This window comes from Nocardiopsis suaedae (assembly GCF_027706745.1).
GTDB lineage: Bacteria > Actinomycetota > Actinomycetes > Streptosporangiales > Streptosporangiaceae > Nocardiopsis_A > Nocardiopsis_A suaedae.
The window spans coordinates 1-51881 of record NZ_JAQFWP010000050.1 but is presented as its reverse complement, the minus strand read 5'-3'; the positions used below and the strand labels follow the sequence as shown (position 1 = coordinate 51881).

Annotated in this window: 47 protein-coding genes and 1 tRNA gene; 15 read left to right on the top strand and 33 right to left on the bottom strand. The window is 70.2% G+C overall.

Going from position 1 to position 51881, the window contains the following annotated elements; translation table 11 throughout:
- Together O4U47_RS22425 and O4U47_RS31320 are read left to right on the top strand one after the other, a co-directional pair.
- A partial coding sequence (locus O4U47_RS22425; protein ID WP_270679909.1) for a hypothetical protein occupies window positions 1-338 on the top strand: 338 nt, incomplete at its 5' end.
- Window positions 310-759, top strand: a complete 450-nt coding sequence (locus tag O4U47_RS31320; RefSeq protein ID WP_408639011.1) for a CPCC family cysteine-rich protein — start codon at window positions 310-312, stop codon at window positions 757-759. The genes O4U47_RS22425 and O4U47_RS31320, both read left to right, overlap by 29 nt.
- 101 nt (window positions 760-860) lie before the next feature.
- Here O4U47_RS31320 and O4U47_RS22420 read toward each other — a convergent pair whose 3' ends face one another.
- The 17 genes from O4U47_RS22420 to O4U47_RS22340 form a co-directional block, all read right to left on the bottom strand.
- A complete protein-coding gene (locus tag O4U47_RS22420; protein WP_270679908.1) occupies window positions 861-1535 on the bottom strand; it encodes a hypothetical protein in 675 nt (224 codons plus the stop codon).
- 303 nt (window positions 1536-1838) lie between these two features.
- The gene (locus O4U47_RS22415; protein WP_270679907.1) at window positions 1839-2516 is read right to left on the bottom strand and encodes a C40 family peptidase; all 678 of its coding nucleotides are present in this window, start codon (window positions 2514-2516) and stop codon (window positions 1839-1841) included.
- A gap of 189 nt (window positions 2517-2705) precedes the next feature.
- Window positions 2706-3410, bottom strand: coding sequence for a M23 family metallopeptidase (locus tag O4U47_RS22410; RefSeq protein ID WP_270679906.1), 705 nt, complete (start codon window positions 3408-3410; stop codon window positions 2706-2708).
- 64 nt (window positions 3411-3474) lie between these two features.
- Window positions 3475-4344, bottom strand: a complete 870-nt coding sequence (locus O4U47_RS22405; RefSeq protein WP_270679905.1) for an HTTM domain-containing protein — start codon at window positions 4342-4344, stop codon at window positions 3475-3477.
- Window positions 4345-4773: 429 nt separating this feature from the next.
- On the bottom strand, window positions 4774-5376 hold the full coding sequence (locus O4U47_RS22400; protein WP_270679904.1) for a hypothetical protein: 603 nt from the start codon (window positions 5374-5376) through the stop codon (window positions 4774-4776).
- An 85-nt stretch (window positions 5377-5461) separates the two neighbouring features.
- Entirely contained in the window at window positions 5462-6010 is a 549-nt protein-coding gene (locus O4U47_RS22395; RefSeq protein ID WP_270679903.1) for a hypothetical protein, read from the bottom strand.
- 8 nt (window positions 6011-6018) lie between these two features.
- Window positions 6019-7071, bottom strand: a complete 1053-nt coding sequence (locus tag O4U47_RS22390) for an OmpA family protein (protein WP_270679902.1) — start codon at window positions 7069-7071, stop codon at window positions 6019-6021.
- Between the two features lie 102 nt (window positions 7072-7173).
- Window positions 7174-7452 (bottom strand): hypothetical protein, encoded by a 279-nt coding sequence (locus tag O4U47_RS22385; RefSeq protein WP_270679901.1) that lies wholly within the window; start codon window positions 7450-7452, stop codon window positions 7174-7176.
- Window positions 7453-7622: 170 nt separating this feature from the next.
- Window positions 7623-8306, bottom strand: coding sequence for a response regulator (locus O4U47_RS22380; RefSeq protein ID WP_270679900.1), 684 nt, complete (start codon window positions 8304-8306; stop codon window positions 7623-7625).
- Window positions 8303-9547 (bottom strand): sensor histidine kinase, encoded by a 1245-nt coding sequence (locus tag O4U47_RS22375; RefSeq protein ID WP_270679899.1) that lies wholly within the window; start codon window positions 9545-9547, stop codon window positions 8303-8305. Before O4U47_RS22375 ends, O4U47_RS22380 begins: the two co-directional genes overlap by 4 nt.
- Before the next feature lie 81 nt (window positions 9548-9628).
- On the bottom strand, window positions 9629-10534 hold the full coding sequence (locus O4U47_RS22370) for a type II secretion system F family protein (protein ID WP_270679898.1): 906 nt from the start codon (window positions 10532-10534) through the stop codon (window positions 9629-9631).
- Between the two features lie 18 nt (window positions 10535-10552).
- Entirely contained in the window at window positions 10553-11473 is a 921-nt protein-coding gene (locus tag O4U47_RS22365) for a type II secretion system F family protein (protein ID WP_270679897.1), read from the bottom strand.
- Between the two features lie 17 nt (window positions 11474-11490).
- The gene (locus tag O4U47_RS22360; protein WP_270679896.1) at window positions 11491-12813 is read right to left on the bottom strand and encodes a CpaF family protein; all 1323 of its coding nucleotides are present in this window, start codon (window positions 12811-12813) and stop codon (window positions 11491-11493) included.
- 70 nt (window positions 12814-12883) lie between these two features.
- Window positions 12884-13273, bottom strand: coding sequence for a TadE/TadG family type IV pilus assembly protein (locus tag O4U47_RS22355; protein WP_270679895.1), 390 nt, complete (start codon window positions 13271-13273; stop codon window positions 12884-12886).
- A gap of 8 nt (window positions 13274-13281) precedes the next feature.
- Window positions 13282-14922: an AAA family ATPase gene (locus O4U47_RS22350; RefSeq protein WP_270679894.1), complete on the bottom strand. Its 1641-nt coding sequence runs from the start codon at window positions 14920-14922 to the stop codon at window positions 13282-13284.
- On the bottom strand, window positions 14922-15719 hold the full coding sequence (cpaB, locus tag O4U47_RS22345) for a Flp pilus assembly protein CpaB (protein WP_270679893.1): 798 nt from the start codon (window positions 15717-15719) through the stop codon (window positions 14922-14924). The genes O4U47_RS22350 and cpaB overlap by 1 nt, the downstream gene beginning before the upstream one ends.
- A 52-nt stretch (window positions 15720-15771) precedes the next feature.
- Complete coding sequence (locus tag O4U47_RS22340; protein ID WP_270679892.1) at window positions 15772-17007, bottom strand: hypothetical protein; 1236 nt, start codon at window positions 17005-17007, stop codon at window positions 15772-15774.
- A 597-nt stretch (window positions 17008-17604) separates the two neighbouring features.
- On the opposite strand from O4U47_RS22340, the gene O4U47_RS22335 reads away from it, so the two are divergent.
- On the top strand, window positions 17605-18348 hold the full coding sequence (locus O4U47_RS22335; protein ID WP_270679891.1) for a Mut7-C RNAse domain-containing protein: 744 nt from the start codon (window positions 17605-17607) through the stop codon (window positions 18346-18348).
- Between the two features lie 100 nt (window positions 18349-18448).
- On the opposite strand, the gene O4U47_RS22330 is transcribed toward O4U47_RS22335, so the two are convergent.
- Together O4U47_RS22330 and O4U47_RS22325 are read right to left on the bottom strand one after the other, a co-directional pair.
- The gene (locus tag O4U47_RS22330) at window positions 18449-19336 is read right to left on the bottom strand and encodes a DedA family protein (RefSeq protein ID WP_270679890.1); all 888 of its coding nucleotides are present in this window, start codon (window positions 19334-19336) and stop codon (window positions 18449-18451) included.
- A gap of 123 nt (window positions 19337-19459) precedes the next feature.
- Window positions 19460-21181 (bottom strand): enoyl-CoA hydratase-related protein, encoded by a 1722-nt coding sequence (locus tag O4U47_RS22325; protein ID WP_270679889.1) that lies wholly within the window; start codon window positions 21179-21181, stop codon window positions 19460-19462.
- Window positions 21182-21410: 229 nt separating this feature from the next.
- Between O4U47_RS22325 and O4U47_RS22320 the strand changes: the two genes are divergently transcribed.
- Window positions 21411-21638: a hypothetical protein gene (locus O4U47_RS22320; protein WP_270679888.1), complete on the top strand. Its 228-nt coding sequence runs from the start codon at window positions 21411-21413 to the stop codon at window positions 21636-21638.
- Between the two features lie 110 nt (window positions 21639-21748).
- Here O4U47_RS22320 and O4U47_RS22315 read toward each other — a convergent pair whose 3' ends face one another.
- The 8 genes from O4U47_RS22315 to O4U47_RS22280 form a co-directional block, all read right to left on the bottom strand.
- The gene (locus O4U47_RS22315; protein WP_270679887.1) at window positions 21749-22066 is read right to left on the bottom strand and encodes a SelT/SelW/SelH family protein; all 318 of its coding nucleotides are present in this window, start codon (window positions 22064-22066) and stop codon (window positions 21749-21751) included.
- Between the two features lie 32 nt (window positions 22067-22098).
- Window positions 22099-23247: a hypothetical protein gene (locus tag O4U47_RS22310; protein WP_270679886.1), complete on the bottom strand. Its 1149-nt coding sequence runs from the start codon at window positions 23245-23247 to the stop codon at window positions 22099-22101.
- 180 nt (window positions 23248-23427) lie between these two features.
- A tRNA-His gene (locus tag O4U47_RS22305) sits at window positions 23428-23503 on the bottom strand.
- 82 nt (window positions 23504-23585) lie between these two features.
- Window positions 23586-24230, bottom strand: a complete 645-nt coding sequence (gene orn, locus O4U47_RS22300) for an oligoribonuclease (RefSeq protein WP_270679885.1) — start codon at window positions 24228-24230, stop codon at window positions 23586-23588.
- A gap of 175 nt (window positions 24231-24405) precedes the next feature.
- On the bottom strand, window positions 24406-26418 hold the full coding sequence (locus O4U47_RS22295) for a hypothetical protein (protein WP_270679884.1): 2013 nt from the start codon (window positions 26416-26418) through the stop codon (window positions 24406-24408).
- A 58-nt stretch (window positions 26419-26476) separates the two neighbouring features.
- Complete coding sequence (locus O4U47_RS22290; protein WP_270679883.1) at window positions 26477-27154, bottom strand: hypothetical protein; 678 nt, start codon at window positions 27152-27154, stop codon at window positions 26477-26479.
- Window positions 27155-27343: 189 nt separating this feature from the next.
- Window positions 27344-29137 (bottom strand): substrate-binding and VWA domain-containing protein, encoded by a 1794-nt coding sequence (locus tag O4U47_RS22285; protein ID WP_270679882.1) that lies wholly within the window; start codon window positions 29135-29137, stop codon window positions 27344-27346.
- Window positions 29138-29299: 162 nt separating this feature from the next.
- Complete coding sequence (locus O4U47_RS22280) at window positions 29300-31027, bottom strand: substrate-binding and VWA domain-containing protein (protein ID WP_270679881.1); 1728 nt, start codon at window positions 31025-31027, stop codon at window positions 29300-29302.
- A 316-nt stretch (window positions 31028-31343) separates the two neighbouring features.
- Here O4U47_RS22280 and O4U47_RS22275 point away from each other — a divergent pair, with 316 nt between their 5' ends.
- Both O4U47_RS22275 and O4U47_RS22270 read left to right on the top strand, forming a co-directional pair.
- The gene (locus O4U47_RS22275; protein ID WP_270679880.1) at window positions 31344-31883 is read left to right on the top strand and encodes a hypothetical protein; all 540 of its coding nucleotides are present in this window, start codon (window positions 31344-31346) and stop codon (window positions 31881-31883) included.
- Between the two features lie 83 nt (window positions 31884-31966).
- Window positions 31967-32872: a TrmH family RNA methyltransferase gene (locus O4U47_RS22270; protein WP_270679879.1), complete on the top strand. Its 906-nt coding sequence runs from the start codon at window positions 31967-31969 to the stop codon at window positions 32870-32872.
- On the opposite strand, the gene O4U47_RS22265 is transcribed toward O4U47_RS22270, so the two are convergent.
- Entirely contained in the window at window positions 32767-33471 is a 705-nt protein-coding gene (locus tag O4U47_RS22265; protein WP_270679878.1) for a PadR family transcriptional regulator, read from the bottom strand. The two genes, O4U47_RS22270 and O4U47_RS22265, sit on opposite strands and share 106 nt — an antisense overlap.
- A 221-nt stretch (window positions 33472-33692) precedes the next feature.
- Here O4U47_RS22265 and O4U47_RS22260 point away from each other — a divergent pair, with 221 nt between their 5' ends.
- On the top strand, window positions 33693-34592 hold the full coding sequence (locus O4U47_RS22260) for a 2-hydroxyacid dehydrogenase (protein ID WP_270679877.1): 900 nt from the start codon (window positions 33693-33695) through the stop codon (window positions 34590-34592).
- Window positions 34593-34628: 36 nt separating this feature from the next.
- On the opposite strand, the gene O4U47_RS22255 is transcribed toward O4U47_RS22260, so the two are convergent.
- Entirely contained in the window at window positions 34629-34817 is a 189-nt protein-coding gene (locus tag O4U47_RS22255) for a hypothetical protein (protein ID WP_270679876.1), read from the bottom strand.
- Between O4U47_RS22255 and O4U47_RS22250 the strand changes: the two genes are divergently transcribed.
- Complete coding sequence (locus O4U47_RS22250; RefSeq protein WP_270679875.1) at window positions 34818-35075, top strand: hypothetical protein; 258 nt, start codon at window positions 34818-34820, stop codon at window positions 35073-35075.
- Window positions 35076-35306: 231 nt separating this feature from the next.
- Here O4U47_RS22250 and O4U47_RS22245 read toward each other — a convergent pair whose 3' ends face one another.
- Window positions 35307-36239 carry an RNA-guided endonuclease InsQ/TnpB family protein gene (locus O4U47_RS22245; protein ID WP_270679874.1) on the bottom strand — a complete coding sequence of 311 codons (933 nt, stop codon included), beginning with the start codon at window positions 36237-36239 and terminating at the stop codon, window positions 35307-35309.
- A 239-nt stretch (window positions 36240-36478) separates the two neighbouring features.
- Here O4U47_RS22245 and O4U47_RS22240 point away from each other — a divergent pair, with 239 nt between their 5' ends.
- The 5 genes from O4U47_RS22240 (at window position 36479) to O4U47_RS22220 (ending at window position 43569) form a co-directional block, all read left to right on the top strand.
- Complete coding sequence (locus O4U47_RS22240; RefSeq protein ID WP_270679873.1) at window positions 36479-37651, top strand: C40 family peptidase; 1173 nt, start codon at window positions 36479-36481, stop codon at window positions 37649-37651.
- Between the two features lie 502 nt (window positions 37652-38153).
- Window positions 38154-39869 (top strand): FAD-dependent monooxygenase, encoded by a 1716-nt coding sequence (locus O4U47_RS22235; RefSeq protein ID WP_270679872.1) that lies wholly within the window; start codon window positions 38154-38156, stop codon window positions 39867-39869.
- A 54-nt stretch (window positions 39870-39923) separates the two neighbouring features.
- Window positions 39924-41093 (top strand): homogentisate 1,2-dioxygenase, encoded by a 1170-nt coding sequence (locus O4U47_RS22230; protein WP_270679871.1) that lies wholly within the window; start codon window positions 39924-39926, stop codon window positions 41091-41093.
- Window positions 41093-42127: a hypothetical protein gene (locus O4U47_RS22225; RefSeq protein ID WP_270679870.1), complete on the top strand. Its 1035-nt coding sequence runs from the start codon at window positions 41093-41095 to the stop codon at window positions 42125-42127. Before O4U47_RS22230 ends, O4U47_RS22225 begins: the two co-directional genes overlap by 1 nt.
- Window positions 42124-43569 carry a fumarylacetoacetate hydrolase family protein gene (locus O4U47_RS22220; RefSeq protein WP_270679869.1) on the top strand — a complete coding sequence of 482 codons (1446 nt, stop codon included), beginning with the start codon at window positions 42124-42126 and terminating at the stop codon, window positions 43567-43569. The genes O4U47_RS22225 and O4U47_RS22220 overlap by 4 nt, the downstream gene beginning before the upstream one ends.
- 165 nt (window positions 43570-43734) lie before the next feature.
- Here the strand turns inward: O4U47_RS22220 and O4U47_RS22215 are convergent, their stop codons facing one another.
- Window positions 43735-45141: a hypothetical protein gene (locus tag O4U47_RS22215; protein WP_270679868.1), complete on the bottom strand. Its 1407-nt coding sequence runs from the start codon at window positions 45139-45141 to the stop codon at window positions 43735-43737.
- A 256-nt stretch (window positions 45142-45397) separates the two neighbouring features.
- Here O4U47_RS22215 and O4U47_RS22210 point away from each other — a divergent pair, with 256 nt between their 5' ends.
- Entirely contained in the window at window positions 45398-46336 is a 939-nt protein-coding gene (locus tag O4U47_RS22210; RefSeq protein ID WP_270679867.1) for a glycerophosphodiester phosphodiesterase, read from the top strand.
- Between the two features lie 88 nt (window positions 46337-46424).
- Here the strand turns inward: O4U47_RS22210 and O4U47_RS22205 are convergent, their stop codons facing one another.
- Window positions 46425-48014: a beta-N-acetylhexosaminidase gene (locus O4U47_RS22205; RefSeq protein WP_408639010.1), complete on the bottom strand. Its 1590-nt coding sequence runs from the start codon at window positions 48012-48014 to the stop codon at window positions 46425-46427.
- 269 nt (window positions 48015-48283) lie between these two features.
- On the opposite strand from O4U47_RS22205, the gene O4U47_RS22200 reads away from it, so the two are divergent.
- A complete protein-coding gene (locus O4U47_RS22200; RefSeq protein ID WP_270679866.1) occupies window positions 48284-50461 on the top strand; it encodes a hypothetical protein in 2178 nt (725 codons plus the stop codon).
- 13 nt (window positions 50462-50474) lie between these two features.
- Here O4U47_RS22200 and O4U47_RS22195 read toward each other — a convergent pair whose 3' ends face one another.
- Complete coding sequence (locus tag O4U47_RS22195) at window positions 50475-51761, bottom strand: hypothetical protein (protein WP_270679865.1); 1287 nt, start codon at window positions 51759-51761, stop codon at window positions 50475-50477.
- Window positions 51762-51881 lie beyond the last annotated feature (120 nt).

The following is a 51881-nucleotide window of genomic DNA, read 5'->3' as shown; positions in this document are numbered from 1 at the left end:
ACCAGGCATCACCCCACCCTACAGCCGCCAACGAACTAACGACTCAGGACACTAGTGCGAAAAACCTTGATGAGCACTTCGACAAGCACGGTGCGGCCATGGGGTATGAATCTCAGATTGAGTATCGTATGGCCGCAGAAGATCTGATGTGTGAGTGCGATGGAGGGCGTCCCGGCGTCCAGGTCAAAGTTAATGGAGACACGCGATACTACCTGGACCCGACCACCGGAGAGTTTGGAATGCCTAGTGATAAAGGCGTTGTGACATTCTACGTCCCGGACAATCCTCAAGACTATTTCGACAAGCAGCGTGGGACGGTGGTTAGCGGTGGTTCATGATTGTGGGGAAAAGTCTGGTTCTGCCCTCTATCCGTGTCCTTGTTGCGGCTACCTCGTCCATGAAGAGCCGCCCGGCTGTCACCAGATTTGCTCTGTGTGTTACTGGGAAGATGACGAGCAAATGCTCAGGTGGCCGTTGATGGCAGGTGGAGCGAACAAAGTCTCTTTAGTTGATGCGCAGCGTTCGTTTGCAGAGGTGGGAGCTAGTGAAGAGCGTTTTGTGAGCCGGGCGGACGGGCTGGAAGGCCTGGAGCGGGAGAGTGGATTTCGGTACATTGACCTGACCAAGGACTGCTTTGAGCCCACGCATGTCCAAGAGCGGCCGTGGCCTGATGATCTTACTGTCCTTTACTGGTGGCGCCCCACGTTTTGGAAAAGAGGCATGTCGAGTGCCAAAGGCAAGGGGGGAGGGGGGAGCTGATCTGGCGATACCTTGGTGTGCCATAATGTCGGCACGCCGTCTCCGTGCTCATTTCAAGCTGAGAGGCTGTTCGGCTTTAAACGGCTTGAAGTCGATTGCACTTATGGCGCAGTGACTTCCTCGGCCTCGTCCCACTCGGTCAGGGTCATGGCGAACCAGCGGTCCTGGAGGCCGCTCTGCTGCGGGGAGAGGTGCTGGTAGTACACGACCGGCCGGTTCTCCGCGTCGATCCAGAGCTCGATCTCCAGGCGCGCCTTCCCCAGGTCCATGTCGGTGAGCTGACCGTAGTCCTGGGCTGCGAACCCCTTCGCGTGCTCTGCCAGGGTGCTGACGGTCGCCTCACCGCGCCACCGGTCGGCCGGAACGCCGGCGGCCTCGCCCGTGCCATCGTATTCCAGCTCGGCCTCGGCCAGGGCCGCCGTGATGTGCGAGCAGTTCACCTGTCGGGCGATCGTCTCGTCGATCCGGTAGTCGGTCGGCGTCTCCCCCGAGTCGATCTCCCACGACTCGTCACCCTCTGCGGAGAAGAGCTCCTCGTCCGTCGCGGTGCCCCCGGCGGCCTGGATATCCGCGGGCATAGTCTCCTCGGCGCTGCCACCTGGAGAGAACTCGCTCGTGGCGCTCAGTTTCGACTCACCGCCGTCGATCGAGTAGACCCCGGAACCGTCAGCTGAGCAACTCAGTCTCCCGGTGTCGACGGCCACCATGTCGCCGCCCTCGTAGCTATCGAGCTGCCAGTGCGCCGATGTACTGGAGTCCAGTGCCTTTGCCACCATCGCACCGAGCTGGTCGGAGGACGTTACACTGCTGACACGCTCCTCCGCTCGCTCACCTCCTCCATTGTCGGGTTCAGCACTGATACAGGCAGTGGCCATCACTAGAACAGCAGAGGCGGAGGCGGTCGTGGTTACGAAGCGATACATGGTAATCCGATGCAGGGCTATGAGGAGGGAAAGGACGCCGGTGACGCCTGGGCGCGCCCCTGACCGCGAACGGGGCCGCTCAGAGGCGCCACCGGGCGGCCAGGGGGGGTGGGACAGAATCGCGGATCAAGGCACTGTCCGTCGACCACCAAAGCCTCAGGCATCACCGGAGTGCGGAGGCCGACCCGCACCGACGAAGACGCCTTCGTAGTAGCTGTTGCCCGCGAACTGATCGATGACGACGCCACGCCGAGAGTTAGCAGCGTGAACCATCATCCCGTCCCCCATGTACATGGCCACGTGCGAGGGGGGCGGCTGCGATTGGATGGTGTGGAAGAATAGGAGGTCACCGGGCTGCAGATCACTTCGGGGAACGGGCGGGAGGGCACCCTGCTGCGGCCAGGTCGTCCGGGGGATCTGGACGCCGGCTGTACGCCAAGCCGCCTGCACCATTGACGAGCAGTCCCATACATCGGGCCCCGTGGCACCGAGGATGTACCGTTCGCCGACCTGGTTCAGGGCGAACTCCAAGGCGACGCGCGCGTTACCACTACCAGAGACCTCGCCGTCCCAGGGGACGCCGCTGAAGGTCCAGACGTACTCTTCCGGCTCCTCGGGGCGCTCGTGTTCCACCCAGGTTTCACCGTTGCATTCGGGGCCTTCGACACGGCATACGGCTTCTCTGATGCCGTCATTGAACTGAGATGAAAGCGGCGATGTCGCAATAACGCCGATGACGATCACGGCGAGCGTCATCAGGAGAGCGATCTCGACCATGCTGGCGCCGCGGTCGTCCCCAGCGGGCTTGCGGGGGGAGGGGATTCGGATCCGCACCAGGCCTGCTCCTCTACGATCGGTGATCAGATGATGCGAACGGTCTCGGGGGGCGCCGCCGTCCGTGGGAGGAGTTCGCTCACGTTCCAGAGGTGCCCATCGTTGGGTCCGACGCGCGTAGAGAGCCTACGGTTTCGTGCTTTCCGGCGTCGAACCGTGTGCTCCGTGGGGTGGACAGGAGCGATGAGGTCAGGCCAGGGGTACTTCGCCCTCGGCCAAGACGTACACGGGGTTGAGCTTCTGCCCCCCACCATGGATCTCCAAATGGAGGTGGCATCCAGTGGAGAACCCGGCGTTCCCGATGGCACCGATCTGCTGGCCGGCCTCAACCCGATCACCGACATTGGCCAGGACACCGTCGCTGAACATGTGACCGTAAACGCTCACCAGGCCGTCGGGATGTTGGACTCGGATCCAGTTGCCGAAGCCGGTGGCAGGACCCGCGCTGATGACGGTTCCTTCCCTGACGGACCAGATCGGTGCGCCGCAGGGTGGAGCGATGTCGACTCCGGCGTGGTCTGAACTGGCACCGACGGTGGGGGCCGACCTGCTACCCGGCATGCTGGTCACGGGACCGGCGGCCGGGAGAGCCCAGCCGTCCGGGCTCACCTCCCCGTTCCAGTCGAACACCACGCCTCCTCCAGCGACTCCGACGTACTCCTCAGGCTCCTCGGGACGCTCCGCCTCGACCCAGGTCTCCCCAGCACATTCCGGACCTTCAACTCGACAAACAGATTCGCGAATACCATCATTCATGATCGATGCTAGGGGGGATGTGGAGATCGCAACGACGACGACACCTGCGACAGCGATGAGGAAAGTAATTTCGACCATGCCGGCGCCGTGGTCGTCGTTCTCTATCGCAGATCGGTGCAGCGAGACCAAGTTGAGCATGCATCCCCCAGTTCTGTGTACTACGTCGAGCTTCGGCCCAGAGGGCGGTGATCCACGGTATTATTCAACGTGATGAGCGAAGTGGAAGGGGTGGAGATGTTTTAAAATAGAACATCGGGTATATTGCGAGACAGAGAAGGGCGAAGCAGAAAAAAGCCGACCTTGGAGCCATGAAAAGCATGATAGAGCCGTGGAGTCCGAGGCCGAGGAGGCATGCATATTTGAAGGTTCTCTTTGACGGCAAAAGAACGGCGATGGCCAGTTCGGAAGTGATTGCCGCCAGTGCAAGCAGTGTCGGTATGTATTCTGGAACAATCTCCCAGGGGACGGAGAGGAGTGCGCCTGGAGTTCCGGCACTCCAGGTAAGGACTGCGCCGGAAAGAAATGAGCTGTTTATTTTCGATAGGGCCGTGAAAAAGTATACCGTGCAAACTTGCGTGCGAGCGAGAAAGGCAAATGCATTTACTCCTGCGCTGTTGGTGTAAGTCCCGAACGCGGTCCTCGTGATCCGACCGCCACCCGCCATACCGACAAAAAACGAGAGAAGAGCGAGGAGTAAGAGGTGTCCTCCATAGAGGCGCTCGTCGATCAAAATGGAGTACAGCGTAATCGCAGATAGGAGAGGGCCTGTGACTTTCGGAGCACCGCCGAAGATAAAGATGATGGAACTGCTCAGCCATGTCGCGAAAACTATTTCCCATGGCAGGAGCGGAAGGCGGATGAAGGGGCGAAGATACCCCCCCTCCCATATATCGTGCAATGCCGGGAAGGTGATAAGGCAGGCGATGAGGCCAGCCACTCCAATTCCCACGCGGGCGAACCCGAGAGCATGGACTTCGACACCGGTAGAACGGGCAGCGTCTAGTCTCTGCCCAACGGAGTTGCTTTCACCGCGGTTGGCCGCTCTCACTGGATCACCGACCTGAGCAATCATGAACGTAATCCCTGTCGGGATTCTGGTGTTCTACGCGGAGACCTTGGTACTCAGGGTTCTCGGAGCAGATGTAGTCCAAGAGTGATGGATCGATGTCAACGCCGGCATGTTGGGCGTGGATCTCGGCCATATTGAAATCATGATCGGAACCATCAGACTCGACGGCAACGACCCCTGGTCGAACTCCTGCCATTGAATACATCTGCCATCCGAAGCGCACTGGGCGTTCCGGGGCGAAAAGAAGTAATGCAGGAAGCGCTACTTGCAAAGCAAGTGCAACGAAAGTGAGTATGGTTGCGGTTCGTTCGGTCGGTGAGGGGCCACGTAGGGGATGCATGGAGATTGCCTAGGGTGGGGCTGAAAACCTGCTAACTGGTTGGCGACTGCCTTTCGAGCCGCCTCGCCCTGCTCTCTTCTGGAAGGGCCGGATCACTCGTTCCACGAGGAAGGCTTGTAGATGTAGTCGCCCTCCTTGCCCACGAGGGAAACATCGATCATGTTGCGCGCGTGAACGAAACTTTGAATCACCTCGCCATCGCAGCGAATGCCGATGATACGGAACGATTCCGGGTCGGGGTCGAAGATATATCCGCACTCGGGTAGATCCACTTGTGCAATGGCATCTGCGTTTCCGAAATGTAGTGGGCGATCTTTCTGTTCGGGGTCCTCGCTTTCGGTTCCATCGCAAAGGGTGTCATTCCAATGCCGTTCTTCATCCGGCTCGAGCTCTCTCTGGCACTGCTGCGTCGAGACTTCCACTCGGACGATGTTTCCCGTCCGTCCGGTGCCGTTATCACTCGCCCTGATATCTTCGAGCGAAGCTCCGTTTCTAATTGCATAGTTCTCAGCACGCTCCCGTGCTGCGGCTGGGTTGTAGAGAGCACCTGGAAGATTCAACGAACTGAGTTGCCGCGCCGCGTTATCGGCAGCTTGTCCTGCGGCGGCGAGTGCCGATGCGTCGGCCGCCTGCTGGGCCCTTGTGCGAAAATCATGGGCGTTTCCGAGGCGCATGTAAAGCAGGGTGGTCGCCAAGAGAGCGAATGAAAGAGTGAGGAGCAGGTACATGCTCGCCCCGCCGCGCTCGTCGCATCGAATTACACGTCCCCTTTGCCAGGGGTCATCTAGAAGCAATGGAGACTTCTTCGCTCGGCTCGAAGTTGCGCACTTCAACACTTACCTCCTCAATATCCTGGGGCAGAAGGAACGTGGCCCAATAGGATACGCTCTCTCCGGATTCTATGTGTGTGACGAAGTCGAGATTCCTCCTCGTCCCAGAGCAGAAGCAAACCTGTCGGGGAGACTTGATCGGGTGGAACTCTGATTCGTCGCCAGGATTGATGAGCTTGACTCCGGCGAGGGCGTAATGGGTATCCCTATTGTAGCTGTAAACTTCATTGGTGAACCGCGTGGCCGCGATTTTGCCATCGCTCTCATTATTGAGCGTCCATGTAACTGATACATAGTCACTCGAGTCTGCGCGTACGACCTGGTTGACATCAACACTGGTTTCGGAGTCCGGGGCTTCTGCCGGGGAGGCGCTCGCGAGCACCTCCAGCTCTCCTGCGTCCTCCTCACCGGCATAGGCGGATGATGGCATGAGGAGTGCGAGCGAAAACACCGGAAGGAGCGCGATACGTGCGACTGAAGACTTGAGCATTTTGTCCACCCCTGTGGCTACTTGGGAAAGGAAACGGTGACGCGCCGGTTTTTCTGCCGGCCTTCCTCTGTATCGTTGTCGCCCACTGGATCCTCGGATCCATGGCCTTCTGCAGTGAAGGAAACATCCGCGGTGGTTACCAGGTCTTCAAGCTCCTTCAAAACAGTCTCGGCGCGCTCCTTCGACAGAGGGACGTTGATGCTGTCATTTCCAGACGAGTCCGTATACCCGTCGATCGAAACCTCAGTGGCACCTGATTCATCGATCTCTTTGGCGACGGACTCCAGCGTTTCTGCCGCTCCATCCGTGAGTTCGGACTCGTTCAAATCGAAGAGGACGTCGGAAGAGAGCATGATGCGCGTCTCCTCGCTACCCTCTTCCCGCGAAACCTCTCCGCCAGCCTCGTCCTGGTACGCGCTTAGTGGGACGATCGAGGGGTCGTTAAGGTCGCTGGGGATCTCATCGTCAACGCTTCCATCGATAATGGGAACATCAATGATGTCGGGCGTGGCGAACGTCGCGATCGTGACCTTGTCGATGTCTTCGGGTGGTGAAGGGAAAGCGACCGAGAAGTCGACACTGTCACCTGGAGCGAGAACTTCTTGCCCCTTCCAATCGGAGCAGACGCACTCTTCGGAACTGCCACTGGTGAGCGGCTCGTATGCCTTTGCGTTCTGAGTGTCAATCAGCATGAGGCCGGCCGCGGTGGTATTCGACCCTTCTCCGGCCAAGATCTGAGAGAAGCGGATATCATTCTCTGAGTCTTGGTTGGTAGCTCTCATCTGCATTACGAGAACCCCATCCTGGACGCGCTGGACGGGGTAAGCACCGAAGGATAGAGAGTTGCCGTACTTCAGACTCGATGTCGAGGTCGTGGCGAATACCTCGTTGCCCTCGACATTTTTTCCGCCGTTACTCTGCCCTCCCTTCCCTCCTTGATCGTCAGAGTCTTCGGTGGAATCGCCACCACTAACGCAACCAGCGGCAAGTACGGTGACGCAGAGCAGACCGATGCCGAACTTGCCCGGTCCGCCGAGCCTGCTGAATGAAGGGGGAAGATATGAAGGCATGAGAAGTGCTCCTTACCTTTGAACATAGCAACAACGCTAGGGCAAGCGGGCGCTGCCCGCCTACCCTAGCGTGTTGATCTGGGGTATGACCACCGGGGCCTACTAGAAGAGGAGCCCGCCGTCGTCGCCGCCTTCGGCCTCGGAGACCTCGCCGAACGCGCGCTCAACGGCGCTCTCGATCCCGTCGGAGATGGTTTCTCCGATTCCGCTGTCACCCGCAACGACGCCGTAAACAGCGGCGGCGATGGCGCCGATCACGAGAAGAACGCCGGCGTACTCAACGAACCCGGCTCCCTTGTCCTGCTTGTTCTCAGCCGCCGTGAGTCGGTTCTTGATGGTCGCCGTGGCCTTCTGGGTACCTGCAACGAAGAAGTTAAGCATGTCTGCTTCCTGTGATCTCGGGGGAAGTTCATCCGCTTGCGATAGTTCAAATCTACGCTGACGCTCCTCATGGCCATAGGGCCGCAAGGCCCAACGCTGGGCCCAAAAGCTGTCCCCGCGTTGCGTGAACCTGGTGGGCAGGAAGGCCCAAGGTCGGATGGTTGGCGGATCTAGACTCGTTCGTGCCACAGGGCGATCGCCGCCGTTCTCGTAGATACACCGAGCTTGTGGAAGATTCTGTTCAGATGGTTTTTGACTGTTTTTTCGGCAACATAGAGCTCGGACGCGATCTCAGCATTCGTGTATCCGCGGGCCATGGTCTGGAGAATTTCAAGCTCTCTCTCGGAGAGGCTGTATCTCTGCGCCAGGTCGACCCCCGCCTCCTGGGGGGCGGTCGGTACCGGGCCTTCCAGCATGGAGGCCACAACAGCCGTGGCCGCGACAGAAGAGAGAGGTGTGCGCACTCCGCCGGCGACGTCGTTGAGAGCCCTCGCGAGCTCCTCTAGACCGAAGTTCCCGTGCACCAGGTAGCCCTTGGCGCCGCGACGCAGTGCGGTCTGAATGATCTCTGGGTCCTCTGTGTGCGTCAGCATGATCACCTTAGTGAGCCCGCTGAGCTCTTCCACAACGCTGACGCCGTCACGTACAGGCATCCGTACGTCCAGCAGCACGACGTCCGGGCGCATGGCCCGGGTCATCGTCAGGGCTTCAGCCCCGTTTCCGGCCTCACCGACGACTTCGATGCCATCCGCGGCTTCGAGTAAGGCCACGAGCCCTGTGCGAACCACGATGTTGTCGTCGACAGCGAGAATCCTGAGTGTCGACTGATCCGCTTCCTGTGGGCTGGTCGTCATCGAGCCGTCCTTTCGCTGCTCCAGCTCTGCGCTGCTTCGCGCGAGGGGTCCGGGTCCTGGATGAGGGGGAGGCGCACGACGACCTCTGTACCGGCTCCGGGGGTCGAAGAGACCTCGAGGCGGCCGCCGGCGCGGCGGGCACGCTCTGCCATGCCTACGATTCCGAAGTGGCCAGGGCGGACCGGGATCCCATCGGACCCAAGGTGGAACTCCGAGTCGTCGGGAGTGAAGCCGCGGCCATTGTCGGTCACGCGGATCACCAGATGGTCCTGAGGGAGGGAGCCCTGCACATCCTGCGACCGTCCACCGAGAGCCAAGTTGACCGTGACACTTGTCGCCTGTGCATGCCGCTCGATGTTGGTGAGGCACTCGCGCACGATGGCAACGGCCTCATGGCGAGCGACCACCGTCAAGTGAGGGGCGTCGACACGGTCATCCGCGAGAAGATCACCAGACAGGCTGGAGCCCGCACACCACATCTCCAGTTCCTCTCCGAGGATGTCCTCGATGGCCGAGTCCGGCTGCTCCTGGCGGAGGTCGGAGATCAACTCGCGTGCCTCCTTGGCCGCAGTGTCCGCCGCTTCGATCACCTGCTGGGCCGTTTGCGCGGCACGCTCTGGGTCCTTCTTGAGCCAAAGGGGCAGGGCTTGAGCTGCCATGGCGGCACCCCGCAGCGTCTTCGCCACCGAGTCATGCATGTCCCGGGCCAGGCGGGCGCGCTCCTCCGCTGCCGCGGCCTGGGCCTCGGCCGCCTCCCGCCGGTGCTGCTCGTGCGCGAGCTGCAGGAAGATCTTTCGGAGCTGTATGCCGACGAAGCCCGCCACCGGGTACAGAAGCGGGTGCACCGCGAGGATCTGGCCATTGAGGACCTGTTGGGCCCAGTCCTCGGCGAACGCGGAGTCCCAAGCCGTATAGACGATGAGGGCTGCGTAGTAGGTGGCCATCTGAAAGGTGACAACGGCGGTGAGTCCGCGAGCGCTGAACAGGAGTCCCGCCACAGTCGACGTGAGAACTGTCGCCACGAAGAACGGACCACTTGGGCCATCCGCCGCCAAGATGGTGAAAGCGAAGAAAATGTCTGCGGAAACCAGGAACGGGTGACGCAGGATATACGGTGTTACGCGCTCCCAATGATGGGCAACTAGCCCGGTCAATGCGGCGAAGAGGAGCGTCCCGATGACCGTCGGGGGCGTCAGCCGGTCAGCGGGCAGCATGAGGAGGGCGGCGATGCTCAGGACCAACCTGAGTTGCATGAGGAGTCGAACAAGACGTGCGAGGCGAGGGGTCAGGTCCGGTTCAAAGTCGCCCGTTCGTATCATTCGTCACCCGCCGAGGCTTCCGATTGACACGTCGCTGCCGAGTACCAAGCCTGCTCCGACGAGCAGAATGAGCCCCGGGAGCATGGTTGCGGCGGTCACGCCGGTCACCTTGGGGTTGAGTTTCATCGCCTTCTGCCGGAGGTACTGAGCGTCCTCGCGTCGCATGTCAAGGCTGATCGTCTGTAGAGCGTCTCCCAGTGGCGCTCCGAGCTCCTCGGCCTGCTGCAAGGCGGTCACGAATTTTCCTAGTGCCTCATTCCGGTTTCGCCTCCGAAGTTGAATGAATGCCTCGCGGCGGCTGGTTCCCATGTCCATCTGTCTGAGCGTGAGACGGAACTCGTCGGCGAGTACTCCCGGCATAGCGTCGCAGACGCGTGACAGGGCTTGCCGGAAGGAGAGTCCTGCTCCGACAGTTACCGTCAGTACGTCGAGAAAATCAGGAAGTTGGGTCTGGACGTCATCCTGTCGCTTTTGTGTAGCTTGGTAGATCTGGAGATCAGTCATTCCGATCAAGGCGACGGAGACCAGTGAAATGAAGACGGACCCGGTTGCGAAAAAATATGCGGCGACGGAGGTGTAGAGGATGGCTTCGCCGATTTTTCGCTGAATATATCGTTCGACGTTGAGATCGTCGGGGTGTCCGGCCGATTCCAGGCGATTTCGAATACCGACCTTCGCTTTATCGCTCAGGTTCTCGGAAAGTGATTTGTGGAATATGGCGCCTATTCGCTCCGTCACTCTGTGCAGGATGAAGGTTTCATTCGCCTTTTTTTTGGGGGCGGGCGGAATGAAGTCCTCTTCGGCCAGCTCGCTTTTCTTCGTGTACAGGTGGTAGCCCCAAGCGGCGAGCGCAACACATCCCATTGCAGTGAGGCCGAGCAGGATGATCAATGGGTAGGTCAAGGTCATCGACAGGTCTCCGTTGGGTCAGTAATTAATCTTTGTCATGCGTTGGACGATGACCATTCCAACAGTGAAGAGGGTTGCCACCGCTACCAGGATGCCGACCCCAATGAGGCTTTCAAGCATCTTTTCTACACTTCCTGGGTTGAGGGCGTTCAAGCCAAACAGGGCGAGAATTCCCATGGTCAACAGAGCCCAGGCGGTTCCTTTGGTCTCGCTTAGAATCGTGCGGATCTCCCGCCGGGTCTCTTTGCGTTGTTCCAGTGTGTCTGAGATGTTTCTCAACGCTGTGACCAGGGCGCCACCCGACCGGGAGGCGATGAGCAGCGTTGAGATAAGGACGCCGATCTCCCGGGAAGGCATTCGCTCACGCATATCGGCGATCGCTCCTTCAAAAGACTTTCCCAGCCGCATGTTGTGCGCTGCGCGTTGAAGTTCCGCCCCCGCCGGGTCGTCGAGTTCATCGGCGGCCATGGCGATCGCGGTGGGCAGGGCCAGCCCGGCCTGGGTCGCGTTGGAGAGCACCCGGGCCAACTCCGGAAGCTGGGCGATAAATTCCTCCCGACGGCGCTCCTCGCGGCGTTTGAGGAAGGTAATGAACAAGAAGCCCACCAGGACCGCGGCCAGAACACCGAACAGTGGCGCGAGAATACGGCCCACGAATATGATCGCGACCACAGCGGTCACCAGAATCATCAGGGCGAATACCGCAACCGGAACCTTCATGCCGGCCCGGGCGATCTGGATCTCCAGCTTCTTTCCGATGTCGGTGTTGCGGAACCACGTGTCGAACCGGTTGAACGGCGAATTCGCCCGCCGCTCCACCTCCGCCAGCGCGCTACGGGAGGCGAACTGGGCGTTCTGGTCCAGGCCGGCCCCCCACTCGCGCGCTCCGAGGATGAAGACCACGCCGGTGATGAGAAGAAGCACCGTGATCAGGAACATGGGACGTCAGGCGCCTTTCACGCAGGGGAGGAGCCGTTCGCCGAGCGTGCGCCGAACACGGCCGGGATCGACTCACCGGCGGCGATCACGCGCTGGGCGACGTGAGGGGGCAGGGGGAAGCGGTGGTGCACACCGTGCACCTTGCGGTCGGGGCCGGGGGGCTGGGCGTCGAACCGCAGGATGTGCTCGAGGCGGAACTCCTCGTGCCGCTCGGAGGCCACGATCCCGATCTCGGAGACCTTGCGAGTGCCGTCGGGGTAGCGGCTGAGCTGCACGATCACGTCGATGGCCGCGTTGATCTGGTCGCGCAGAGCCTCGAAGGGGATCTTCACCTCCGACATCGACGCCAGGGTCAGCAGCCGGTAGACCGCGTCCTGTGCCGAGTTGGCGTGCACGGTGGCCAGCGACCCGTCGTGGCCGGTGTTCATGGCCTGCAGCATGTCGAGGGTCTCGGCGCCGCGGACCTCACCGACGATGATCCGTTCGGGGCGCATACGCAGTGAGTTCTTCACCAGGTCGCGGATGGTGACCTGGCCGACGCCCTCCATGTTCGGCGGGCGCGACTCCAGCCGGATCACATGGTCCTGCTGGAGCTGCAGCTCGGCGGAGTCCTCGATGGTGATGATGCGCTCGTCGTTGGGCACGAAGCCGGACAGCGCGTTGAGGAAGGTCGTCTTTCCGGTGCCGGTGCCGCCCGCGACGATCACGTTGAACCGCGAGCGGACCAGGGAGGCCAGCAGCACGGCGGTGTCGGTGTCGAGGCTGCCCAGCGACACCAGCTTCTGCAGGGTGAACGGCTTGGGGAAGCGCCGGATGGTGATCGTGGGCCCGGTCAGCGCCAGCGGAGGGATGATCACGTTGACGCGCTCGCCGCTGGGCAGACGGGCGTCGACCATGGGGCTGGACTCGTCCACCCGGCGGTTCACCTGGGAGACGATCCGGTCGATGGTCTGCATGAGCTGGTCCTCGCTGGCGAAGCCCATGTCCAGCAGCTCGACCTTGCCGTTGCGCTCGATGTAGATCGTGTCGTGCCCGTTCACCATGATCTCGGTGACGCTCTCGTCCTCGAGGAGGGGTTCGAGCACGCCGAGGCCGAGCGCCTCGTCCACCACACGGCGGACGAGCACGCCGCGCTCCCGGTCGGACAGCACCGGCCCCTCCCGGGAGAGGAGGTGGCCGACGACCTTCTCCAACCGGGTGCGGCGCTGCTGCATGTCCAGCATCGCCAGGTCGTCGAGGTTGATCTCGCTGAGCAGCCGCTCCCGCCAGTGGGCAACACTTCCCAGGTCGGAGCGGCGCTCTGCGCGTCGATCGGCTTCGAGGCGGTCTTTCAGTCCCATGTTCGCTCGTTCGTTCGGTCGGCCCGGCCCGGTCGGGGCGGCGCCGGAGGACGGCGGGTCGTGCCCAGGGTCAGCGCGGCATCTCTACGGTCCGCGACAGGGGGTACTGCAGGCCCGCGGACGGGAAGATCAGCGGCATCTGGACGGTGATCTCCGTGGCGTAGCCGTGGTCGACGGGGTAGACGTCGATCGCGGCCTTGTCCTGGAGGTAGGAGGGCAGGGTGTCGCGGGCGAGCGCGGTGGCGTGCGCCTCGCCGTAGCGGCTGGCCGAGTCGGCGCTGACCCGGGCGGCGTTGTTCATCCGCTCCATCGCACCGAAGGCGAAGAACACCTCCAGCGCGATAGTGACGATGAATAGGAAGAATGGTAAGTAGAGGGCGAACTCGACGAACTGGCTGCCGCGGTCGCCCTTGCTGCCGTGCACGCGGTGGCCCAGCGCTACGGACATGGTGGTGAACAACTGCTCACCTACCTCTCGTTGGGCACCCGGGCGCTGCCGGAGACATCCCAAGGAGAAGAGCTCCCTGGCAGCACGGCGGGCATGTCGATGGTGACGTTCACCGTTCGGGGGGTGTTGGTCGCAGTCCGGACGACGTCCAAGTGGAAGACGTCATCCGCGTTCCACGGGGCGCGGATGCGCTTGGTGGCCTCTTCGGTAATGCGGTCGTCATTGTTGGGGGTCAGCACGGCCTGGCGCGCGCCCTCGTTAGCCGCGTGCGAGGCGTACATTCCGGTAAGCCCGATCAGCAAGACCTGCCACGCCAGCAGTGCACCGAAGCAGATCAGCGGTACCACCAACGCGAACTCCACGAATCCGGCGCCCGCGTCGGCCTTCTCCTTCTTACTCAAGAGCCGCTTCTTGCCCGAGTGCTTGACTGCCCCGAACTTCCCGGACTTGGGCTCCTTGGCTGCATCGACCTCCTTGGACGCCTGCTCCTCGTCCTCGGGGGTGGTGAACAGGCCCGCCTCTTTGGCGAGTTGGCTGTAGGCCTTCAGCAGCCCCTCGTCATTGAGCTTGGAGGGGTCGCCGGTGTTGGAGGCCTCCTCCAGGGCCCGGTAATTGGCCGGGATCGGCGTCTTGAAGAAGTCGTTGCCGACCAGCTTGCGGGCGAACTCCGGCTGGATCTCGTTCTTCCGGCTGTGCCGCATGAGCAGGCCGCGGACACTGTCCTTGTCCCTGATCTGCAGGCGGTCCCAGGAGGAGATGACCCGCTGGGCGCCGCGCAGCGCCGGCAGGTCGGGGTTGGTGAGCAGCACGGCGGTGTCGCAGATCTCCACCGCCATGGCGGTGGCCTCGTTCATCGCCGACCCGCAGTCCACCAGGACCAGGTCGTAGCGCGAGCGCAGCGCCCCCAGGATCATCCGGGTGGCACGTGCGCTCACGTCCTCGCCCTTCTCGCCCTCGTCGGGGGCAAGGAGGATGTGCGGCCCGTCGGGGTGCACATACAGGGTGTCGGCGAGCATGGAGGCGCTGATGTCTTCGGCGGCGTCGACCAGGTCGGCGATGGAGCGTCGGTGCTTGAGGTCGAAGTAGCCGGGCATGTCGCCCTTCTGCAGGTCCAGGTCGACCAGGCAGACCAGGCGGCCGTACTTGGCGGCCATGCGCGCCAGGTGGATGACCGTGGTGGTGGTGCCCACGCCGCCCTTGGAGCCGCTGAAGGTCATGATCGACCCGCGGCGCCCGGTGGTCGGCACGTCGTGCGAGGCCGCCTCCAGGTGCTGGCGCAGCGTCCGGGACCAGTCCCCGGCCGTGGCGATCCGCGCCGCGAACTGCTCGATGGTGGCGTCGGTGGACAGCACACCGCGCGCACCGGCCTCCATGGCGTCGGTGTAGGTGTCCGGCTGGACCTCGTCCGACAGCAGGATGACGGCCAGCTGCGGGTAGTTCCGCGAGATGTCGCGGATGAGGTCGAACACCGGCAGCGGGCCCAGACCCTCGTGGATCAGCACCACGTCGAGGGTGGGCAGCTGGCCCACCATCTCGCTGATCTCGTGCGAGGTGCGGTGGGCGCTGACCACCTCGGCGTCGGGCAGCTCCTCGAAGCGCTGGGTGAGCGCGGTCTCCTGCTCGGCGTCGGGGACGCCGATCATGACCTGGTAGGCGCTCATCAGTTGCCTCCGGTCTGCGGGGTCTCCTGGCCGTCTTCGGCCGCCTCCTCGTCGTCCTCGGAGTCGCCGCCACCGCCGCTCTGCTCCTGGATCTCCTCGTACTGCTCGGCGGAGCAGTACTGGATATTGCCCGGGCTTCCCGTGCCTTCAGGGCTGATCAGACCCAATCGGACACCGCTGGCGAAGGACTCCGCGTATCCGAGTTTGAGCGCATCCTGCGGGGTGAGGCGGAAGGTGATGGGCACGACCGAGTTGGTCCCGCCGGTCTCCTCGTCCACCTCGGAGGCCAGTTCACCGACGTCGAGGACCTCGATGTTGGTGAGCACCCGCACCTGACAGGCGTCTTCCATACGATCGCTCGGCTGGAATGAGGCGTAGACGTCGACGCGGGACTGGCGTTGGACCTTGCCCGCCACACCGGTCTCGGCGTCGATCATAATTGCCAGCTCGCGTTCGCCCTGCTCCAGGTCGGGGGCGGCGACGATCATGCTCGTTTGCAGGAGCGAACCTTTGGAGATGAAGGTGGCCGCCACAGGGGTGCGGAGCTCCTCGGATTCAAGGGACCCGAGGAAGGTCTCCTCGTCGAAGAACTTCGCGGGGACCTTGTACTCCTCGACCATGTCCTCACTGATCTGCTGGTACGGCTCCACGTCCTGGGTCAGGCGCAGGGCCGTCCGGTAGGTGCCCATCTCGGCCTGGAGGCTCGCCGAGTGGGAGATGACGGCGAACCCGACGGCGATGGCGCCGACGGCGGCGATGATCATGAGCAGAACACCGCGTCGCTGACGGGGGTTCATGGCGCTCCGTTTCTAACGGGGGTCGTAGCGGGACAGGGGACGGGCGCCCGGGTCAGTGCTCCGGGGGTGCCGCAGGGGCCGCGGGCGCCTGGGCGCCTGGAGGCGGGCCCTGCTGCGGACCGGTCGCGGGCCCCTGGGGGGCCGGGGCAGGGGTCCCCGGGGAGGGGTGCGGCCGCGGCGCGGGCTGCGGCTGCGGTGCCGGCCGGGCAGGGGCCTGCTGCGGTGCGGGCGCCTGCTGGTGTGCCGGGCCGGGGGGCGCCTGCTGCGGCGCGCCCTGGGGACCGGTGCCGGACGGTGCCGCCTGAGCGGCGTGCTGCTGCTGTTGGTAGCGGGCGATGGCCGCCTGGGCAGGGCCGGTGCGTCGGTCCTGCGGCTGGGTGTTGATCGGCGGCGGGACATCGGAGGTCTTGCTGTAGCCCGGCGGGCGGCCCGCCGGGATCTGGTTCGCGGCGCCGCAGAACGCGCAGGCCCCGCCGGTCACCAGGTCGCGGCACCAGGCGCAGGTGATGGGGCGCAGGCCGCGGGCGGGCTGGGTGAGCGCCTCGGGGTGGGCGCTGAACGCGACGAACTCGACGTACCTGGAGGAGCCCCAGTACTCCTTGCCCAGTGGCTGAGCGGCCAGCTTGTGCGTGGAGACGGCGCGCATGGCCGGGACGAAGGCCTCCTCGAAGGTCGAGGGGTCGAAGCCGTCGCCGGGCGCGTACAGCATCTGGGCCGGGTCGACCGGGCGGTAGGGGATGTTCGGGGTCGGGTCGAGCTTCTTGACCCGGCCCACCCGAGGCGTCGGTGAGCAGAAGGCGAGGAAGAGGGCCTTGGGGGTGTAGGAACCGATGTGCTGCTTGAGGGAGATGGAGATGTTGCCCAGGTTGTTGACGTTGCGCAGCCACGCCCCCGCGAGCATGTGCTGGGGCAGCTCCCCGGCGAGAGACGTCACGATCCCGGCGGGCAGGTAGGGCGAGAGGTAGGCGAGCTGGTCGGCCAGGAGCGACAGGGCCAGTGGCGACAGGTCGACCGGGACCGCGGCGACGCCGTCCGAGAGCAGGGCGCCGCGGGCGAACCGGATGGCCCGCTCGGCGCGTTCGGCGTGCCACTTGGGGTACAGCGCGACCACCTTGTAGCCGCCCCGGACGTGCTGCAGCGCGAAGTCCACGAACGCACCGGACCGGGACTCGTGGTCGTCGCCGGCCAGGGCGAAGCGCCGGGCCTGGGCGGCGCCGAGGTGCCCGGTCGTGGGGATGTCGGCGAGCAGGGCGACGACACTCCTGGAGCGCGAGGGGCCAGTGGACACGATGTCGAGCTCTCCGTGTGGTGGGGGACGAGGCCGGGCCGCGTTGGATTCAGGTGCCGGGGGGCGGGAATGCGCGCGATTATCTTAAACGGCCGCTGGCGAGGCGTGCGATGCGGTCAGCACGCTCTGTGCACGGTACTGCGGACGGTGGCCATTGCGCAGTGTCATCCCTTCCTCGGTCTTTGGGGTCCTCTGGTGCGGTAGACGCACCCCGTGGCGGTTCGGTTCCGGGTCGTCCGCATTCCTGACGAGGGCCCATGCCAGAGGACGCGAAGGTGGTGCCCTCCCCGCTCACGACCGGGGGACGGGGCGCGGTCGAGCCCCGGGAGCAGCGCGGACACGGGAGGTGGGAGCGCTCACCGGACACCTCCGCTCGGGAACGCCAGCTGGTCACATGCGGTGGCCGGGGATGACGGCGTGGCCGGTTCCGGCCGTCCGGCGGCCGGGAGGGGGCCGTAGGGCCGTTGCGGCGGCGGCGCAGCGGCGTGGCGGGATGACGGCCGTCCGGACGGTCCTGGCGCGACGGCTTCGACATGGCCACCTGGTGTGAGGACATGTGTTTAGGCGGCAGGGAGCGGGGTTTGCCATGCTTGGGGCATGAGCGATGACCTCGTCCGGGTGCGGTTCGCTGAAGGCCTTCGGTTCCTTCTGGCGGCTCGGGTGCGCGGGGAGGTGGTCGAGTTCGGCCATGACCCCACGGCCACCCTCGGGCACCTCGTGCGGTCCGCCGGAGTGCCGTTGACCGAAGTCGGGCGGATGGCCGTCGACGGGTTGGCCGTAAACGTCCACTACCGGCCGGGGCCGGGCGAGACCGTGGACGTGGAGGCCGTCGAACCTCCCCAGAGGCTCCCGTTCTCGCCCCCGCGCTTCCTGCTCGATGTGCATCTCGGCGCCTTGGCGCGGCGGATGCGGCTCATCGGGATCGACACCGCCTACGACAACGACGCTGAGGACGCGGCTCTCGTCGAGTGGGCCAACGCCGAGCAGCGCGCGCTCCTGACCCGCGACCGGGGGCTCCTGCACCGGCGTGCGCTCCTGGCCGGTGCGCTCATCCGCGAGGACACCCCCGACGACCAGCTGCGTGAGGTCCTCGACCGGTTCGACCCTCCGACCGCCCCCTGGACACGCTGCCCGTCGTGCAACGGCCCCCTGCGCGACGTGGACAAGAGCGAGGTCGCCGCAGAGCTGGAGCCGGGCACCCGGCGGACCTACGACACCTTCGCGCGGTGCGAGGCCTGCGGGAGGGTGTTCTGGCCGGGCGCCCACCACCGCCGCCTGAACTCCATCGTCTCCATGGTCGGCGGTGAGACCGGCCATGCCGGTGGGCGGGGCCCCGAGTGAGGGACGCGCCTGCTCAGCCCTCGGGATCGGTGACGGCGGGTCTGGACGCACCTGTGCTGGTGTCCGCTGAGGGGCGGTCCTGCTCGCTCGGCCCGGGGCGTCAGTCGGACTTCTGGTCGGAGGCAGCGGGCTCCTCCGTGAGCTTCTCCGTAGAGTCCTCGGTGGAGTTCTCCATGGAGGGCTGCGCACCGTTCGTCGTGCGTCCTGCCTTTTTGGCGCCCAAGTAGGCCATCACGAAGATGATGCCCAGGCTGATCCACAGCGCATAGCTGTCGATCGTCGTGATCACTTCGACCCCGGCCTCGCCCGAGGAGTAACCCGCCGCCACGACGACCGCCGCCATGGACATCGAGCCGAGGACGTCGAACACCAGGAACGTCCCCAGGCGCATCCCCGTCCAGCCGGCCAGGGCGTACACCAGCGCGCTCGGTACGCCGGGCAGGACCGCCAACAGGACCGCTCCCCTGAGGATCCACGGGTTGAACCCGTGCGCCTGGGCCGCGAAGCGCTTGGCCCGGTCGCCTTGGGCGAACATGTCCACGATGCCCTGGCCCCACTGGCGGCCCGTCCACCAGAACAGCCAGTCGAACTTGGCCATGCCGACCGTCCCCGCCACCAGGGCCAGCCACAGCGGGTAGTCGCCCACCGACGCGAACGCGGCCACCGCGCCCGTCGCCGCCTTGCTCCCCGTGACGAACGCCAGCGCCACCGGCGCGGACGCGATGAGGAACGGGCGGGCCGGCCACAGGGCGAGCATGACCAGCATGATGCCGAGGATCGTGCCGGCCAGCGCCTTGTCCGTCCGCGTCGCCTTCCCCCGCCAGGGCAGGTAAGGGCGGTCGTCCGAGTCCGCTGAAGGCTGCGGGGCCGGAGCGGGATCGTGCGAGGCCTCAGGAGCGGCCTCGGGAGCCGCCTCCGGGGCGGCTTCGGGGGCGGCGTCCTGAGGGCCGCCTTGGGCGCGGCCGTCGGCGGCGGGGGTGTTCGTCATGGAGGAATCGTCTCGTGAACGGCGCACTCCCGTGTAGTCGTTCCGGTCATGGGTGGCCGGTGACAGCTGGCAGCGCACGCGTCTGACATCTGTCACACGCCGCCCCGCCGCGCGCGCACCGCCTCAGACCATCACGTCGCGCATGGTCGGCGCCCGGTGGTCGGCCAGGTGCGCCGGGGTCGCCTCCGCCTTGATCTTGTGCACGAACGACCGGCGCGCCTCGCGGAACCCGCTCCGGTCGTCGAAGATGTCCCGGCTCATCTCGGCCAGCTCGGCCACCCGGTAGGTCTCCAGCGGGCGGCGGCGCTCGTCGGCCTCGCGCAGGTCGTTCTTGGCCTGCAGCACCCGCTCGTAGTTGCCGCGGTCGGCCAGGCGGCGCGCGTAGACCAGCGCCGCCTCCTCGAACTCGCCCGGGGCCCCGCCGATCGCGGAGTCGGCCAGCCCCAGCTCCACGGCCTGCTCGGCGCCGATGGGCAGGCACTCGCCCGTCAGCGCGGCCGCGGCGGCGTCCCCCACCCGGCGCGGCAGCACGTAGGTCCAGTACTCCGAGCCGAACAGCCCCATGGTGGCGTAGTGCGGGTTGAGCACCGCCCCCTGGCGCACCAGCACCCGGTCGGCGCCCAGCGCCAGCATCACCCCGCCGGCCCCGGCGTTCCCGCCCACCGACGCGACGGTGAGCTGCGAGGAGCAGGTGATGATCTCCTGGCACACGTCGTCGATGGCCTGGATGTTGCGCCACGCTTCGCCCTCGGGGTCCTCGGCGGCCTCGATGACGTTGAGGTGGATGCCGTTGGAGAACACCTCGCCGCCGCGCAGCAGCAGCACCCGCGTGTCCTGGCGGGCCGCGTGCCGCAGCCCCGCCGCCAGCCGCAGGCACTGCTCGGTGGACATGGCGCCGTTGTAGAAGTCGAAGGACAGCACGCCCACCGCGCCGCTGCGCCGGTAGACGATCTCGCCGTCGCCGTAGCCGCGGTCGGAGGGCCGCACGCTCGGGTCGGCGTTGGGCACCCCGTCGATGAGCGCCCCGAGCGCCGTGGCCGCCGGGAGCTTGATCGCGCCCGGCTCGCCCGGAGCCCCGGCCTTCAGGTGGCCGATCCACAGGCTGCCGTCGCCGGTGGCCACGAGCACCCGGCCGTCGCTGCGCGCGGCCACGGTGCCGGGCTCGGCGGAGATTCTGGGCCCCTCGTCGGCGTCGAACACCCGCACCTCGGTCCCGCACAGCACCGTGCGCACACCCGGTGCCCCGTCGGCGGCGCGGACCTTGCGCAGGATGTGCGCGCTGGGGTCGCTCCACGCGAAGGTGCGGTCCTCCTGGCGCATGGTGGGGCGCAGCCGCCCGGTGACCTCGGGCCGCTCGTAGTCCAGCGGCTCCGGCAGGAACCACGGGTCGGCCGCTTTGGCGACGACCTCGTGCACGAGGGCGATGGCCGCCTCGGTGACCGGGCCGTTGTACAGGGAGCTCTTCTTCGGCGGCTCCGCGGGCAGCGGGAAGGTGCGCGACCCCCAGATGGGACCGGCGTCCATCTCCTCGACGGCCTGGAGCGCGGTCACCCCCCATTCGGGGGCGCCCTCGTCGACGGCCCAGTCGAGGGAGGAGGGGCCGCGGTCGCCCGGCGGCCCCGGGTGGACGATGACCGTTCTGTGGTTCTTCCAGATCCGTTCAGGCACGCGTTCCTTGAGGAACGGGCAGATGATCAGCTCGGGCCGGGCCAGCTCCACGGCCTCGACCATGGTCTCCTCGTCGATGGCGAGCTCGACGGACACGTCGTGTCCGGCGCGTCTGAGCTCGATCCAAGTGCGCTGGCTGAGGCCGTTGAAGGCCGAGCACAGCAGGAGGACTCGCACGGGGGCTCCCTTCAGGGGCGGGGAACAAGGGGAGGCGGATGGCGGCCCGCAAGGGGCGGAAGTCGCAGAATGCGCCGTCTAAGGCCACTGTTCCGGACCGCGACCATTGTGGCGGAAGTTCCGCCGTGTCCATGCCATCACAGTCTGTGGGGAATCGGCGACGGGGGGAGGCCGACCGGTGCGCACAGCACGCTTGCGCCGCGCGTCCGCAGCGGGGAAGGGTGGGGCCATGATCGACGACGAGCCGCCGCTGCGCTGTCCCCTCTGCTCGTTCGGCTTCGTGGAGGACTACCTGGTGCCGATGCCGCTCGACGGCTCCCGCTTCCGCATGTGCGAGGAATGCGACGCCGTCTGGGAGGACGGCGAGGACGTGGAGGCGGCCTCCGCGCAGAACCTCCTCTGGTACCTCCAGGACCGGGGACTCCAACCGTGGCTGGAGGACGTTCAGCGCGCATAGCTGCCGTGGGGGCCGCGCGGAGCGCGCGCTCCACCGGTGCGCAGTCGTGCGCCGTGAGGACGCCAGGGCCGGTCACGGTGAACGCCGGTACGGTCGCGACGCCGCGGCCTTCAGCCGGTGCGGTCGGAGTGGCCCAGCGCACGGCCGGGGGCGACACGGTCCCGGACGAGCTTCTTCAGGTCGGCGGCGTCGGTGAAGGCCGCGTCACTGGTGCGCGACCAGATCACCTCGCCGTCCAGGCGCACTTCGAAAACGCCGCCGCTACCGGGGACGAGCGCCACCTCGCCCAGGTCGGCCTCGAAGGTCGTCAGCAGCTCCTGTGCCATCCAGGAGGCGCGGGGCAGCCAACGGCAGCGGGTGCAGTACTCGATCTCCAGCCGGGGGCGCGCGACGGGCGCGTGCTGCCCGGTGTTCTCTCGTTCGGCCACCTCCCCAGTATGGAGGGGCGGCCGGGCGGCGATCACTCCCGGGGGTCCTCCGGAGCAGCGAAAGGACTGGGCAGAGGTGTCCCGTTGGGCGCGAGGGGCAGGCCCGCCGGAGGGCGGGGCCAGGCGGCCGGCAGGCGCGGGGCCGGTCCGGCCGGTTCCGGTACCGGAGGAGGTGCGGGACGCTGGTCGAGCGCGCGCGGGGCGGGAACGCCGTGGTGCGCGGTCCCTGTGGAGGATGCGGCGGTGGGAAACCTGTGGGCGCGGGAGCGGCAGAACGGGCATACGGCACGGTCCACCGGCTGCCCGCACCAGCGGCAGCGCACCGTGTGCAACGCGCCCAGCGCGCGGGCCAGGGAGCGCGGCCCGCTTTCGAAGGCCGCGAACTCCGTGTACCGGGTCGTCCCCCAGAACACCGGCCCCAGCGGCTGGGAGGGCACCACGTGGGCCGTCGCCGTGCGCAGCGCGGGCATCAGGTCGTCGTCGAAGGCCGGTGAGCCCGCCGTGCCGGAGCACGCCAACACGTGGAGCGGTGTATCGGGAGGCGAGGGGAGGCCGGGCAACGACTCGCCCAGCTCCCCGGGGGGGATCCTGAGGACTGCGGCCCCAGGACAGCTCAAGGCCAGGAACGCGCTTCGGGGACGGTAGGAGGCCGCGTGGAGCGCGGTGGACGTCGGCAGCGCGCTCAACCCGGTGACGCTGTGCAGGCACGCTCCGGCGAGCATGTGCCGGGGCAGCTCCCTTGCGGCCGCGGCGACGATGCCCGGCAGGTGGATCGGGGCGAGCCCGGCCAGGCGGTCCGCCAGAACCGAGAGCGCGAGCGGGGAGAGGGCCAGCGGGATTCCGGCGATCTCGTCGCTCAGCGTCCGGGACCGGGCGTGGACGAGTGCGTACCGGGCCGCGTCGGGCCGCCAGGAGGGGTACAGGGCGACCACCGCACGCCCCGCCCGCGCCTCCTCTGCGGCGAACTCGATGAAGCGCCCGGACCGCTCGGAGTGGGAGCGCCCCCGCAGGGCGAAGCGCGCGGCCCGCCCGCCGTCGGCGCGGCCGGTGGTCGGGGCGTCCGCGAGCAGCACGACGGTGCAGGACCGCGTGGCGGGCGCGGCCGGGCGAGGGGCCGGACGGGGGAGCTTCACCGGCGGACTCCCGGAGGTCGTGGCGACGTTCGCGGGGAGCGGACCCACGTGCCCGAATGGTAACCGAGCAGAGCCCGCCACCTCCGGTCCGCTTCCGGCCCATGGAGGGAGGGGAGGGAGCCCGTCAGGCGGGGAACCCCCGTCGGGTCGTGTCCGCTGGAGTGGAGGCGGGCCCGGGACGCGAAGAGAAGGGCCCGGTCGCCGTTTCCGGTGACCGGGCCCTTCATCTGGGGTGAGTGAGGGGACTTGAACCCCCGACTTCTTGGACCACAACCAAGTGCTCTGCCAACTGAGCTACACCCACCATGGGCGCGGATTCCGCCGGTTCGACCGGGTCGTCGCCCGCGCTCTTCAAAGAGTCTAGCGGACTCCGGTGAGTGCTCCGGTCAATTGCCCCCGTGGCGCTCGGCGTCCGACTCCTGCCGCAGTCCCGTCCCGCCCGCGGCGACCTCGGCGGACACCGAACGGACCGTGGAGGTGTCCGGCCCCGGCGGGGCGACGAACGCGGCCGCCCGGTAGTAGCGCAGCTCCTGGATGCTCTCGGTGATGTCGGCGAGCGCCCGGTGGCCGCCGTGCTTCTCCGGGCTGTTGAAGTACACCCGCGGGTACCAGCGCCGCAGCAGCTCCTTGATGCTCGACACGTCCACCATGCGGTAGTGGAGGAAGCCGTCGATGCGGGGCATGTCGCGGGAGATGAACAGCCGGTCGGTGGCGATCGAGTTGCCGCACAAGGGCGCCTTCTTCGGCTCGGGCACGAACCGCTTGATGTACTCCAGGACCCGGTCCTCGGCCTCCTGGAGCGTCACACCGTTGTCGAGCTCGTCGATGAGCCCGGAGTCGGTGTGCATCTTGGTGACGAAGTCCCCCATGTGTTCGAGTGCCGACTGCGGAGGTTTGATGACGATGTCCAGGCCCTCGTCGAGCACGTTGAGCTGGCCGTCCGTCACGACGCACGCGACTTCGATCAGCGCGTCGTGCTCAAGGTCGAGTCCTGTCATCTCGCAGTCGATCCACACCAGGGAGTCATTCATACCGGACAGCTTAGGCCCATACGCGACGTGCGGTTTTCCACCGGCGCCGCGTGGGCGGCCATGGTCCGGCCCTGAATAGGGGAGGGCCGGTCCGCTCAGGTCCGGCCCTCCCCTCGGGCGGTGTCGCCTCCCCCGCGCGGCGTCCCGGCCCCTGCGGGCCCGGACGCCGACCGGGTCAGACGCCGAACAACAGCCACACCACGTCGACCGTCCCCGTCATCTGCAGGGCGACGCCCGCGACGACGAGGATCAGCAGCAGCACGACGATCATCGTTCCGCAGCCGAAGCAGCCGCAGCCGCCCTTCTTCTTCTCCTTCTTGCGCCGACCGCCCCGGCCCTGGGGGGCCTGGGGCGCGCCGCCGCCTGCGGGCCCCTGCGGGGGCCCATAGGGCGCCGGCGGGCCGCCATAGGGGTTCGCCGGGTCCGGCGGCATGGGGCCGGGCGCATGCGCGTGCGGGGGCGCCATCGGGCCGCTGGGGCCGGCGTGCGGCGGAGGCGCGTCGGGGCCGGGACCCCACCCCGGCGGAGGGCCGGGAGGGCCGGGAGGGCCCGGGTGGGGCGGCTGGGGGCCGGAGGCGCCCGGGTAGGGGGGCTGTGGTCCGGAGGGCGGGCGTCCCTGGTCGGGACCGGGCCCCATGGGTGCGCCCGGGTACGGCGGCGGAGGCTGGTCGGGACCGCCGTGCATGCCGGGCCCAGGCGGCCCGCCGGGTGCGCCCATCGGTGCGCCGGGGCCGGGGCCGGGGCCGGGGTACGGCGGCGGGGGCTGGTCCGGTCCGCCCGGTGCGCCCATGGGGGCCCCGGGATAGGGGTGCTGGGGGCCGGAGGCGCCCGGGTAGGGGGGCTGCGGTCCGGAGGGCGGGCGTCCCTGGTCGGGACCGGGCCCCATGGGTGCGCCCGGGTACGGCGGCGGAGGCTGGTGTCCGGCACCGGGCTGGGGCCCCGAGGGGGGCATGCCCGGGTCGGGTGCGCCGGGGCCGCCCATCGGCCCGCCGGGGCCGGGGTAGGGCTGCTGGGGGCCGGACGGCGGACGGCCCGGGTCGGCCCCGGGCGCCGCGCCCGAGTGGGCGCCGCTCGGCCCGCCGTAGGCGCCCCCGTAGGGCTCGCCGGGCGTGCCCGGGGTTCCGGGCGCACCGGGAGCCCCCGGCGTGCCGTCCGGGGCGGGGTTGCGGGCGGCCTCCTGCGCCTGCTCGGCGAGGCGCTTCTGCTCCGCTTCCCGGCGCTCGGCCTCCGCCTCCTGTCTCTTGCGGTTCTCCTCCTCGGCCTTCTGGCGGGCCTCTTCGCGCTGCTGCCGGCGCTCCTCGGCGATCTCGGAGAGGCCGTCCTTGAGGTCGCCGAAGAAGCGGTTGAAGCCGCCCTTCTTCTCCTCGCCGTCGTCGGCCCCGCCGGACGCGGCCAGCGCCGGGTCGTCGGGGTTGAAGACCGCCGTGCGCGGCGCTTCGGCCTCCCCGGGCTGGAACACCGCCGTGCGCGGCCCCGAGGCCTGGTCCGTCAGGTCGTCGGTGCGCTCGGGGAGGTCGTCGCCGAGGTCGCTCGTGCGCTCGGTGTCCCGCGCGTACGGGTCGACCGGCATGGTGGATTCGGTCGGCCGTTCCTGCCCCGGGGAGGAATGCGAGGAGGTGTAGGAGGCGGCGGTGGCGGGGTCGATGCGCATGGTGGACCCGCCCAGGTCCGCGGTGGGTTCCTCGTCGTCTTGGGGCGCTGGAGGGGGCGTGTTGTGGGAGGAGGTGTAGGAGGCGGCGGTGGCGGGGTCGATGCGCATGGTGGACCCGCCCAGGTCCGCGGTGGGTTCCTCGTCGTCTTGGGACGGCGGTGGGGGCGTGGCGTGCGAGGAGGTGTAGGACGCCGCCGCGGCGGGGTCGATGCGCATCGTCGACGGCTCGTCCCCGATGGCGCCGCCCGTGTCGAGCCCGCCCCCGGTCGGGATCGTCGACTCGCCCGGAGAGGAGGGGAACGCGGACCCCTGGGCCGTCGGGATCGTCGACTCGTCCGGTGCGGGACCCCCGCCCAGGTCGGCGGTCGGTTCGTCGTCTTCGCTCGCGGAGCCCGCGGCCGCACCCCCGGACGCGTCCGGCCGCAGATCCGCCAGGTCGCGGACGTGCTGCGTCCACTCTTGGCCGTTCCACCACCGGAGCCGGCCGTCACCGCCGTGCGGGTCCTGGTACCAGCCTGGCTCGATCGATCCACCCATGGGCGACAGACTAAGGGGTACGGCGACCTTGCAGGTCCCCGCCGGTGGTCCGGCGGGCTCAGCGGCCGAGCGCGTACGACTCGGAGAGCGCCCCGTCGGCGGCCTCCGGGCGCGCCGACCCCCGCTGCCGCGGCGCCGGGCGGCCGCGCGGCCCGGACAGGCGCGCCTTGGGGCGCTCCCGGGCGGCGTCCAAGAGGTGGCGGACGTCGATCGCGCCGGGGCCGTGCTCGGCCGACCCCGGCACCTGCGATGCGCCGAAGTGGCCCGAGCGCCCCCACGCCCGCTCCGCGGCCGGGTCGCGCACCGGCGTCGCGAACGGCGGCGGGGGACCGGGCGGCCACGCGCGCGCCACCTCCCAGGTGGCCAGCCACCTGAGGATCGCCTCGACCCCGTTCAGGGGCCCATCGGTGAACGGGTCCCGTGCGCGGCCCACCACGGCGATGATCACGCACGTGCGCCCTTCGTGCGCGTGGTCGGTCCCGTCGCCGGGCAGCTCGCCGCTGGCCGGCGCGGTGGCCGGGAGGAGCTGGACGGTCTCGCCGAGGAGGGGGTTCCAGACCAGGTGCGCGGTGCGTCCGTCGGAGTCGAGGCGCTCGGCCACCGCGCGCGCGGTGAGTTCCGCCGGATCCGACTCCGTGGTCCGCCATACCGCGCGGGGCGCGCCCCCGTGGAACGGCCCCTCCGGGGTGAAGGAGCACTCCACCCTCCCTGCGCCCGGCATCCATGCGTCGGCCACGGCCGCCACCCTCCGTCGCACAGCACAACCACTCTTCTGAGTACGCGAGGCCGGGCGATTAGTCCATAGGTCCCGGGGGGTGGGGAACAGGGATGTATCGGTCACGGGCACGGGGTTTCGGGCCGAATATCCGGACCGCCCGTGGCCGAATCCGGCCACGGGCGGTCACGGGCGCGGCGGGCTCCGGGGTCAGGAGCCCGCCTGCCCCTGCCCGCCCTGCTGGTTCTCCAGGCGCTGGGAGAAGGCCTGCAGGAAGATGTCGCCGATCTCGGCCGGGTTCTCGGTCTTGTAGGCCTCGCCGCCGGTCAGTTCGGCCACCTTCTCCATCGGCTCCAGATCGATGCCCGGGCCGAAGGCGATGGTGAACACCGGGATCGGGTGGTGGGGGTTGGACTCCTCCTCGATGGTGGAGGCCAGCTCCTTGAGGGAGACCCCGTCCGGGTCGTCGTTGTTGCCGTCGGTCAGCATCAGGATCGCGTTGACCTTGTCGGACTTGTAGGAGGAGGCCATCTCCCGGTAGGCGGCCAGGTAGGTGTCGTACAGCCCGGTGTTGCCGTCGGGCACCGGCTCCAGCGCCGCCAGTTCGGCGGCGACGTCCTGGCGGTGGGTGGCGGTCTCGGCGCCCTCGCCCGCCAGCTCCCCGACCGGCAGCAGCTCGCGGTGGTCCCGGTCGCCGTCGAGGCCCGTGGAGAACTCCCACAGCCCCAGCTCGGTGCGGTCGTTGAACAGCGACAGCCCTTGGTCGGCGGCGGCCGTGGTGACCTGCATCCGGCTCATCCCGGTGCCGGGGACCTCCTCCAGCATCGACCCCGACACGTCCACGATGGTCAGCAGTCGCGTCCCGAGCTTGAACTGGTTCCAGGCCTGGGTCAGCCGCTCCACGGTCTCGTTGTTGGGCGTGGGCAGGTTCTCGGGGATGTCGGCCTGGAACCCCTGGGCCTCGGGGAGCGCTCCGGAGTCGGCCTTCCCGTCCGCCGTTCGGAAGCCTTCGCGCTGCAAGCGCTTCTGCGCCGCGTCCTCTTCGAGCGCGCCCCGGAACACCTGGGCGGCGCGCGTGGTCAGCGGGTCGTCGGTGCGGGTGACGTAGGGGTAGTCGAGGCTGTAGGAGCCGCTGTCGGGGTAGCGCACGCGCGCGGGGGCGTCGGCGTGGTCCTGGTTGTAGCGGGCGGCGGCCTGCTCGGACAGGACCAGCACGGGGGAGGCGCCGTCGCCCGCGCTCTGCTCGGCGAACGCCTCGAAGGCGGCCTCCTCGCTCGGGGTGGCGCCCTCCTGCAGGGCCTGGATGGCCGCCACCAGCTGGGCCTGGCCCTCCTCGTCGCCGCCGCCGATGGCGTCGGAGACCAGGGCGAGCGTGGCCAGTCCGGAGGAGCTGCGCACCGGGTCCACCAGGCGCACGTCGGTGTCGTCCCCGTCCGCGCCGGGGGCGGCGGTGGGCACCAGCGTCTTCCAGGAGGCCTTGTCGTCGTCCTTCTCGGCGACCTTCTCGGGCTGCGCCAGGACCAGTGGGGAGGAGGCCACAGAGGTGCCGGTGTCGTCGACGACGCCGTCGCCGGAGTTCTCCTTGACGAAGTTGACCCACAGGGAGGAGTCGGGGATCCACACCTGGGACTCGGTGTCGCCCATGGTGGGACCGCCGCCGGTGATGCCATAGGCGACGTCGGCGGAGGCGATGCCGCGCGCGCTGACGCGCACGCACTGGCCGTCGACCGCGTAGTCCTGCTCGTTGAACTCCTGGGCCACCCCCTGCACCGCGGTGGTGAGCTCGGGGCTCACGGCGACGTCGAGGGTGACGTCCTGCCCGCTGCAACCGCTCTGGTTGAGGAAGATGTAGGTGCCGGTGAGGCCGACGGCCAGGATGATGGCCACGGCCGAGGAGAGCGCGGCGACGGCACCGCCGCGGCGCCGGCGCCGCCGGCTGCGGCCCTCGGCACCGCGCGGGTCGGCGTCTCCGTCGTCTGCGTGATTACCGCGGTGGCGTCCCAAGGTGGTCCTCGATGTGGTGGGGGTCGGGGTCGTGGGGGGTTTGTGACGTGTGCCTCGTAAGGGTAGCGAAGTCCGATTACGGGGGGATGGCTGGTCACACCCGGAGGGCCGAGTTTCGGTCCGCCCTCGTGACCCGGTTTCGGTTGTCGGGTCCCGGGCGGCTCAGGTGCCGCAGTCGGGCACGCACAGCCGCCGCGAGATCGAGCTGAGGAAGATGTCGCCGATCTCCCCGGGGTCGTCGGTGACCGACAGGGTGCCGCTGGTCGCGCGGGCGATCTCGGCCAGTTCCTCGCGGTCGGACTGGGCGCCGAAGGCGATGATGAACATGGTCACCGGCCGCTCGGGGTCGAAGCGGTCCTGCAGCTCGGCGACGAGCTCGTCGTGGGAGATGTCGCTGGACCCGCCGTCGGATCCGGCCGTGAGCACGATGACCGAGTTGATCCGGTCCTCGTCGTAGCCCTCCTCCACCTCCCGGTAGGCGTCCAGGATGTTGTCGTAGAGCCGGGAGCCGCCCCCGGCGACCTCGATGTCGCGGGCGACCTCCTGCAGCTCCTCGCGGCGGGTGGAGCCCCCGTCGCCCACCGCCTCCTCCAGCGGCCCGGGAGGGGACCCGACCTCGCGCCCGTCCGCGCCGAACTCCTCCGACATCAGCCACAGGCCCATGTCGGTCTGGTCGGGGAACAGCGCCAGCCCGGTCTCGGCGGCGCCGCGGGTCACCTCAAGGCGGCTGGGCCCGCCGTTGAGGTCCTCGGCCATCGCCTCGGACACGTCGGCCAGCACGATGGTGCGCGACTGCATGGACAGCCGGTTCCAGTCGTCCAGCGAGGTGAGCAGCGCGTCCCCGGTCAGGTCGTCGTGGGTCTCGGGGACCTCGGCCTCGATCCCGGCGGTGTCGGCCAGCGGCCGGGCCGCCGTCCCGTCGGGGTCGCGGAAGCCGTACTCCCGCATGCGCTCCCTGTAGGCGGGCTGCTGCAGGATCCCGTAGAGGTCGTCGGCGGCCCGCCGCATGCGCGGGTCGTCGCCGGTGGCCACGAACGGGTAGTCGAGCATGACGGTGCCCTCGGGCGGATACAGCGCGCGCAGCGGCGTCTCCGGGGACCCGGTGTTGTAGGCGGCGACCGCCTGCTCGGGCAGGACCGCCAGGGGCGCGTTCTCCGGGTCGCCGGAGCCGGAGGCAGGGAAGAGCCCGGCGGGGTCGATCTCGCCGAACGCGGTGTCCAGCTGCACGTCGCGCACGAAATCCGTCATGGCGGTGTCGGCGTCGTCCCCGGTTCCCAGCTCCCGGCGGACCGCGTGCATGGCGGCCATGCCGTCGACGCCCCGGTTGGGGTCGACCATCACCATGGGGCGGTCGGGGTCGCGCCCGTCGGGCAGGAGGAGGTCCCAGGCGCTGCCGCCGGACGCCTCGAGGCCCTCCGCGCCCTCGGGGGCGGCCAGCACCACCGGGGACGCGGCCAGGGAGCGCGGTTCGGTCTCCACGGTCTGCGCGCCGCTCTCGGAGACCCGCGCCAGCTCAACCCAGGCCGAGGACTCGGGCACCCACACGTCCGGGCGCACCGTGGAGCCGCCCGGCCCGCCGGACAGCTCGGTCATGATGCGGTGCGGAGCGGTCTCGTCGGCCTGCGCCAGCACGCAGACGCCGTCGTAGGAGGCCTGGCGTCCGTTGAACTCGTCGGCGGCCTGCCGCATGAGCGGCGCCATGCTCAGCGTGCTGGAGATGCGCAGATAGCGCGTCTCACCGCAGTCGGCCATGCGCAGCGCCGCGGGCACGGCGAGGCTGGCGGCGGCGATCACGGCCACGGCGATGGCGGTGAGGCCGAGGGGTGAGGTCAGCGCTTTGCGGGCGCGGGACCCGCCGCGCCGTTCGATGCGGTGTCGGCCGCTGGACACGGGGCTTCTCCGGGGGTGGGGCGTGCTTGGCGCGACCTTACTGTCTAGTAAGGGGTGAGGAGAAGAGGCGGCCGAGTCCGGACCGGGTGGCGCCGGGTTTGACGGAAGTGGCTAGTATGCGTGGTCGGTGCTTGACACGTCCCGTGGTAGGCGCACCGGGGAGGGCCCCGGGGTGCTAGGGCGTGTTGTGCGGGCCATGGACGCCGTGTGCGGCGGCCATGGCCCGCACAACACGCCCTGGGGGGGATCCGGGACCAGTGGACGAAGCGCCGCCTCACGTCGAAAAGTAATCGCCCGACTACGTAGAGTGGCATCCATGTCCAAGCAGAACCCCCGGCGCCGGTCCCCCCGCGCGATCGGCCCCGCCGTGCTCGGGGCGGTATGCGCAGGCGGAGCCGTCGCGTGGGTGCTCGGCGCGGTCCTGTCCCTCCTGCCCACCCCGCCCGAGACCGGGGCGTCGGCCGCCGGATCGCTCGACACCGTCAGCGAGTCCGTGCAGGAGGACCCCGAGGCGCCCACCGCGGAACTCCAGGTGCGGCTGACCACGGGGGAGCGCGCCTACATCCAGAACATCACCTGCACCGGCGACGCCTCCGCCGACCCCGGCGTCTGCGCCGACCTCGCCCTCGTCCAGGCGGAGACCGCCGAGAGCGACGGCATCGGGCTGTTCGACGAGGTCCCCGAGGACGCCGTGTGCGAGGAGGACCACGACTACGGGCCCGGACAGGCCCACGTCGCCGGCGAGTGGGGCGGCGAGGAGATCGACACCGAGGTCACCCGCGCCGACTCCTGCGAAGAGGTCCGCTGGCAGCGCCTGCGGCCCCTGATGGACGCGGTGGCCGACGCCGCCCCCTGACCCGCTTGCCCCGGTGCGCCCGGCACCCGCAGGGGAGCGCCGCCCGGGATCAGCGGTTCGGGGATCGGCGAGAATGGTGGCCCATGGACGCCATCGAGGTCACCGACCCCCGCGACCCCCGCCTGGCCGACTATGTCGGGCTGCGGGACGTCACTCTGCGCAAGAGCCTGGAGTCCGAGCACGGGCTCTTCATGGCCGAAGGGGACAAGGTCATCCGCCGCGCGCTGCGGGCGGGTTTCGTGCCGCGGTCGCTGCTGCTCACCGAGCGCCGCCGCGAGGCCCTCGGCGACCTGCTCGACGATGTGCTCGACCGGGGCGACGCGCCCGTCTACATCGTCTCCGAAGAGGTCGCCCGAGGGCTGGTCGGATTCCACCTGCACCGCGGCGCCCTCGGGTCCTTCCACCGGAGCCCCCTGCCCGCTGTGGGGGACGTCCTCGAAGGGGCGCGCAGCGTCGTCGTCCTCGAGGACATCGTCGACCACACCAACGTCGGCGCCATCTTCCGCAGCGCCGCCGGGCTCGGGGTCGATGCGGTCCTGCTGTCGCCCAGGTGCGCCGACCCCCTGTACCGCCGGTCGGTCAAGGTCTCCATGGGGTCGGTGTTCACCCTCCCTTACGCCCGTATGGACGACTGGCGCGAAGGACTGGGGGAGCTGCGCGAGCGCGGCCTGCGCATCCTCGCCCTGACACCGGGGGAGGACTCCGTCCCGATCGGCGACGCGCTGGCCGCCGAGGCGGGGCGGCCGGCCGCGCTGCTGCTGGGCACTGAGGGCGACGGGCTCTCGTCCCGCTGGCTGGGCCAGGCCGACGCGCGCGTGCGCATCCCCATGGCCGGGCGCGACGTCGACTCGTTCAACGTCACCGCGGCCGCGGCGATCGCCTGTTACGAGTTGGTGCGCTGCTCGGCCCGCGACGATGCCGGGGCGGCCGCGCCGTCGTCGTCCTCAGAGCCGTCCGGGGGCCCGTTGTCCGTGCCCCCAAGGGCGTAGAGCAGCTCGTCCAGCTCCGAGAGGACCTCCTTGGCCAGGTCGCGCTCCGCGGCGTAGCGCCGCTCGGCCCACGAGGTCACCAGGGTCGCGAAACGGTGCCGGGCGTAGTCGTGTTCAGCGATGCGGTTGGACGCCTCGGCGGAGGCCCGCATCTCCTCGGAACGGTCGCGGTGCTCTGACACGATCTCCCGGAGCCGCTCGGGGTCGGCGTAGGCGCCCAGCCAGACCCGCAGCATCGCGCCGTTGCGGGCGGTGGGGTACTCGACCGGGACGTCGCGGATCCAGGCCGCCAGCGCCTCCCGGCCCTCGGGGGTGATCTCGTAGCCGCGCTTGGCGCGGGCGCTGCGCGTCCCCACCGGGGCGTCGGCGACCGGGACGCTGCGGTGGTGTACGTAGCCGTGGCGCTCCAGCCGCTGCAGTTCCGTGTAGATCTGGCTCATCGCCGGGACACTGTGGAAGTAGCCGAGGATGTTCTCCGCCCACTGGCGGAGCTGGTAGCCGGAGAGCTCCGTCCCGAAGGAGAGCAGCCCCAGGATCGCCCAGGAATTGACCGGGAGCGAGGGGCGGGGGACGTTGCGAGCGGTATCGGTCGTCGGCATGGCGATCACCCTACGTCACGAAGCGGAGGGGCGCTCTGGGGCCAAAGGGCCGCGATCCGGGGCCCTGACGGCCCTGACGGCTCCGGTTCCTCCGGCGCGCGCACGGCTCGGGCCGCGGCGCACCGGGAGGCCCACGTCCCAGACGCCCCTGATAGCGTCCCACCTCGGGCGGAGCCGGCCCAGCCCGCTCCGCCCGCCGCTTCGCATCCCGAGGAGGAGAGATGCCCGACCGGGTCCTGGTGCCCTGGGAAGAGAACCTGTCCGCCGTCCCCGAGGGGTTCGACGGCGCCGTCTTCGACGGGCAGGGAGAGCCCGAGGACCTGTCGGACGTGGTGTTCTACGTGATGCCTTACGGGCGCGGCCAGCGGGTCGACCTGTTGCCCCGCATGCCCCGCATGCGCGTGTGCCAGCTCCTCACCGCCGGGTACGAGAACGCGGTCCCGCACCTTCCGGACGGGGTGCTGCTGTGCAACGCGCGCGGGCTGCACGACGCCAGCACCGCCGAGCACGCGCTCGCGCTCATCCTCGCCGACCGGCGGGACCTTCCCCGGTGGTCTGCGGACCAGCGCGCGCAGACCTGGAATCCGCACTACACGCGTTCTCTGGCCGGGTCGCGGGTCCTGATCGTCGGCCATGGCAGCATCGGTCGGGCGCTGGAAGCGCGCTTGGCGCCCAATGAGTGCGACATCGTGAAGGTCGCCCGCACGGCCCGGCCCGGGCAGGGGGTCCATGGGATCGAGGACCTGCACGCCCTCTTGCCGGAGGCCGACGTCGTCGTTCTGCTCACCCCGCTGAGCGAGGAGACGCGCGGCCTCATCGGGGAGAAGGAACTGGGCCTGATGCGCGACGGTGCGCTGGTGGTCAACGTCGCCCGAGGGCCGGTGCTCGACACCGCCGCCCTACTTGAGCAAGAGGGACGGATCCGGGCGGCGCTCGACGTCACCGACCCGGAACCGCTCCCGCAGGACCACCCGCTGTGGACCGCGCCGAACGTTTTCGTCACGCCGCATGTGGCGGGCGGCTCGGACACCTTCTATCCCCGCGCGCGCAGATTCATCGACGAGCAGCTCCGCAGGTGGGGCAACGGCGAGCCCCTGGAGAACGTGGTCCTGGAGGGCTGAAGGACGGTGCGGCGGGGCGACCACGCCCCTCTCTCCTCACGCCGCCGTGGACGCGACGGGCTCGTCGAAGTCGATGCGGTGGTCGAAGATCCAGGAGTGCCCCTTCTTCTTGGCGATCATCGGGATGACCACCGACATGAACGCGTCCCGGAAGAACGCCTGAACCGGCCCGGTGGCGAGCTTGCTGTTCCCGCGCTTGCGGCCCTCGGCGACGCCCTTCTCCACGTGCGCGCTGAGCTGTTCGCCGACCTCATTCGCCGCCTGGGCGAGTTCTTCGAGAAGTACAGCGACGAGATTGCGGGCTTCTTGGAGGAGGCGGCCGCCCGCCAGGCGCAGGCGACCGCCGAACTAGAGGCCGAGGGCGGGGCCGCAAGGGATTGCCAGCCTTCGGGCGCATGCGCGCGCAGGGCATCGGTCGAGTCGGCCGAAGAAGGTCAGCTTTGCGCATGCGCGTCCGCTGAGATCCGGGCCGCTCTGACTTGAACAGGGGAATGCCCATGACCATGGAACTGTGCGAGTGTTCTGAGCAGCCCGGGGCCGGTCTCCGGCCCACGAGTGAGCACATCGATGTTCCCAAGGGCTACAAGGTCGAGGGTCCTCGGAGGGAAGATCTACTTGAAGGCTCCCCTGTCTGAAGGCGAGGGATTCCCGCCCGGCCTTGCGGCCGGTCGCCCCTGGTGGGGCGCCTTCATGGCGTGTACGGGGATTCACGGCTCAGGCAGCCGTCCGGGCCTGCGGCCCGGACGGTCTTAAGCCCTCGACACCGTCCGGGGTCCAACCCGCCCGGACCAGCATCACACGCGCGGAGTTCTTGTCCCTGGGGGACACGGCCCCGCACGCGGTGCGGGCATAGGTCTTCTCGGAAAGCGGCAGTGCGTGCTTGGTTCTCGCTCCGCACGAAGCGCAGTCCATCGTGGTATGCGCGGGATGCACGAGACGGACGTCCCGCGCGTGCTTGCGGCCCATCTCGACCAGCGCCGCCTTGGTGGCGCTGATCGCGGCGTCGACCGCCTTGCGCGCCATGGTCGACTTCGCCAGGAACCTGGGCTTGAAGTCCTCCACCGCGATCCGGTCGTGGTCGCGCGCGACGCGCTTGTGCAGCTTCGCCGCCGCCCTCTCGCCGTGCTGGGGGTGGGCAAGGTCGTGGTCGTCGCTGGTGGTGGTCGCGACCTCTTTCACGCCCCAGTCGACGCCGAGCGTCCGGCCGGTGGCCGGGAGCGGCTCCACGGCCGCGGGCACGACGAAGGAGGCGTACCAGTGTCCCAGGCAGTCGCGGTAGATCCGGACCGATGTGGGATCGGCGGGCAGGGCGCGCGACCAGACCACCCGGACCGCGATGCCCCCGGCCAGGTGCAACCTGCCATCGCGCAGCCGGAAGCCGCGGCGGGTGTAGTTCAGCGTCGGGTCGGCGCGGTCGCGCTTTTTGAACCGGGGCATGCCCGCGCGCCGGTGCACGGGCAGCCGGGCCTTGATGTCCTTGAGGGCTTTGGCACGGGAGGCGGCGAAGTCCCGGACGGTCTGCTGCTGGGGGACCGAGGCGCCCTTGCGCAGCCACCGCTTCGCCGAGCGCCAGCCGGTCAGCATCCTGTCCAGCCGCGCGGGACCGCACTCCTCGCGGGCCCTGTGCGCGGCCTTGGAGGCGGCCACGCACTGGTTCCACACCCACGGGCACCGCGAAACTTCAGACCTCCCCCGGTACCCCGGCCACTGGAGGTGACCCGGGCGCTCCGCCGCACCGCGGCGGGCGGCCGGTTTCGGCCAGAGGCCGGGGATTCGGTTCCTCCTGTGTTCACCCGTGCACGGCTTGAAAACGGGGCGCCGTCCGCCCATGCTTGTACGCGATGTCCGCCCACCCTCCGTCAGGCGCGGGAAAGCGAGGTCGATTCGTGCGGGACCGGCTGAGAACGTGCGCGGGAACCACCGTCGCCTTCGTGGTGGCCTTCACCGCGCTGGGGGCGCCCGCTTGGGCCGAACCCGAGCCCAACGTCGCCGACCGCCCCCCGGTCGGCGCTCCGCACCCCGCGGCCGTGCCCGAGCCGGGCGGGGGACAGGCCTCCCCGCCCGTGGCCGACGCCGCCGCGCTCAAGGACGGCACGAAGGTCGCCCCCCTGGGCGAGCCCCGCAGCCGCGAGTACTTCGCCGTCCTTCCCGAGCCGCTGTCCGACAAGGCGGTGCGCCGGGTGCGCGGCCTGGACGGCGTCGAGGCCGTCGAGGTCGTCGACGCGGCGCGGGTGAACGTCGAGGGCGAGGAGACCTCGGTCCTCGGGGTCGACCCCGGCGGCTTCCGGAACTTCGCCCCCCGCCCCTCCGCCGAGTCCGACGAGATCTGGCAGGGGATCGCCGAGGGGCGCATCGCCCTGTCCGACGACGCGGGCAAACAGCGCGGCCTGGACGTGGGCAGCGAGGTCGACATCGCGGGCGCCGACGGCGACCGGCCGGCCGAGGTGTGGACCCACGCCACCTCGGGCGTCGCCGGCATCGACGCCCTCGTCTCCCGCGGCCTCGCCTCCGAGCTCGGCTTCCCCGAAGGGAACGGCCTCATCGTTTCGGCCCCCGGCGCCGACCTGTGGGAGCTCAAGGACCGCCTGGAGGAGGCCCTCGGAGAGGACGCCTCGCTCCAGCTCCTGGCCGAGGACCCCGAGCCGCGCCCGTCGGGCGCGCGCGGGGAGGCCGTCCCCGAGGACACCATGGAGCGCGTCATCTCCAACGCCGAGACGATGGTCGGCGTGCCCTACGTGTGGGGCGGCGAGTCCCTGGCCGAGGGCGGCTTCGACTGCTCGGGGCTGCTCCAGTGGGCCTTCGCCGAGGAGGGCATCGCCATCCCGCGCGTCACCCACGACCAGTGGTACGCCGGGGAGCACGTCGAGTGGGAGGACGCCCGCCGGGGCGACCTCATCTTCTGGCGGTCCGACCCCACGGCGCCCGACTACATCTCGCACGTGGCGATCTACCTCGGCGACGGAAAAATGCTGGAGGCCCCCCGCACCGGCTTGGACGTGCGCGTGACCGACGTGCGCATGCCGAAGATGGCGGGCGTCGTCCGGGTGCAGGTGGACTGAGCCCGTCCGACCGGCCCCGGGTCCCGCGCGGGCCCCGGGGCCGTCCCTGGGAACGCGAAGGGGCGGTGCCGCGCCGGCACCGCCCCTTCTCATCTCCTGGCGCCGAGGCCAGCCGGGAGGGGAGGGCTGGACTCCGCAGGAGGGGAAGCAGGGCGCGTCACTGAGGGAGGGGGAGTCAGCGATACCGGCCCTGCGCGTGGCTTATTCGGCTATCGAACACACGGCTCTCACCAAGCGGCGTTCGCTACCCGGTCAAGGTAAGCAGCGCGGGGGCGATTTGGCAAGAGCCGTAACGACCTCCGCATCACCGCCATGGCGCCGAAACCGGCGGAAAACGCCGATACGGCGGCCGGTCGCGGGTCAAAGCGGGGTATCGGCGGGTTCAACGCCTGGGCCCAGGGATGAACGCCTCCCAGGGGATATCTTTGGTGGTGCGCGTCACACCTGCAGTGCGGGTGCGGCGGACGGTGGCCGCGGAGTTCGACCCCGGGAGGGCGGACGCATGAGCAGCCGTGACGGGAACGACGCGGGGGCGCCCGGACGCCCTGAGCGCGCGCATCCTCCCGTGATCGTGGTCGGCGCGGGACCGGTCGGGCTGACCGCGGCCCTGGCGCTCGCCCGTGCGCGCGTCGCCTGCACGGTCCTGGAGGCCGAGGACGAGCGCGGCGCCGCCTACTTCCGCTCCACTGGCTCCAAGGCCATCTGCTTCCAGCGCGACGTGCTCGACGTCTTCGACCGCCTAGGGGTGGGCGAGAGGATCATCGCCGAGGGGACGACGTGGACGACCGCCCGCACCTACTACAAGGGCCATGAGGTCCGCACCGTCACTTTCCCCGCCGGGGGCGGCGAGGGCCTCCTGCCGCCGTGGATCAACATCTCCCAGGCGCGGGTCGAGGAGGAACTGCTCGCCGCCGTCACGGCCCACCCCGACATCGACCTGCGCTTCGGACACCGCGTCGTGGGGATCGTCCAGGACGGGGCCCCGGGCGGAGACGGCGACGAACCCCGGGGCGGCGGAGGCGGGCCGGCCGTCGTCGAGGCCGAGGCCCCCGGCGGGACGGTGCGGATGCGCGCCGAGTACCTCGTCGGCGCCGACGGTCCGCGCAGCGCGGTGCGCACGCTGACGGGCGTGGCCTTCCCGGGCGACTCCTTCGGCGACCGCTTCCTCATCTGCGACATCCGCGCCGACCTGCCGTTCCCCAATGAGCGGCGGTTCCACTTCGACCCCGAGTGGAACCCCGGGCGCCAAGTGCTCGTGCACCAGTGCCCCGACTCGACCTGGCGCATCGACTGGCAGGTGCCCGACGGGTTCGACCTGGACGCCGAGCGCCGCAGCGGGGCACTGGACGAGCGCATCCGCAAGATCGTCGGTGATGGCGGCTACACGCTGGTGTGGTCGTCGGTCTACCGCTTTCACGAGCGGTGCGCCGAACGAATGCGCACGGGCCGCGTCCTGCTCGCCGGGGACGCCGCCCACCTGTACGCCCCCTTCGGCGCGCGCGGGCTCAACAGCGGGGTGCAGGACGCCGAGAACCTCGCCTGGAAGATCGCGTGCGCGCTCAGGGTCCACGACCCCGCGGCGGCGGACGCCCTCCTGGAGACCTACCACTCCGAACGCTGGGCGGCCGCCCGGGAGAACCTGCGCGTCACCGGGGACACCATGCGGTTCCTCGTCCCGCACACCGAGGAGGACCGGAGGCGCCGACGCGAGGTGCTGGAGCGCGCGCTGGAGGATCCCCGCGCCGGTGACCGCATCGACTCGGGAAGGCTCGCCGAGCCCTTCCGCTACGCCGACTCGCCGTTGACCACCCCCGGTGGGCCTGTACCGCCGCAGACCCGCCCTGAAGCCCCCGCCCCCGGCGACATCTGCCCCGACGCCCTGTGCACGCCCGTCGGCGCCGCGGAAGGGGAACGGGTGCGCCTGCGGTCGCTGCTCGGCCCCGGCTTCACCATCGTCGCCGACAGGAACGACGACGCGGTCGACGCCGCGCGCGCGTGCGCCGGCCTCCCCGCAGACGTGGCCCCGCTCGCGCTGGAGCGCGTCGACGCCTACGGGGACGCCGCCGAAGCGCTCGGCCACGCGAAGGGCAGCCTGTTCGCCGTGCGGCCCGACGCCCACCTGTGCGCCGTCCTGCCACCGGGAACCCCGCCGGACCGGGTCCGGTCCGCGATCGAACGCGCCTGCGGTGCGCGGGCACCGGCCCGGCGGGGTAGGTGAAGGTCAGGGATCGAGGAGGCGTCAGGGGGCGGGTGCCCCGGAAAGGACGGCGAGATGCCTTTCTACAGGGCTGTCGGAGAGCTTCCCCGCAAGCGGCACACCGTCTTCCGTCGACCGGACGGGGGCATCTACGCCGAAGAGCTCATGGGTGAGGAGGGCTTCTCCTCGGACTCCTCGCTGCTCTACCACCGGTACCTGCCCACGGCCATCCTGAACTCCGAACCCGCCGAGGACTTGCGCGCGCTGAGTGAGGCGCGGCCCAATCTTCCCCTTGCCCCGCGCCACTTCCGCACAGGCGAGCTGCCCGTCAAGGGCGACCTGGTCACCGGGCGGCAGCTGCTGGCAGGAAACGGCGACGTGCACCTCTCCTACGCCGCGGTGGAGGAGGAGAGCGGGCTCTACCGGAACTCGGTGGGCGACGAGACGGTGTACCTGCAGTCGGGCAGCGCGCGCTTCGAGTCGACCTACGGCGTGATCGAAGGGCGCGAAGGGGACTACATCACGGTGCCCACCGGGACCATCCACCGCTGGGTCCCCCACGGCCGCGTGCAGGCCCTGGTCATCGAGGCGTCGGGACATATCCGGCCGCCGCGCCGCTACCTGTCCTCCTTCGGGCAGTTCCTGGAGCACGCGCCCTACTGCGAGCGGGACCTGCGCGGGCCGACCGAGCCGTTCACCGCCGAGGGGCCCGAGGCCCGGACCGCCACGCCCGTCCTGGTCCGCACCCGCGCCGGGCTCAGCAGGATGACCTTCGCCCACCACCCTTTCGACGTCGTCGGGTGGGACGGCTACCTGTACCCCTTCGCCTTCAACATCGAGGACTTCGAGCCGATCGTGAAGAAGACGCATGCGCCGCCGCCGGTGCACCAGACGTTCGAGGGGCCCAATTTCGTGGTGTGCTCGTTCTGCCCGCGCCCGCTGGACTTCCACGAGGACGCGGTGCCCATCCCCTACAACCACCACAACGTCGACTCCGACGAGTTCATGTACTACGTCGCGGGGGACTACGCCGCGCGCAAGGGGTCGGGCATCGGCATCGGGTCGGTCTCACTGCACCCGGCCGGGTTCACCCACGGCCCCCAGCCCGGTGCGGTCGAGGCGGCGCTCGGGGCGCCCTCCACGACCGAGACCGCCGTCATGGTCGACACCTTCCGGCCGCTGGACATCGGACCCGCGGGGCGCGCTTCGGAGGACCCCGCCTACGCCTGGAGCTGGGCCCGCTGATGCCGGGCAGCGGCCACGCGGCCCCGGCAGGGGAGATCCTGCTGCACGGGCTGGTCGACGACGCGGGCCTGCTGCCGCCCGCGCCGCTGTCGCTCTTCCAGGCACTGCAGCGCAACCGCACCGACCGCATCCTCGCGCACCCCCTGCTCAGCCGCAGGCTGCTGTGCCCCTCCGGGCTGCTGCCCGACCTGGCCCGGCGCGCGCGCCGCGGCGCCGCAGCGGAGGCCGCCCTGGACGGAGCGGTGCAGGGCGAGGTCGACCGCGAACTGGAAGCGGAGCCGGAGATGGTGCCGGGGTTCGGGCACGGGCCCGGTGCCGGTTCAGAGACGGGCCACGGCTCCCCGCCGCCCCCGCGCGGGCGCCCGGAGGCCCCCGAGGCCCCCTTGGACGTGGGGGTGGTGCTGGGCACCGACGGAGGGGCCGTGCCCGCGGACGTCACCGGGTTCCCGGGCGTGCGGGTGGTGCACGTGGAGGCCTGGGCGCTGCCGGAGGAGGTGCGCCGGGCGGCGCTCCTCGCCAGGGTCGGTGGCGCCTTCCGGCTCCGGACCGTCTACTTCGAGATGCCGCGCGGCTCCCGCCGGGTGGAGTCGGTCGCGGCGTTGAGCGGCGCCCGCCCGCTCGGGGTGCGCATCCGCTGCCACGGAACGCGCGCCTGCCCGCCGCCCGGCGTCACCGAACTGGCCGACACCATCGGCGAGTGCGTGTTCTGGGACGTGCCCTTCCGCGTCGCGGCCGGGCAGCACCGGGCGGTGTCGGCCCCGGCGGTCGGAGGGCTCCCCGCCCGCCACGGCTACCTCAACGTGCTGCTGGCGACGGCTGCGGCGGTGGAGGGCGCGGGCGCCGGAGAGGTGCGCGAGGTGCTGCGCACCACCGATGAGGAACTGATCGCGGCCCGGTTCGCGGCGGTGGGCTGGAGGACCGCGCTGCGCACGCGCCGGGTGTTCACCGGGGTGGGCGCGCGCAGCACCGGCGAGCCGCCGCGCGACGTCGAGCGCTTGGGACTGCTGGGAACGGTGGGGGAGGGGGTCGCGTGACCGCGGACACGGAGCGGACGACCGGGACGAGGACGACGTGGGTGTCCGGCGCGGACGAGGCCGGATACGGCGCGGACAACCTGCCCTACGGGGTCTTCCGCGAAGGCGGGGGCGGACCGGCCCGGGTGGGGGCGCGCATCGGCGGCATGGTGCTCGACCTGGCGCCGCTGCTGAGGGAGCCCGAGTTCGCCCGGCCGTCGCTGGTGCCGTTCATGGCGAGGGGGCCGATCGCCTGGCGCGCGGTGCGCGCGCGCATCGCAGGGATGCTGGCCGACGAGGCGGGGCGGGCCCAGGCCGAACCGCACCTGATCCCGCTGGAGCGGGTGGAGATGGCGGCCCCGGTCGCGCCGCACGCGCACACGGGGTACCTGTGCTCGCTGGAGTACGCGAGCAACGCGGCGCGGATCCTGGCGCCCGGGGAGGAGGTCCTTCCGGGGCCCTGGGAGGACCGCCCGCTGGGCGGCGGGGGACGGCCCGCGTCGGTGACCGATCCGGGCGGCCCGGTGCCGCGCCCGAGGGGACGGCGGGCGGCGCGCCGGGAGGGGAACGGAGCCGTCCCAGGGGCGGCGTTGAACGGCGGATGGGAGGGCGCCCCCCGCACCGCGGCCGGTGCTCGGCCTCCGTCCGAGCCCGGGGCCGGGGCCGCCGGTGCAGGCGGATCCACTGGGAACACGGGACTCATCGGGAGCACGGGATCCACCGGGAGCGCGGAGCCCTCTGGGAACACGGAGCCTTCCGGGAGCGCGCCTTCGCTCGCCGAAGGCGACCTCGGTCCGAGCAGGCGCCTGGACGTCGGTGCCGAGCTGGCGTTCGTGGTGGGCGCGCCGAGCACGCCGGGCAGCCGGGTCCCGGTGGGCGAGTTCGCCGAGCACGTGTTCGGCGCCGTGCTGATCGCCGCGTGGTCCGCCCGCGACCTGCCCGCCGAGGACGACGCGCGGGGGCCGCTGCCGGGCCGGGCGGTCGCCACGTCGGTCTCGCCGTGGGTGGTGCCGCTGGACGCCCTAGGGGCGGCCCGTATCCCGGCCCGTGACCGCAGGCCGCCGCTGCCCCACCTGCGCAGCATCGCCGACTGGGCACTGGCAATGGGGTTCGAGCTGCGGGTGAACGGCCAGACGGTGGCCCGGCCGCGGCTGTGCGGGGCGTACTGGACGCCGGATCAGCTCGTGGCGCAGCTGACGGCCGACGGGACGGCGCTGGAGACCGGCGACCTGGTGTCGACGGGGACGGTGTCGGGCGCGGGCCCGGCCCGCGAGGAGCGCGGGAGCCTTTTGGAGCTGGGCGACGGAGGGGAGCATCCGCTGGTGCTTGCGGACGGTTCGGAACGCGCCTTCCTGGAGGACGGCGACCGCGTGTCGGTGACCGCCACCGCGCCCGGTCTGGGAGGCGGCTTCATCAGTCTGGGCGAGGCCGAGGGGACCGTGGCCCCGGCGTCCCAGGAGTGACGCCTCCTCCCCGCGATGATCTCGGCGAAAGCGCTGCCTGAATCGCCGGAATGACAGCACCTTTGCCGAGATCATCGCAGAGGGGGACGCCAAGGCGCCGCCGTGCTCGCACGGCGGCGCCCCCGGTGCTCGTCGGTCGTGCTCACGGCCGAGCGCACCACCTGCTCAGTCGCCCATGCGCTGGGCGGGCAGGGTCCACGGCGCCTCGCGCCATGCGCCCGCGTAGCGCGCGCCGACCTCCTCATCGCCCTTCTCGGCGCCTTCCTCGTACCACCACTCGTCGGCCTTCAGCCGCTCGATGCAGGCGTCCACCGCGGTCCTGCGGTCGGCGATGGCCGTCTTGCCCCAGAACCCGGTGAACTTCTCCGCGTCCCGGGCGGTCTCCCGCATCTCCTTGTCCAGCTCCCCGCCGGTGATCTCCTCGGCCAGGCAGGTCCGCACGTCGGCGGCGGTCGCCCCTTCGGGAAGGCGGATGCCCACGGTCTCCCCGTCGGTCGCGGCCTCGGCGCCCTCGTCCCCTCCGGCGGCCGCCTCACCGGCGTCCGTCTCGGTGCCCTCGGCGTCCGACTCGGCGTTCTGCTCGGTGGTGCCGTCCGCGGCCCCCTCGGAGCCGGCCGCGTCCTCGGCGCCGGTGTCGGCCGCCGCGTCCTCGGCATCCGGTGCGGCCTCGGCGGTCTCAGCGCCCTCAGTGCTCTCGCCCTCGGTGGCCTCGCCCCCGGCGGCGGGGTCTTCGGCGGCAGGCTCCTCCTCCGCCGGGGCCTCCTCTACCGGAGCCTCTGCCTCCGGGTCCTCCGCCGCGGGGGCTTCGGCCGCCGGCTCTTCAGCGGCGGGCGCCTCCTCTGCCCCCGGCTCCTCGGCGGCGGGGTCTTCGGCCGCGGGGTCTTCGGCCGCGGGCTCCTCCGGGGCCTCTTCCGCCGGGGCCCCGCCTGCCGGGGACTCCTCGGCGGGGTCTTCGGCCGCGGGCTCCTCGGCCCCCTCGTCCGACGGCGGGTCGTCCTCGGACTGGTCCGCGGCCTCCTCCACCTCGGCGGCCTGCGGGCGGACCGAGGTGGCGAACTTGGCCAGCTCCTCGGCGTCCCACTTGTCGGGCTGCAGGTAGGCCGCGACCGCGACGCCCTCCTCCTGGAGGAAGAAGTAGTCGCCCGTGGACTCGGAGACGTAGGCCTCCTGCCTCTCGGACTCGGCCTCCACCCGCTCCAGGGACGCGTCCTCGAGGTGGTCGTAGCGCTGGCTCCGCAGCACGTCGAGCGAGGTCAGGTCCGGGTCCCTCAGGATCGCGACCTTGCCGTAGGTGGCGTCCGGCCCCTGCACCCACGCGATGTGCGAGGCCCGCTCGCCCTTCTTGCCCGTGGCCGACTCGGCGCTGATCCCGTACCGCTCCAGCTCCGCCGGCAGGTATCCGATCTCGAAACCGTCGATGGCGTAGGTCGAGGCGCGCTGCTGGATGACCGGCCAGCGCAGGCCCTCGTCGTCGTCCGCGGCGGCCGACGCGCCGCCCAGCAGGCCGAACCCGGCCAGACAGACGGCGGTCGTCCCTGCCAGCGCTGTCCACCGCTTGTGGTGCTTGCGCATGTTTCGACCTCTCGTTTGACTACCTAGCGTTGTAGGAATGACACGTTGCGTGGTGCAAACTGTCATCACCATCAAAAGTCGCACACGACGTAGTGAATCGGTCACAAGGAGTGCATCGTGTCGAGATTTCGCTCCGCCCCCGCCGGGGTGTTCCCAGGGGCGGCACGGGCGCCTCGCTTCGAGGTCACCCGGCGGTAACCGTCCGAGTCGAGTCTTGAACGGTCGGTGAGAACCGGTCTCGATGAGAAGGAGTGTCATGATCCGACGGCTCGGGTTCACCGCGGCCACCCTGGCTCTCGCCTTGGTGGGCGGGGGTTCCGCCGTGGCAGCAGACGACACCGGACTCCGTTACTCCCCGCTCGGCCCCGCGAGCGGCTCCGCGGCGCTGTCGGTCCTCGACGTCGCCCACCGGGGCGCCTCGGGGTACGCGCCCGAGAACACCCTCGCCGCGATCGACGCCGCCAAGGTCCGCGGCGCCACGACCGTCGAGATCGACGTGCAGCGCACCAAGGACGGCGAGCTGGTCGTCTTCCACGACACCACGCTGGAGCGCACCACGGACGCCGAGGACGTCTTCCCGGGGCGCGGCTCCTACGACGTCGCCGACTTCACCCTCCAGGAGATCCGCAGCCTGGACGCGGGCTCCTGGTTCGACCCCGCCTTCGAGGGGGAGAAGGTGCCGACCTTCCAGGAGGCCCTGGACCGGCTGCGCAAGCACGGTCTGAACCTGCTCCTGGAGGTCAAGGCGCCGGTCCTCTACCCCGGCATCGAGGCCGACATCTCCGAGACCCTGGCCCGCAACCCCGCCTGGCTGGTGCCGGTCGGCAAGCGCGGCAAGCACCGCCTCGTCATCCAGAGCTTCGACTGGGCGTCGGTGGAGCGCTCGCACGACCTGCTGCCGACCGTCCCGCACGGGCTGCTCGGCCAGGTCCCCGAGGGCGAGATCGACGACTACGCGCGCTGGGCCGACCAGATCAACCCGAGCCACAAGACCCTGACCGCCGACTACGTGGACGCGGTGCACGACGAGGGGATGGCCGTGGTGACCTACACGGTCAACGACGCCGACGACATGCGCACGGCCCTGGACAAGGGCGTCGACGGGCTCATCACCGACTACCCGGACATCGCCCGCCAGGTGATCCGCGAACACGAGCGCTCCGAGGCCGCCGAGGAGGCCGAAGCGGCGGCCTGACACGGGACCGCCACCGTAGGAGGGGCCGGCGCAGGAGCGACCGGCCGACGCGGCCCGGCCCCCGCACGGGGCCGGGCCGCCGTGCGCGTCAGGGGCGGCCCTCCACCCCCGGGCGGCGCTGCCACGGGTGCGGGCCGTCCAGCGGCCTGTACTCGACGCCGACGGCGTCCAGGCGCTCCAGGTGCGCCTCCAGGCGCGGGAGGAACTCCTCGAAAGACCGCTCGTGCGAGGACCACGCCACCTCGGCGAAGGCCGACAGGCGGGGGAAGGCCATGAAGTCCACGGTCCTGGGCGAGTCCATGTGCTCGGTCCAGATGTTGACCTGCGCCCCGAGGACGTGCTCGGCGCCCTGCTCGGCCAGCTCCGGCGGGACCGGCTCGGAGCCGTAGACGTCGGCCACCGTCAGCAGGGTGCCCACCGGGATCGGCTCGTCCGGCCCGTCCGACTGGCGGTAGTCCAGGTAGGAGGTGGCGGTGGGGCACATGATCACGTCGTGTCCGGCCTGGGCCGCGGCGATGCCGCCCTTGGTCCCGCGCCAGGACAGCACCGTCGCCCCCTCGGCCAGGCCGCCCTCCAGGATCTCGTCCCAGCCGAGCAGGCGGCGTCCCTTGGACGCGAAGTAGGCGTCGAACCGGCGGATGAACCAGCTCTGCAGGGCGTCCTCGTCCCCGAGGCCCTCCTCGGCGATGCGGGCCTGCGCCGTCTCGCTGGCGCGCCACTGCCCTTTGGGGCACTCGTCCCCGCCCACGCAGATGTAGGGGCTGGGGAACAGCTCCATGATCTCGTCGAAGACGCCGCGGTAGAACGCGATCGTTTCGTCGGTGGTGTTGAGGACCGTCTCGATGATCCCCCACTCCCGGCCCACCCCGACCTGTCCGCCCTCGCCCAGCTCGGGGTAGGCGGCGATGGCGGCCTGGGAGTGGCCGGGAACGTCCACCTCGGGCACCACGGTGATGTGGCGGGCGGCGGCGTAGGCGACGATCTCGCGGATGTCCTCCCGGGTGTAGAAGCCGCCGTGCGGGCGCCCGTCGAAGGTCTTGGGGGTGCCCGCGCCGACCTGGCTCTCCGCGCGCCACGCGCCCACCTCGGTGAGCCGGGGGTAGCGCCGGATCTCCACCCGCCAGCCCTGGTCGTCGGTCAGGTGCAGGTGCAGCACGTTCAGCTTGTGCATGGCCATCAGGTCGATGAAGCGCAGTACCCCGTGCTTGGGCATGAAGTGCCGGGCCACGTCCAGCATGCAGCCGCGCCAGCCGAAGCGGGGGCGGTCGGTGATGCGCACCGACGGCAGCCGCCAGACCCGCCCGCCCAGGGCCGAGCGGCGGTAGGCGGCCGACGGCAGGAGCTGGCGCAGGGTCTGCGCGCCGTAGAACACCCCGGCCGGGTCGTGGCCCACGACGACGGCGCCCTCGTCGTCGGCGATGAGGCGGTAGCCCTCGGGGCCCAGCCCGGCGTCGGGGTCGACGGTGAGCCGCAGCCGCGCGTCCTCGCCGCGCCCGGGCGGCAGCGGCAGGCCCGTGGCGGCGCCCAGCTCGGCGCGGAGCCACGCCTCGGTCCCGGCGGCCTCGGGGTCGGCGTCGATGCGGGTGGAGGCGTCCAGCTCCAGGCCGTCGGCGCCACGGCCCGCAGCGCCGCCGGGCAGGGTCTCGGCGGGGAGGGGGACCAGGGGGAGTGCAGGCACGGAGGCTCCTCATCGGTCTAGACCAGTGACGGGGCCCATCGTGCCACGCGGCGGCCGGAGGCGCACGGGTCGGGGAGACGGGGGCGGCGGTCCGGTGTCCGCACCGGGCACGGGACGTTCCGCCCGCGCGCCGCCGGGGCGGGGCCGGGGGGACGGCCGGATGGGGACACTCGGGGACACTGCGGTGCGGCGCGGCAGGGCGCGGGAAGGCCGAGAGGATAGGGTTTCCCGGCATCGGACGGGCCGCCGCGACCCCCAGGAAGGCTTGGATGACCCCGATCGACGACAGCAGCCCCGACCGCGCCGGAGCGCTCCCCGTAGGCGCGTGGAACAACGCGGTCGGCGTGACGGGGAACGTCGTCCAGGCGGGCACCGTCTACGGGGGGTTCCACCTGAAGGTGGTCGAGGACCGGGGCCGCCGTGCCGTGTACCGGCCCGAAGGGGACACAGCGCTCGCCGCCCCGCCGTTCCTGGGCTGGCACCCCGACGCCGAGCGGTGCGCGCTGGAGCTGTGGCAGGGGTGGCGCCCCCAGGCGTCACCGGTGTCGGTCTTCCGTGTGTACGGCGAATCGGGGAGCGGCCTGACCGCCACCGCGCGCCTGATGTGCGGAGACTGGCTGGCGCGGGCCGCCTCGGAACACCGGCGCGTCGCCCGGACCGTGAACCTGGGGTACCTGCCGGTCCGCAGAGCCCTCCAAGAGCTGCTGCGGGACATGGGCGTGCCGGACGAGATGCTCGGCACCGACCCGTCGTCCCTCTTCCGGGCCGTCACACGCGACCAGGGGCCCACCGCCCTGATCGTGGAGAACCCGCGCAGCGCGCGCGACGTCGAGCGACTGCTGCCGGGGGCGCGCGGGAGCATCGTCGTGGTCGTCGGCGGCGCCGGGGGAGACACCCTGCGCCACCCCGAGTTCGGCACGTTGGAGGTCCACCCCGTGCAGGTCGGCCCCCTGAGCGAGAAGGCCGCGTTGACCCTGCTGGGGATGGAGCTGGCCGCCCTCGGCCTTCCGGACGCCTCCCCGGAAGGGCTCCGGGAACCGCTCGCCAGGCACGGCCGCACGATGCGCGGCGTCCGCAGGGCCGCTCTCGAACACCGGCGCGCGGCCGCCACCGGCGAGGAGGACACGTTGGGATCCGTGGATGCCGCCTACGAGGCGCTGGAACCGACCGACAGGATGCTCGTCGGGTTGCTGGCCCTGGTCGGACGGCCTGTGGGGCACAGGGTGCTGGCACTGGCACTCGACCGGGAGGACGCCGACACCCGGCTGCGGTCGCTGGTGGACCTCGGGCTGGTCGAGTCCGAAGCCGGTGAGGACGGCCCGCGGTTCCGCCTCCACACCGACCTGCGCGAGATCGCCGAAGCGCGCTGGGCGGGGTTCGACCGTGACCAAGGGCGCGACCTGCTCGTCAAGCGGTACTGCGCCGCATGCCACTCGCTGGCCTTGGACGCCCACCTGATGCTGATGCCGGGACGGCGCCTGATCGCGGAGGAGCGCAGGGAACCCCGGTCGTTCACCCGGGTCGCGGAAGCGAAGCGCTGGCTCGGGGAGGAGCGGCTCGCCCTGGAACAGGCGGTGTACCTGGCCGCAGAGGAGGACGGGCCGGGATCGCACCAGGGGCTGAGGCTCTGCCAGGTGCTGTGGGCCCTGTACTTCAAGGACTCCCTGTTCCACGACATCATCTCCACGCACGAGCCGGTGTTGGAGAAGGCGCGGTGGGACGCCGGGCCCAGGCTCGCCCCGCCGCTGCTGGTGGCCAAGGTGCGGTCGCAGCTCGTCCGCGCCCTGCTGGAGATGAGCGATCTCGACCGCGACAGGCTCGACGAGGCCGAAGGGCAGGCGCGTCAAGCGGTGGAAGAGGCGTCGGGCGATGCCGGTGCCGGGGGCGCCCCAGAGGACAAGGCCCTGTTGATGTCCACCGCTTCGGAGATGCTGGCGGAGGTGCTCGCGGCGCGGGGGGATACGGCCGGGGCCAGAGAGGAGCAGGAGCGGTCGCTCGCACTCGCCCACAAGAGCGGCGACATGCGCGCCGTTCTGGTCGAGCGCCAGAAGCTGGCCCGCCACCTGCATAGGGCGGGCGAGGCGCACGCGTCCAGAGGGGAGCTGGAGGCGGCCTGGGCCGAGGTGCGCGCGCTGGCCGACCGTGATCTGTACAACGAGGGGCGCATCCTGATGTCCCTGGCCGACCTGGACGCCGCCGAGGGGGAGTACGGCGCCGCGGAGGCCCGCCTGGCCGAGGCGCTGGAGGCGTTCGACGAGAGCGGTTCGCGGCGGCGCGTCGCCGACGTGGTCGCCCAGCGCGCGGAGCTGCGCGTCGCGCAGGGCCGTCGGCCCGAAGCACTGCGGGAACTGGTCGAGGCCCGGCGGATGTACGAGCAGATGGGACGCGGGGTCGACTTCCTCCGCACCGATGAGCGCATCAAGGCCCTGCCGCAAGCTCCACGTTGATCATCGCGGGCGCTCAGGCGGCCGGGTCGATCCGCACCGTTGCCGTCCGCTCTCCCAGGTGCAGCTTGACCGCCATCGGCCGCCACAGGTCGCGCCCGTCCGCATCGGCGCGCCACAGCGCTGCGAGGCCCGCCTCGGCCGGGATGTCCGCCGTCGCGTCCTGGAGGCGCACCCGCACGGTCAGCGGCCGGTCCTGCGCCGCCGTTCGAGGGCTGCCGGGAACGAGCGCGGCGACCACCGCGCCGTCGGGCCCGACGGCCGCCGCGATGCGCAGGCCGGCCCCCGTGGCGAGTGTCCCCTCCGCCCAGGCGCGCGCCCCCGGCGTCGGCTCGCGCCGGACCAGGATGTCGGCGCTGTCCCGCCATACCTCGTCCGGCTCGGAGGAGTCGACCAGAAGATGGCTCCGGGCGGGCCCACCGCCCGCCGCTCGGTGCATCTCCGCCGGGAACCGGCGTACGCGTACCTCGGAGGTATCACCCTCGGCCTCCACCAGCAGGGGGCCGACACGTGCGCCCCGGGGCCAGTCGAGCGCCAGGGGCTCCGGCGGTTCCGGAGGCGTCACCCGCGCCGGGACCTCGGGCTCGTCGAGGTTCATGAACCCGTAGAACAGCGCGCGCAGCGCCGTGCCGGACCTGCCTGGCAGCGAAGTGAGCTGACTCGTCTGCGACGCGAAGCGGTCCGGGCCGTGGGCGGCCGCGTCGTCGAGGAGCTGGTGTTCGAGCGGCGCGGCGTCGTCGAGCACGCGCGCGCTTCGGCCGAACGCGCCGACGGGGGAACCGGGGTCCACTTCGTCGTGCGGGAACGTCCCGAGCATGGTGTGCGTGCCCAGGGCGGCGCCGTAGAAGGTGACCGAACCGTGGTCCCCGATGACGTGGTCGGCGGCGGCCAGGGCGGCCTGCCAGCCGGCGCGCGGCGGGAGCACGGCCAGGCCCGACCGCTCGCAGGACGCCAGCCAGGCGCGCATCTGCCACATGCCGTGCCCGTACCAGGCGTTCGGGTGCGCGACCAGGACCACCCGGTACTCGTCGCGGGGGAGCTCCCGCAGGACCCGCCGGATCAGCTCGGGGCGGCGCCCCAGCAGGGAGGACGGCCCCCAGGTCGAGGTCAGCAGGACGAGGCGGCGCCCGTCGTCGGCATCGAGCGCGCGGCGGTAGTCATCGCGCCAGCGGCGCCCGGCCAGGATGCGGTCGAAGGTCGGGTCCCCGGCGACGACGGCCGCGGGCAGGGCCTCGGGGCATGTCCGCCGGACGCGGTCGCGCTGCTCCTCGTGCGAGAGGACCAGCGCGGAGGGGATGAGCACGCCGTCCCGGAAGAGCGTCGCCCGGGATATTCCGAATACGCCGGGTGCGGAGTGCGAATGCGGATCGGTTTCCGGTTTCCGGTTTCCGGTTTCCGGTTTCCGGTTTCCGGTTTCCGGTTT

What these genes read in the sequence shown, in the direction of transcription:
- O4U47_RS22370 (WP_270679898.1), bottom strand. Translation starts at nt 10,534, where the DNA reads ATGACCTTGACCTACCCATTGATCATCCTGCTCGGCCTCACTGCAATG.
- O4U47_RS22380 (WP_270679900.1), bottom strand. Translation starts at nt 8,306, where the DNA reads ATGACGACCAGCCCACAGGAAGCGGATCAGTCGACACTCAGGATTCTC.
- O4U47_RS22230 (WP_270679871.1), top strand. Translation starts at nt 39,924, where the DNA reads ATGCCTTTCTACAGGGCTGTCGGAGAGCTTCCCCGCAAGCGGCACACC.
- O4U47_RS22265 (WP_270679878.1), bottom strand. Translation starts at nt 33,471, where the DNA reads ATGCCGACGACCGATACCGCTCGCAACGTCCCCCGCCCCTCGCTCCCG.
- O4U47_RS22335 (WP_270679891.1), top strand. Translation starts at nt 17,605, where the DNA reads ATGAGCGATGACCTCGTCCGGGTGCGGTTCGCTGAAGGCCTTCGGTTC.
- O4U47_RS22385 (WP_270679901.1), bottom strand. Translation starts at nt 7,452, where the DNA reads ATGCTTAACTTCTTCGTTGCAGGTACCCAGAAGGCCACGGCGACCATC.
- O4U47_RS22405 (WP_270679905.1), bottom strand. Translation starts at nt 4,344, where the DNA reads ATGATTGCTCAGGTCGGTGATCCAGTGAGAGCGGCCAACCGCGGTGAA.
- O4U47_RS22200 (WP_270679866.1), top strand. Translation starts at nt 48,284, where the DNA reads ATGACCCCGATCGACGACAGCAGCCCCGACCGCGCCGGAGCGCTCCCC.
- O4U47_RS22350 (WP_270679894.1), bottom strand. Translation starts at nt 14,922, where the DNA reads ATGAGCGCCTACCAGGTCATGATCGGCGTCCCCGACGCCGAGCAGGAG.
- O4U47_RS22275 (WP_270679880.1), top strand. Translation starts at nt 31,344, where the DNA reads ATGTCCAAGCAGAACCCCCGGCGCCGGTCCCCCCGCGCGATCGGCCCC.
- O4U47_RS22225 (WP_270679870.1), top strand. Translation starts at nt 41,093, where the DNA reads ATGCCGGGCAGCGGCCACGCGGCCCCGGCAGGGGAGATCCTGCTGCAC.
- cpaB (WP_270679893.1), bottom strand. Translation starts at nt 15,719, where the DNA reads ATGAACCCCCGTCAGCGACGCGGTGTTCTGCTCATGATCATCGCCGCC.
- O4U47_RS22260 (WP_270679877.1), top strand. Translation starts at nt 33,693, where the DNA reads ATGCCCGACCGGGTCCTGGTGCCCTGGGAAGAGAACCTGTCCGCCGTC.
- O4U47_RS22215 (WP_270679868.1), bottom strand. Translation starts at nt 45,141, where the DNA reads ATGCGCAAGCACCACAAGCGGTGGACAGCGCTGGCAGGGACGACCGCC.
- O4U47_RS22420 (WP_270679908.1), bottom strand. Translation starts at nt 1,535, where the DNA reads ATGGTGGCAAAGGCACTGGACTCCAGTACATCGGCGCACTGGCAGCTC.
- O4U47_RS22365 (WP_270679897.1), bottom strand. Translation starts at nt 11,473, where the DNA reads ATGTTCCTGATCACGGTGCTTCTTCTCATCACCGGCGTGGTCTTCATC.
- O4U47_RS22360 (WP_270679896.1), bottom strand. Translation starts at nt 12,813, where the DNA reads ATGGGACTGAAAGACCGCCTCGAAGCCGATCGACGCGCAGAGCGCCGC.
- O4U47_RS22390 (WP_270679902.1), bottom strand. Translation starts at nt 7,071, where the DNA reads ATGCCTTCATATCTTCCCCCTTCATTCAGCAGGCTCGGCGGACCGGGC.
- O4U47_RS22295 (WP_270679884.1), bottom strand. Translation starts at nt 26,418, where the DNA reads ATGGGTGGATCGATCGAGCCAGGCTGGTACCAGGACCCGCACGGCGGT.
- O4U47_RS22330 (WP_270679890.1), bottom strand. Translation starts at nt 19,336, where the DNA reads ATGACGAACACCCCCGCCGCCGACGGCCGCGCCCAAGGCGGCCCTCAG.
- O4U47_RS22410 (WP_270679906.1), bottom strand. Translation starts at nt 3,410, where the DNA reads ATGCTCAACTTGGTCTCGCTGCACCGATCTGCGATAGAGAACGACGAC.
- orn (WP_270679885.1), bottom strand. Translation starts at nt 24,230, where the DNA reads ATGAATGACTCCCTGGTGTGGATCGACTGCGAGATGACAGGACTCGAC.
- O4U47_RS22270 (WP_270679879.1), top strand. Translation starts at nt 31,967, where the DNA reads ATGGACGCCATCGAGGTCACCGACCCCCGCGACCCCCGCCTGGCCGAC.
- O4U47_RS22320 (WP_270679888.1), top strand. Translation starts at nt 21,411, where the DNA reads ATGATCGACGACGAGCCGCCGCTGCGCTGTCCCCTCTGCTCGTTCGGC.
- O4U47_RS22235 (WP_270679872.1), top strand. Translation starts at nt 38,154, where the DNA reads ATGAGCAGCCGTGACGGGAACGACGCGGGGGCGCCCGGACGCCCTGAG.
- O4U47_RS22210 (WP_270679867.1), top strand. Translation starts at nt 45,398, where the DNA reads ATGATCCGACGGCTCGGGTTCACCGCGGCCACCCTGGCTCTCGCCTTG.